54 protein-coding genes, 1 other RNA gene, 7 pseudogenes and 1 other annotated feature (2 of these 63 cut by a window edge) are annotated in these 57,340 nt (G+C 45.4%); of the genes and pseudogenes, 15 read left to right on the top strand and 47 right to left on the bottom strand.

Annotated features, from left to right (window positions below; all coding sequences use genetic code 11):
- The 7 genes from ACMX2I_RS04500 to csoR all read right to left on the bottom strand — a co-directional run.
- Positions 1-5, bottom strand: partial view of a trimeric intracellular cation channel family protein gene (locus tag ACMX2I_RS04500; RefSeq protein ID WP_087991133.1) — the start only. Its footprint begins 604 nt before the window's first position; 5 of the gene's 609 nt are visible here — the first part of the coding sequence; its start codon is at positions 3-5; the stop codon falls past the left edge of the window.
- Positions 6-187: 182 nt separating this feature from the next.
- Positions 188-604, bottom strand: coding sequence for a disulfide oxidoreductase (locus ACMX2I_RS04495; protein ID WP_087991134.1), 417 nt, complete (start codon positions 602-604; stop codon positions 188-190).
- A 5-nt stretch (positions 605-609) separates the two neighbouring features.
- Entirely contained in the window at positions 610-1,278 is a 669-nt protein-coding gene (locus ACMX2I_RS04490) for a DsbA family protein (RefSeq protein ID WP_253268577.1), read from the bottom strand.
- 121 nt (positions 1,279-1,399) lie between these two features.
- Entirely contained in the window at positions 1,400-3,508 is a 2,109-nt protein-coding gene (locus ACMX2I_RS04485; protein WP_414956293.1) for a heavy metal translocating P-type ATPase, read from the bottom strand.
- Positions 3,509-3,869: 361 nt separating this feature from the next.
- Positions 3,870-6,281 (bottom strand): copper-exporting P-type ATPase CopA, encoded by a 2,412-nt coding sequence (gene copA, locus ACMX2I_RS04480; RefSeq protein WP_414956292.1) that lies wholly within the window; start codon positions 6,279-6,281, stop codon positions 3,870-3,872.
- Positions 6,282-6,364: 83 nt separating this feature from the next.
- Complete coding sequence (copZ, locus tag ACMX2I_RS04475; RefSeq protein ID WP_087991138.1) at positions 6,365-6,574, bottom strand: copper chaperone CopZ; 210 nt, start codon at positions 6,572-6,574, stop codon at positions 6,365-6,367.
- Positions 6,575-6,648: 74 nt separating this feature from the next.
- Positions 6,649-6,951, bottom strand: coding sequence for a copper-sensing transcriptional repressor CsoR (gene csoR / locus ACMX2I_RS04470; RefSeq protein ID WP_087991139.1), 303 nt, complete (start codon positions 6,949-6,951; stop codon positions 6,649-6,651).
- A gap of 127 nt (positions 6,952-7,078) precedes the next feature.
- On the opposite strand from csoR, the gene ACMX2I_RS04465 reads away from it, so the two are divergent.
- Entirely contained in the window at positions 7,079-8,155 is a 1,077-nt protein-coding gene (locus tag ACMX2I_RS04465) for an oxidoreductase (protein ID WP_414956291.1), read from the top strand.
- 38 nt (positions 8,156-8,193) lie between these two features.
- On the opposite strand, the gene azoRB is transcribed toward ACMX2I_RS04465, so the two are convergent.
- The 6 genes and pseudogenes from azoRB to ACMX2I_RS04435 form a co-directional block, all read right to left on the bottom strand.
- The gene (azoRB, locus tag ACMX2I_RS04460; RefSeq protein WP_003235159.1) at positions 8,194-8,829 is read right to left on the bottom strand and encodes an FMN-dependent NADH-azoreductase AzoRB; all 636 of its coding nucleotides are present in this window, start codon (positions 8,827-8,829) and stop codon (positions 8,194-8,196) included.
- 316 nt (positions 8,830-9,145) lie between these two features.
- Positions 9,146-9,303: pseudogene (locus tag ACMX2I_RS04455) on the bottom strand (hypothetical protein); the annotation flags it as partial.
- A 140-nt stretch (positions 9,304-9,443) separates the two neighbouring features.
- Complete coding sequence (locus ACMX2I_RS04450) at positions 9,444-10,100, bottom strand: GntR family transcriptional regulator (protein ID WP_394715088.1); 657 nt, start codon at positions 10,098-10,100, stop codon at positions 9,444-9,446.
- Between the two features lie 7 nt (positions 10,101-10,107).
- Complete coding sequence (locus ACMX2I_RS04445) at positions 10,108-11,055, bottom strand: EamA family transporter (protein ID WP_414956290.1); 948 nt, start codon at positions 11,053-11,055, stop codon at positions 10,108-10,110.
- 100 nt (positions 11,056-11,155) lie between these two features.
- Positions 11,156-11,549: pseudogene (locus tag ACMX2I_RS04440) on the bottom strand (YvaD family protein).
- Positions 11,546-11,719 (bottom strand): annotated as a pseudogene (locus tag ACMX2I_RS04435) (SMR family transporter); the annotation flags it as partial. The pseudogenes ACMX2I_RS04435 and ACMX2I_RS04440, both read right to left, overlap by 4 nt.
- A 3-nt stretch (positions 11,720-11,722) precedes the next feature.
- Between ACMX2I_RS04435 and ACMX2I_RS04430 the strand changes: the two are divergent.
- Positions 11,723-11,893 (top strand): annotated as a pseudogene (locus ACMX2I_RS04430) (DMT family transporter); the annotation flags it as partial.
- A gap of 7 nt (positions 11,894-11,900) precedes the next feature.
- Here the strand turns inward: ACMX2I_RS04430 and ACMX2I_RS04425 are convergent.
- Positions 11,901-12,473 carry a TetR/AcrR family transcriptional regulator gene (locus tag ACMX2I_RS04425; protein WP_087991145.1) on the bottom strand — a complete coding sequence of 191 codons (573 nt, stop codon included), beginning with the start codon at positions 12,471-12,473 and terminating at the stop codon, positions 11,901-11,903.
- 382 nt (positions 12,474-12,855) lie between these two features.
- On the opposite strand from ACMX2I_RS04425, the gene arr reads away from it, so the two are divergent.
- On the top strand, positions 12,856-13,272 hold the full coding sequence (gene arr / locus ACMX2I_RS04420; protein ID WP_087991146.1) for an NAD(+)--rifampin ADP-ribosyltransferase: 417 nt from the start codon (positions 12,856-12,858) through the stop codon (positions 13,270-13,272).
- 245 nt (positions 13,273-13,517) lie between these two features.
- Here the strand turns inward: arr and ACMX2I_RS04415 are convergent.
- The 6 genes and pseudogenes from ACMX2I_RS04415 to secG all read right to left on the bottom strand — a co-directional run bounded on the left by ACMX2I_RS04415 (position 13,518) and on the right by secG (position 19,643).
- A pseudogene (locus ACMX2I_RS04415) lies at positions 13,518-14,668 on the bottom strand (IS3 family transposase).
- 360 nt (positions 14,669-15,028) lie between these two features.
- Positions 15,029-15,391: a transfer-messenger RNA gene (gene ssrA, locus ACMX2I_RS04410) on the bottom strand.
- A gap of 177 nt (positions 15,392-15,568) precedes the next feature.
- A complete protein-coding gene (gene smpB, locus ACMX2I_RS04405; RefSeq protein WP_333518401.1) occupies positions 15,569-16,039 on the bottom strand; it encodes an SsrA-binding protein in 471 nt (156 codons plus the stop codon).
- A 144-nt stretch (positions 16,040-16,183) separates the two neighbouring features.
- Positions 16,184-18,520, bottom strand: coding sequence for a ribonuclease R (gene rnr, locus ACMX2I_RS04400; RefSeq protein ID WP_414956289.1), 2,337 nt, complete (start codon positions 18,518-18,520; stop codon positions 16,184-16,186).
- A gap of 18 nt (positions 18,521-18,538) precedes the next feature.
- The gene (locus ACMX2I_RS04395; RefSeq protein WP_141113388.1) at positions 18,539-19,279 is read right to left on the bottom strand and encodes an alpha/beta hydrolase; all 741 of its coding nucleotides are present in this window, start codon (positions 19,277-19,279) and stop codon (positions 18,539-18,541) included.
- Positions 19,280-19,412: 133 nt separating this feature from the next.
- Positions 19,413-19,643 carry a preprotein translocase subunit SecG gene (gene secG, locus ACMX2I_RS04390; RefSeq protein ID WP_003220028.1) on the bottom strand — a complete coding sequence of 77 codons (231 nt, stop codon included), beginning with the start codon at positions 19,641-19,643 and terminating at the stop codon, positions 19,413-19,415.
- A 149-nt stretch (positions 19,644-19,792) separates the two neighbouring features.
- Between secG and ACMX2I_RS04385 the strand changes: the two genes are divergently transcribed.
- A complete protein-coding gene (locus tag ACMX2I_RS04385; RefSeq protein ID WP_414956288.1) occupies positions 19,793-20,563 on the top strand; it encodes an alpha/beta fold hydrolase in 771 nt (256 codons plus the stop codon).
- Between the two features lie 39 nt (positions 20,564-20,602).
- On the opposite strand, the gene ACMX2I_RS04380 is transcribed toward ACMX2I_RS04385, so the two are convergent.
- A complete protein-coding gene (locus ACMX2I_RS04380; protein ID WP_009968172.1) occupies positions 20,603-20,836 on the bottom strand; it encodes a helix-turn-helix domain-containing protein in 234 nt (77 codons plus the stop codon).
- A 152-nt stretch (positions 20,837-20,988) separates the two neighbouring features.
- Between ACMX2I_RS04380 and rghR the strand changes: the two genes are divergently transcribed.
- The 4 genes from rghR to ACMX2I_RS04360 all read left to right on the top strand — a co-directional run bounded on the left by rghR (position 20,989) and on the right by ACMX2I_RS04360 (position 24,094).
- Positions 20,989-21,396 carry a transcriptional repressor RghR gene (gene rghR, locus ACMX2I_RS04375; protein ID WP_087991152.1) on the top strand — a complete coding sequence of 136 codons (408 nt, stop codon included), beginning with the start codon at positions 20,989-20,991 and terminating at the stop codon, positions 21,394-21,396.
- 28 nt (positions 21,397-21,424) lie between these two features.
- Complete coding sequence (locus ACMX2I_RS04370) at positions 21,425-21,844, top strand: helix-turn-helix domain-containing protein (RefSeq protein ID WP_087991153.1); 420 nt, start codon at positions 21,425-21,427, stop codon at positions 21,842-21,844.
- A gap of 91 nt (positions 21,845-21,935) precedes the next feature.
- A complete protein-coding gene (gene catR / locus ACMX2I_RS04365) occupies positions 21,936-22,262 on the top strand; it encodes a catDE operon transcriptional regulator CatR (RefSeq protein ID WP_003220037.1) in 327 nt (108 codons plus the stop codon).
- Between the two features lie 131 nt (positions 22,263-22,393).
- Positions 22,394-24,094 (top strand): methyl-accepting chemotaxis protein, encoded by a 1,701-nt coding sequence (locus ACMX2I_RS04360; protein WP_414956287.1) that lies wholly within the window; start codon positions 22,394-22,396, stop codon positions 24,092-24,094.
- 43 nt (positions 24,095-24,137) lie between these two features.
- On the opposite strand, the gene opuBD is transcribed toward ACMX2I_RS04360, so the two are convergent.
- The 4 genes from opuBD to opuBA are packed head-to-tail and all read right to left on the bottom strand — an operon-like array spanning position 24,138 to position 27,580.
- Entirely contained in the window at positions 24,138-24,818 is a 681-nt protein-coding gene (gene opuBD, locus ACMX2I_RS04355) for a choline ABC transporter permease OpuBD (protein ID WP_087991155.1), read from the bottom strand.
- 16 nt (positions 24,819-24,834) lie between these two features.
- Entirely contained in the window at positions 24,835-25,755 is a 921-nt protein-coding gene (opuBC, locus tag ACMX2I_RS04350; protein ID WP_414956286.1) for a choline ABC transporter substrate-binding lipoprotein OpuBC, read from the bottom strand.
- An 11-nt stretch (positions 25,756-25,766) separates the two neighbouring features.
- Positions 25,767-26,420 carry a choline ABC transporter permease OpuBB gene (gene opuBB, locus ACMX2I_RS04345; protein WP_414956285.1) on the bottom strand — a complete coding sequence of 218 codons (654 nt, stop codon included), beginning with the start codon at positions 26,418-26,420 and terminating at the stop codon, positions 25,767-25,769.
- Positions 26,421-26,434: 14 nt separating this feature from the next.
- Positions 26,435-27,580: a choline ABC transporter ATP-binding protein OpuBA gene (gene opuBA, locus ACMX2I_RS04340; protein ID WP_414956284.1), complete on the bottom strand. Its 1,146-nt coding sequence runs from the start codon at positions 27,578-27,580 to the stop codon at positions 26,435-26,437.
- 284 nt (positions 27,581-27,864) lie between these two features.
- On the opposite strand from opuBA, the gene ACMX2I_RS04335 reads away from it, so the two are divergent.
- On the top strand, positions 27,865-28,398 hold the full coding sequence (locus ACMX2I_RS04335) for a GbsR/MarR family transcriptional regulator (RefSeq protein WP_414956283.1): 534 nt from the start codon (positions 27,865-27,867) through the stop codon (positions 28,396-28,398).
- A gap of 35 nt (positions 28,399-28,433) precedes the next feature.
- On the opposite strand, the gene opuCD is transcribed toward ACMX2I_RS04335, so the two are convergent.
- Genes opuCD through opuCA form a run of 4 tightly spaced genes read right to left on the bottom strand, consistent with a single transcriptional unit; the run spans position 28,434 to position 31,866 of the window.
- Positions 28,434-29,102, bottom strand: a complete 669-nt coding sequence (gene opuCD, locus ACMX2I_RS04330) for a glycine betaine/carnitine/choline/choline sulfate ABC transporter permease OpuCD (RefSeq protein ID WP_414956282.1) — start codon at positions 29,100-29,102, stop codon at positions 28,434-28,436.
- 17 nt (positions 29,103-29,119) lie between these two features.
- A complete protein-coding gene (gene opuCC / locus ACMX2I_RS04325; protein ID WP_414956281.1) occupies positions 29,120-30,037 on the bottom strand; it encodes an osmoprotectant ABC transporter substrate-binding lipoprotein OpuCC in 918 nt (305 codons plus the stop codon).
- 13 nt (positions 30,038-30,050) lie between these two features.
- Positions 30,051-30,704 (bottom strand): glycine betaine/carnitine/choline/choline sulfate ABC transporter permease OpuCB, encoded by a 654-nt coding sequence (gene opuCB, locus ACMX2I_RS04320; RefSeq protein WP_087991162.1) that lies wholly within the window; start codon positions 30,702-30,704, stop codon positions 30,051-30,053.
- Between the two features lie 22 nt (positions 30,705-30,726).
- Positions 30,727-31,866, bottom strand: coding sequence for an osmoprotectant ABC transporter ATP-binding protein OpuCA (gene opuCA / locus ACMX2I_RS04315; protein ID WP_414956280.1), 1,140 nt, complete (start codon positions 31,864-31,866; stop codon positions 30,727-30,729).
- 263 nt (positions 31,867-32,129) lie between these two features.
- Here opuCA and ACMX2I_RS04310 point away from each other — a divergent pair, with 263 nt between their 5' ends.
- Positions 32,130-32,687 carry a GbsR/MarR family transcriptional regulator gene (locus tag ACMX2I_RS04310; protein WP_333518157.1) on the top strand — a complete coding sequence of 186 codons (558 nt, stop codon included), beginning with the start codon at positions 32,130-32,132 and terminating at the stop codon, positions 32,685-32,687.
- Between the two features lie 10 nt (positions 32,688-32,697).
- Here the strand turns inward: ACMX2I_RS04310 and ACMX2I_RS04305 are convergent.
- A pseudogene (locus ACMX2I_RS04305) lies at positions 32,698-32,995 on the bottom strand (MarC family protein); the annotation flags it as partial.
- A gap of 124 nt (positions 32,996-33,119) precedes the next feature.
- Here ACMX2I_RS04305 and ACMX2I_RS04300 point away from each other — a divergent pair.
- Complete coding sequence (locus ACMX2I_RS04300) at positions 33,120-33,734, top strand: PH domain-containing protein (protein ID WP_414956279.1); 615 nt, start codon at positions 33,120-33,122, stop codon at positions 33,732-33,734.
- A 141-nt stretch (positions 33,735-33,875) separates the two neighbouring features.
- Positions 33,876-34,574 carry a zinc ribbon domain-containing protein gene (locus tag ACMX2I_RS04295; protein ID WP_414956278.1) on the top strand — a complete coding sequence of 233 codons (699 nt, stop codon included), beginning with the start codon at positions 33,876-33,878 and terminating at the stop codon, positions 34,572-34,574.
- 38 nt (positions 34,575-34,612) lie between these two features.
- Here ACMX2I_RS04295 and ACMX2I_RS04290 read toward each other — a convergent pair whose 3' ends face one another.
- On the bottom strand, positions 34,613-36,427 hold the full coding sequence (locus ACMX2I_RS04290) for a zinc ribbon domain-containing protein (RefSeq protein WP_414956277.1): 1,815 nt from the start codon (positions 36,425-36,427) through the stop codon (positions 34,613-34,615).
- 126 nt (positions 36,428-36,553) lie between these two features.
- On the opposite strand from ACMX2I_RS04290, the gene ACMX2I_RS04285 reads away from it, so the two are divergent.
- Positions 36,554-37,021 (top strand): GNAT family N-acetyltransferase, encoded by a 468-nt coding sequence (locus ACMX2I_RS04285; RefSeq protein WP_414956276.1) that lies wholly within the window; start codon positions 36,554-36,556, stop codon positions 37,019-37,021.
- 43 nt (positions 37,022-37,064) lie between these two features.
- Here the strand turns inward: ACMX2I_RS04285 and eno are convergent, their stop codons facing one another.
- The 7 genes from eno to araE all read right to left on the bottom strand — a co-directional run bounded on the left by eno (position 37,065) and on the right by araE (position 45,978).
- Entirely contained in the window at positions 37,065-38,357 is a 1,293-nt protein-coding gene (eno, locus tag ACMX2I_RS04280; protein WP_010328641.1) for a phosphopyruvate hydratase, read from the bottom strand.
- Positions 38,358-38,385: 28 nt separating this feature from the next.
- Positions 38,386-39,921, bottom strand: a complete 1,536-nt coding sequence (gpmI, locus tag ACMX2I_RS04275; protein ID WP_414956275.1) for a 2,3-bisphosphoglycerate-independent phosphoglycerate mutase — start codon at positions 39,919-39,921, stop codon at positions 38,386-38,388.
- Entirely contained in the window at positions 39,914-40,675 is a 762-nt protein-coding gene (gene tpiA, locus ACMX2I_RS04270) for a triose-phosphate isomerase (RefSeq protein WP_394715107.1), read from the bottom strand. Before tpiA ends, gpmI begins: the two co-directional genes overlap by 8 nt.
- A 30-nt stretch (positions 40,676-40,705) precedes the next feature.
- Positions 40,706-41,890 (bottom strand): phosphoglycerate kinase, encoded by a 1,185-nt coding sequence (locus ACMX2I_RS04265; RefSeq protein ID WP_148962756.1) that lies wholly within the window; start codon positions 41,888-41,890, stop codon positions 40,706-40,708.
- Positions 41,891-42,207: 317 nt separating this feature from the next.
- Positions 42,208-43,215 carry a type I glyceraldehyde-3-phosphate dehydrogenase gene (gene gap / locus ACMX2I_RS04260; protein WP_087993478.1) on the bottom strand — a complete coding sequence of 336 codons (1,008 nt, stop codon included), beginning with the start codon at positions 43,213-43,215 and terminating at the stop codon, positions 42,208-42,210.
- A gap of 47 nt (positions 43,216-43,262) precedes the next feature.
- Positions 43,263-44,285, bottom strand: coding sequence for a gapA transcriptional regulator CggR (gene cggR, locus ACMX2I_RS04255; protein WP_202328012.1), 1,023 nt, complete (start codon positions 44,283-44,285; stop codon positions 43,263-43,265).
- A gap of 298 nt (positions 44,286-44,583) precedes the next feature.
- Complete coding sequence (gene araE, locus ACMX2I_RS04250; RefSeq protein WP_087993480.1) at positions 44,584-45,978, bottom strand: arabinose-proton symporter AraE; 1,395 nt, start codon at positions 45,976-45,978, stop codon at positions 44,584-44,586.
- Between the two features lie 203 nt (positions 45,979-46,181).
- Between araE and araR the strand changes: the two genes are divergently transcribed.
- The gene (araR, locus tag ACMX2I_RS04245) at positions 46,182-47,270 is read left to right on the top strand and encodes an arabinose utilization transcriptional regulator AraR (protein ID WP_289348222.1); all 1,089 of its coding nucleotides are present in this window, start codon (positions 46,182-46,184) and stop codon (positions 47,268-47,270) included.
- 47 nt (positions 47,271-47,317) lie between these two features.
- Here araR and ACMX2I_RS04240 read toward each other — a convergent pair whose 3' ends face one another.
- Together ACMX2I_RS04240 and ACMX2I_RS04235 are read right to left on the bottom strand one after the other, a co-directional pair.
- Complete coding sequence (locus ACMX2I_RS04240; protein WP_414956274.1) at positions 47,318-48,328, bottom strand: LLM class flavin-dependent oxidoreductase; 1,011 nt, start codon at positions 48,326-48,328, stop codon at positions 47,318-47,320.
- A gap of 155 nt (positions 48,329-48,483) precedes the next feature.
- Complete coding sequence (locus ACMX2I_RS04235) at positions 48,484-49,362, bottom strand: LysR family transcriptional regulator (RefSeq protein WP_414956273.1); 879 nt, start codon at positions 49,360-49,362, stop codon at positions 48,484-48,486.
- A 98-nt stretch (positions 49,363-49,460) separates the two neighbouring features.
- Between ACMX2I_RS04235 and ACMX2I_RS04230 the strand changes: the two genes are divergently transcribed.
- Positions 49,461-50,378, top strand: coding sequence for a DMT family transporter (locus tag ACMX2I_RS04230; protein ID WP_414956272.1), 918 nt, complete (start codon positions 49,461-49,463; stop codon positions 50,376-50,378).
- A gap of 38 nt (positions 50,379-50,416) precedes the next feature.
- Here the strand turns inward: ACMX2I_RS04230 and ACMX2I_RS04225 are convergent, their stop codons facing one another.
- The 7 genes and pseudogenes from ACMX2I_RS04225 to ACMX2I_RS04195 form a co-directional block, all read right to left on the bottom strand.
- Complete coding sequence (locus ACMX2I_RS04225) at positions 50,417-51,760, bottom strand: amino acid permease (RefSeq protein ID WP_414956271.1); 1,344 nt, start codon at positions 51,758-51,760, stop codon at positions 50,417-50,419.
- A 63-nt stretch (positions 51,761-51,823) separates the two neighbouring features.
- Positions 51,824-52,058, bottom strand: a binding site (T-box leader).
- Between the two features lie 97 nt (positions 52,059-52,155).
- Positions 52,156-53,190, bottom strand: a pseudogene (locus tag ACMX2I_RS04220) (glycosyl hydrolase family 18 protein).
- A 225-nt stretch (positions 53,191-53,415) separates the two neighbouring features.
- Positions 53,416-54,138: a lactate utilization protein LutC gene (gene lutC, locus ACMX2I_RS04215; RefSeq protein WP_394715112.1), complete on the bottom strand. Its 723-nt coding sequence runs from the start codon at positions 54,136-54,138 to the stop codon at positions 53,416-53,418.
- On the bottom strand, positions 54,138-55,577 hold the full coding sequence (lutB, locus tag ACMX2I_RS04210) for a lactate utilization iron-sulfur protein LutB (protein WP_414956270.1): 1,440 nt from the start codon (positions 55,575-55,577) through the stop codon (positions 54,138-54,140). The genes lutC and lutB overlap by 1 nt, the downstream gene beginning before the upstream one ends.
- A 26-nt stretch (positions 55,578-55,603) precedes the next feature.
- Positions 55,604-56,320: a lactate utilization iron-sulfur protein LutA gene (gene lutA / locus ACMX2I_RS04205; RefSeq protein WP_414956269.1), complete on the bottom strand. Its 717-nt coding sequence runs from the start codon at positions 56,318-56,320 to the stop codon at positions 55,604-55,606.
- Positions 56,321-56,506: 186 nt separating this feature from the next.
- On the bottom strand, positions 56,507-57,109 hold the full coding sequence (gene yvfU / locus ACMX2I_RS04200) for a two-component system response regulator YvfU (RefSeq protein WP_414956268.1): 603 nt from the start codon (positions 57,107-57,109) through the stop codon (positions 56,507-56,509).
- Between the two features lie 16 nt (positions 57,110-57,125).
- On the bottom strand, positions 57,126-57,340 hold the final stretch of the coding sequence (locus ACMX2I_RS04195; RefSeq protein WP_414956267.1) for a sensor histidine kinase. Its footprint extends 901 nt past the window's final position; the window shows 215 of its 1,116 coding nt (coding positions 902-1,116); the start codon falls outside the window, past its right edge — the gene reads right to left on this strand; it ends in the stop codon at positions 57,126-57,128.

Raw genomic sequence — 57,340 nt, 5'->3', positions numbered from 1 at the left:
GCCATTCTGATGACTCCCTTTATGTTTGTTAAATTTTCTGACGACCTCTAGATTTTATAATCGCTCAAGCGTAAAATCAATAACATTTTCACGATAAAAAAAGATAAATTTAGAGGGAGTACACCAAATGCTATTGAGCTGTCATTTACAGATGAAAAAACGCCCGGTATAAGCGGACGCTTTTTGGTTATTCAGATTTTTCGCCTTTCAGCAGACACATAAAAACAATAATCAAGATAAAAGCAATCAGGGCTAGAAATGGAATGGTCATAAAACCGAACCAGTTAATATATTGGCCTGAGCACGGCACGCCGCTTACACAAGGCTTAATGCCGGAAAAGCCCGGCACTTTCTGCTCTAAGTAATGCATGATCGAAATAAATGCCCCGATAATCGCCATCGGAAGCGCATATTTTTTCACGCGTGTGTCCCCTTGAAAGGTGGCGATTCCTAAAATCAGGACGAGCGGATACATGAGGATACGCTGGTACCAGCACAGTTCACATGGAATAAACTTTTTGATTTCACTGAAATACAGGCTGCCGAGCATAGCGGTAAGAGCGACAACCCAGGAAGCATATAAACATACAATTCTATTTTTCATATGATTTACTTCCCTTTCAGCTCTTTTTCTATCGTTTCTTTGATTTCATCATAATCCGCAAATTTTTTGATCACTTTATCATTGACGTAAATCGTCGGGGTTGCTTTTATGTTCATTTTTTGATTAAGTTCGGAATCTCTTTCCACTTGGGAAGCGAATGTTTCCTTATCAAGATTGTCCTTGAGCGTCTCAGGATTGACCTTCGTGGTGCTTTTGGCAACATCACCGAGAACGGCCGGGGTTACCCATTCCTGTTCTGTGTCCGGCTGTTTGTCGAACAGCTTTTCATGGAATGCCCAGAAAGAGTCAGGATCTTCTTTCCATACTTCTTCTGATGCAAGAGCCGCTAATATTGAACCTTTTCCATGGAACATGACGTTCACGAATGAAAATTTCACATCGCCCTTATCAATAAAGTCTTTCTGTATTTTTGGGAAGATGTCACTGTTAAACATTTTACAAGACGGACATTTATAATCTCCGAATTCAACTACAGTTACCGGTGCATCATCCTTGCCGAGCACAGGCTGGCCTTTGATAGACGGCTGTCCGGAAACCGCTTCATTGCCTTGTTCCGTTTTGTTATTAATAATGACAATGGCTGCTAACAAGACAACAACCACAACCGTAAGGATGACCGCGAATTTCGCAGAAGACTGCTGTTTCTTTTTCACTCCGACACCTCATCGTTTTAAAATTATAAAAAAGAAGCGGATCGCAATTGACCCGCTTCTTTATTTTAACAAGACAAGCGCCGATAAGAAAAGCCCGAAAAAATGAATTCTCTCCGACAATTTATCTGTTTTTGAGACGCATAACGCGCATGGCGTTTGCCACAGCGAGCAGCGTAACGCCGACATCTGAGAAAACCGCTTCCCACATAGTTGCAATTCCGAATGCTCCGAGAATGAGAAAGATCGCTTTCACGCCTAAAGCAAAGCCGATGTTTTGCCATACGATCCGCCGTGTCCGTTTGGCAATCCGAATCGCTTCGGCTATTTTTGAAGGCTGATCTGTCATCAGCACGACGTCTGCTGCTTCTACCGCGGCGTCTGAGCCAAGGCCGCCCATGGCCGCTCCGATATCCGCGCGCGCAAGCACCGGCGTATCATTGATGCCGTCACCGACAAAAATGAGTTTTTCATTTGGCGAAAGCTTGGCTTCTAATGCTTCACCCCGCGCGACTTTATCCTGCGGCAGCAACTCCGCATATACCTCGTCGATGCCAAGCTGTTTTCCGACGGCTTCTCCCGTTTGTTTTGAATCACCTGTCAGCATAATTGTCTGTTTGATTCCAAGCGACTTCAGATCAGCAATCGCCTGTGCCGCGTCTTCTTTTGCTTCATCCGCTATGATGATTGCTCCGGCATAATGTTGATCAACAGCAATGTGTACGATTGTTCCTGCTTTTTGATCCGGGACGCCTTTAATCTGTTCTCTTTCCATGAGCTTCTGATTCCCAGCAAGGATTTCTGTTCCGTTTACTTTTGCAAAAATGCCGTGGCCGGATATTTCCTCATATGACTCTATCGCGTCAGAGGAAAGCGTCTTTCCGTAAGCTTTACGCACAGATTCAGCAATAGGATGCTGGGAATGAAGCTCAGCATATGCCGCCGCTTCAAGTAATTTTTCCTTTGTAAATCCTTCCGCGGGTTTAATTTCTGTCACTTCAAAACTGCCTTTTGTTAATGTTCCTGTCTTATCAAACACCGCGTATTTAACTTGATTCAAGGCTTCTAAATAATTGCTTCCCTTCACAAGCACTCCGGCCTTAGAGGCTGCGCCGATTCCGCCGAAGAAACCGAGCGGTATAGAGACAACAAGCGCACATGGACAAGAAATCACTAAGAAAATAAGCGCGCGGTACACCCAATCGGAAAGTGCGGCGCCGGGAATAACCAGCGGCGGGACAAAGGCCAGCAATACCGCGATGATCACGACAGCAGGTGTATAATACTTGGCAAACTTCGTGATAAAGTTTTCTGTCCGGGCTTTACGGCTGCTCGCATTTTGAACCAAATCTAATATTTTTGATACTGCAGATTCCTGATAGCCCTTTGTGACTTCAATATGCAGAACGCCGTTTTGATTGATAAAGCCTGACATCACATCTTGTCCTTCTGTAGCTTTTCTTGGAACAGACTCACCTGTCAATGCAGACGTATCAACCATCGCTGATCCTTGTACGACCTTACCGTCAAGGGGTATGCTTTCTCCGGGATTTACCACAATGATGTCTCCTATCTTTACGTCCTCTGGAGAAACCAGTTCGATGCCGTTCTTTGTTTTGACATTGGCGTAATCAGGCCGTATGTCCATTAACGCACTGATTGATTTTCTGGAACGGCTGACCGCGGCTCCTTGAAAAAGCTCACCGATTTGGTAAAACAGCATAACGGCAACGCCTTCAGGGTATTGCTTAATCAGAAAAGCGCCGATTGTGGCAAGGGCCATTAAGAAATGCTCATCAAACACCTGACCGCGGCTGATGTTTTTGATTGCCCGGATGACAATATCACCGCCGATGATCAAATAGGCAGCGAGGAAAAGGAAAAATTCGATTGTTCCGGAATGAACGACATATGCCGCTGCTCCTAAAATGACAGCAACTGCCATTCTGATCAGCATATTGATCATTCGATTGCGATAGCCGTCTTCAGCTGATTTCTTTTTATGCTTTTGGCGAACTGTTACATGCGGATCGATTGATTTTACTTTTTTCTCTACCTTATTGGCGACCCATTGCTCTTCTTTCCCACCGGCTGAGACAGTCAAGGTGCTTGCCGCAAAATTTACCGCGCATCCGTCAATGCCTTTTATGCCTTTAACTCCGTTTTCAATTTTTTGGGCACAATTGCTGCAATCCAAACCGTCCAGAATGTATTCCTGTTTCACTAGTCTCACCTTACCTTCCGATTTAGGGTTCCCTCTTCAAAGCGTATCAATGAGTGTCGGCAACTAAATTATATATATGAGCATATAATCATATATTGATTACATTTATTATATGGCTTTTACCAAGAAAGTGTCAATGATAAACAAAAACCGGCATATCGCCGGTTTTTCGGTTGTTGACAGCATGATTGAACACCCTTGAAATCTAGAAAGGACGAGCATTGGAGCAGACTTTCACAGGATGTGATGACGGCGGCCTTTAGACAGGACGTCTGGAATTTAACCGCCGTTCCATTCTTTCATTGAGCACCAACGCGCAGGCCTGACAACGAATCTGAGGGTTTCTCGATAAGCTGAAAAACCGGCATATTTATTTTACTTTTTGCAGACGCAACGCATTCAGAACAACGGAAACGGAGCTGAATGCCATTGCTGCTCCCGCTATCCATGGCGCTAAAAATCCGAGCGCTGCGATCGGGATGCCGAGGCTGTTATAGCCAAGCGCCCAGAATAAGTTTTGTTTAATGTTTTTCATCGTTAATCTGCTCATGCGGATTGCATCAGCAATGCTATTCAAATCGCCGCGTATAAGCGTAATGTCCGCTGTTTCCATGGCAATATCCGTACCTGTTCCAATCGCCATGCCGATATCGGCTGTAGCTAGCGCCGGCGCATCGTTAATTCCGTCGCCTACCATGGCCGTCTGGCGCCCTTCTTTTTGCAGGCGGGAAATTTCTGCCGCCTTTTGTTCAGGAAGGACTTCCGCAATGACACTCGTAATTCCCGCTTCCTTCGCGATGGCTTCTGCAGTTCTGCGATTGTCACCTGTCATCATGATGACATCCAAGCCTAACGCATTCAGACGGGCCACTGCCTCTCGTGACGTGTCTTTTATCGTATCGGCAACAGCTACAAGCCCCGCGGCTTCACCATTAATCGAGACAAGCATAACCGTTTTCCCTTCTGCCTCAAGTTCTTCCATTTGGGCAAGAAGATCCCCATGTTCGATCTGTTCGCTCTCCATTAACTTTCTTGTGCCGACGAGAATGGTTTTGCCTCCGGCTTCAGCCAAAATGCCTGCGCCTACCTTTGCTTCAAAGCTGTTCAGCTTCGGTATTTCAAGCCCTTTTCCTTTCACGCCGGCAACAATCGCTTCGCCGAGCGGATGCTCCGATCCCGTTTCAGCCGCCGCCGTAAACTGAAGCAGTTCTGTCTCTTCGAAATGGCCGAATGGAATGGCATCTGTCAATCGCGGCTTCCCGTTTGTCACAGTTCCGGTTTTATCGAGAACAATCGTATCGAGACGATGTGTTTTTTCTAAATGTTCGCCGCCTTTAAAGAGAATCCCGAATTCAGCCGCGCGGCCAGATCCAGCCATAATGCTCGTCGGAGTGGCAAGGCCCAGCGCACAAGGGCAGGCGATGACGAGCACCGCAATAACCTTACTGATCGCTTCGGCAAAATCGCCGGGAGCCGCCCAGAGATACCAAATGAGGAAAGTGAGAACGGCAATCCCCAATACAATGGGGACAAAAATGCCGGATATCTGATCAGCGAGACGCTGGATCGGCGCTTTTGACCCTTGTGCTTCCTCGACGATTTTAATGATATGAGAAAGCGCGGTATCCTTTCCGACATTGATAGCTTTGATTTTCAGAAATCCATTTGAGTTAACGGTTGCGCCTGTCACGCTGTCACCCGGATTTTTATCAACTGGAAGGCTTTCTCCTGTAATCATCGATTCATCTACAGCCGAGCGGCCTTCAATCACTTCTCCATCGACAGGAATTCGTTCGCCCGGTTTGACGTAAACAATGTCGTTTACCAGCACTTCTTCTATGGGTATGATTTGCTCCTGTCCGTCTCTTACGACAGTCGCTGTTTTCGCTTGAAGCTTCATCAGCTTTTTAATGGCATCCGAAGAACGGCCCTTTGCTTTTGTTTCAAACAGCTTCCCTAACAAAATCAGCGTCAGCAATATCGCGCTTGTTTCATAGTAAAGGCCGGCTGTATGGCCATGGGAACCGAGGCTTTGGATCGTAATATAAAGGCTATAAGCATAAGCAGCCGTCGTTCCTAGCGCAACCAACACATCCATATTAGCGCTTTTATTTCTGAGCGCCTTATACGCACCCGTATAAAACGGCCAGCCGATCAGAAACTGCACTGGAGTCGCCAGCGCAAACTGCATCCACGGATTAAGGAATATATCCGGCACCCAAATGAACGAGGTAAATGTAAAATGGCTCACCATCGCCCAAAGTAGCGGAAACGATAGAACCGCTGAAAAGATCAGTCTCGCCGTTTGCTTCCGTTCTTCTTTCTTTTTAGAAGCTGCGGAATCCCGTTGTTCATCGTCTTTCAGCTTAAGCTTATATCCCAGTTTATCTATCGCTTCTTTCAACTCGCTGACAGACGCTTCTTTTGGATTGTACTCGACCGCAACCGTTTCTAAAGCGAAGTTTACAGGAGCTTTTGTGACGCCTTCTATTTTGTTAAGCCGCTTTTCAATCCGATTGGCGCAAGCCGCACACGTCATGCCTTCAATATCGAATTCAGCTTTTTCTGTTATGACGTGATAGCCCAGCTTTTCAATTTTTTCCTGAATCGCTGCAGCTCCTGTTTCAGCAGGATCGTAGGTGACATTTGAGGTTTCCGTTGCCATATTGACATTGGCATCCGTGACACCCGGCATCCGCTTGAGGCCTTTTTCAATTCTGGAGGCACATGCCGCACAGGTCATACCAGATACCTGCATCGCAATTTCCTTTTGTTCACTCAACATACTCACTCCTTTATATACACCAGGGGGGTATATAAAAATGAAAGAAATACCGCGCCTTCATAAAGGCGCGATACCTTGAATCAATCGGCTACATCATAGCCCTGATCTTCTATCGCATCCGCAATGTCTTTGACTGATACTTTGTCAGCATCAAACGAAATATCGACTTTTCCCGCTTCCAGATTGACATGCACAGCACTTACCCCATCCAGTTCTCCCACGCTCGTTTCTACTGCTTTGACGCAGTGCTGACATGACATTCCTTCAACTTGCAATGTTTTTTGGTCCATATGAATTCCTCCTGTTTGTTCTTTCTATTTTTATGCTACCATACCCCCGTAGGGTATTACAATATAAAAAGACTTTATGATTTTGTGAACTTTTTAAATACGTCCAATAGCTCAGAAATGGCTTGGTCCCCGTCTCCGCTTTTGATGGCATCCGCTACACAATGATGGGTGTGGTCCTCAAGCAAGTGGAGAGCGACCTTTTGCATCGCCGCTTGAACAGCAGATATCTGCACAAGAATATCTACACAATACCTATCGTTTTCCACCATGTTTTGAATACCTCTGACTTGGCCTTCTATCCGCTTCAGCCGGTTTGTGATTTGATCCTTTTCTTTTGAGCTTTTATGGTTTAATGTTTTATGTTCGTTATGCTCCATGTGCACACCCCTGTTTCTTATATTCATTCCCATTATACTGATTGTCCAAACTGTTGTCTAAGCTTGACGCGGCAAAAAAATGAATCAGTTAGGTTTTACCATTTGATCAGAAGGGTATATACCTTTTATGAAAACGCTTTTAAAGGAGAGAAGAAAAGTGGATACGATAAAGGTTGGCGTATTAGGGTACGGGCTGTCTGGTTCGGTTTTTCACGCGCCGCTGCTTGCTGTTCTGGATGAGTATCACATCAGTAAAGTCATGACATCGCGGACAGAAGAAGTGAAACAGGATTTTCCGGATGCAGAAGTTGTGCATGAGCTTGAGGAAATGACAAATGATCCGGCCATTGAACTTGTCATTGTCACCACCCCGAGCGGCCTTCATTATGAGCATGCCATGGCATGCATTCAGGCCGGAAAACACGTTGTAATGGAAAAACCGATGACAGCGACAGCTGAAGAAGGGGAAAAATTAAAGCAGGCTGCCGTTGAAAAAGGCGTATTGTTAAGTGTCTATCATAATCGGCGCTGGGATAACGACTTTTTAACGATTAAAAAGCTGATCGCTGATGGATCCCTTGAAGATATCAATACATATCAAGTCTCCTATGATCGCTACAGTCCTGAGGTTCAAGCACGGTGGCGGGAAAAAGAAGGCGTTGCCACTGGTACGCTGTATGATCTCGGCTCTCACATTATAGACCAAACCCTCCATTTGTTCGGAATGCCGAAAGCTGTTACGGCAAACGTGATGACCCAGCGTGAAAACGCCGGAGCCGTTGACTATTTTCATTTGATAATGGATTACGGCAAGCTCCAAGCCATTCTTTACGGAGGATCGATCGTTCCGGCAAACGGCCCCCGTTATCAAATCCACGGACAGCATTCCAGCTTTATCAAATACGGAATCGATGCACAGGAAGACGCACTCAGAGCGGGAAGCAAACCGGAGGATGACAGCTGGGGTGCGGATGACCCCGCTTTATACGGACAGCTGACAACCATTCATGGCGAGAACAAAAAAACAGAAACCATTCCATCGGTAAATGGCTCTTACCTTACCTATTACCGAAAAATAGCGGACAGCATACGGGAAGGCGCCGTGCTGCCTGTCACTGCTGAAGAAGGTATTGATGTCATCCGCATCATTGAAGCCGCGATGAAAAGCAACGATGAAAAACGGACCATTATGCTGAAGCAATAAACAAAAGCCTCCCCCTTTTATCAGGGGAGGCTTTTTCATTAGAATGTTTTTCCTGCTTCTTTCGCACGCGCGATCGCATCTTCTTTAATTTGCTGTGCTTTATCAGGCTCGGCATTATGTCCCTCTACAAAAATACCATCGAAGGATGGAACGCCGAAGAAATTCATCATGATGCCGATGTAACGGTGGCCCATTTCCATTTCAGCCGCAGGGCCCTCTGAATAGTAGCCGCCGCGCGCTTGAATATGAATCGCTTTTTTATCAGTTAACAAGCCAATAGGTCCTTGTTCAGTGTATTTGAATGATTTTCCTGCAACTGCTACAGAATCAAGATACGCTTTCATCACTGGCGGGAATGAGAAGTTCCATAAAGGAGTCACGAATACGTACTTATCAGCAGATGCAAATTGATCGCTAAGCTCTCCCAGACGGCCGACTTTCGCTTTTTCACTTTCAGAAAGCTCTTCAAAGCCTGTGCCTGACTGAAGCTTTCCCCAGCCGCTGAATACATCCGCGTCAATGTGCGGGATATTTTCTTTGTACAAATCGATATGTACAACTTCATCATTTGGATTCGCTTCTTTGTAAGATTCGATGAACGCTTTACCTGTTGCCATACTGTAAGAGGTTGCTTCATCATGCGGGTGAGCAGTGATATATAATACTTTTGCCATATTTACCAGCCCTTTCATTTTTAAAAATCACACATCAATTATTATCATACAGATGCATTATGATTATTCTGTCTCTCTTAGTCTTTATTATAGAGATAGTGAAAATTACTTTCAAGTAAAACATCTTGAATTAAAGATTATTTAACCCTTTTAAACAGCTTACTTTTCAAAATCTGTCCGCAAGCTGAAATACAGGCGGAGAGCTCTTTGCTGATCTTCGGGTAATAAGAACATGCGGTACTTGTTGTCCGCCGGCATCCTTTTCATCAAAGCGGATTTCTCAGCTTGTTTAAAAAACGTCCTCATATAAATTAATAACAAAACCCCCGATGCTTGCAGTTAAACCATAATCCGTGTGATCCGCCAATGCGCCGATCAGCACAGGAAACCCCGAAGAGATGCCTAATCCGATTGTCTTTTTCAAAGGAAATGGATGTCATGAATGTGAAAAGCATCCTTCACGATGCTTGGCATGGTTCTTTGATTGTTCCCAGCAGTTTTTTGTTCATTTGACAAAATCTTTTTCTATGAATGTACGGAACTCTTCTCGTTTATCTGCTATAGTATGCCCCAAAAACGCAAAAAAAGCAGAGACCGTACCGTCTCTGCCTGCTTTACCTCAATTTATCCGCAATATCCTGAATCGGCTTGATCCAGTTGCTGTATGTCAGCTCGGCCGCTTTTTTCCGATCCTTCTCTTTACACGCCTGAATCATTTGTTCATGTTCTTCAATCGAATTTTGCGGCGATTTAAAAAAAAGATATTCGAGTCGAAGAATATGCATATGAAGAACAGATGTGAAATTGCGGATATATTCATTATTGGCGGCATCAATCATGACATCATGAAACGCTTTATCAAGCCCAAGCACTTCATAGATTTCATTTCTGTCAATCGCCATCTTCATTTGCTGATTGATCGCAGCCATCTCCTCCAAGTGCGATGACTGAATGTTGTCGATAGCCAGTTCGGCAGCGGTGGATTGCAGAGCCGCCATTGGCGGATACACCTTGAAAACATCGTTTTTTTCAATTTGTGAGATTCTTGTTTCTCTTCCCGGTGACATTTCAACAAAACCTTGTACCGCCAATAATTGCAGAGCTTCTCTGACTGGCGTTCTGCTGACGCCAAGCGCTTTCGCTAACTCGTCGTCGTTGATTTTTTCTCCGGGAGCAAGAATGCCTTCCACGATCCACTTTTGAATTTGTTCCAAGGCAATCGTTTTAGCAGTTTGTCTGACAGGCTTCGAGATATTTGACGGAATTGGCATAAAAGCATCACCTCTGAATATTGGTTTGTTTTTTTAACGCCGCTGTTTTGCCGGCGTTCTTCTTTTGCGATAAAACAAAAATCATCACCAAAATACACGCCGCCCCTAGCGCTTGATATAATCCGAAGGGCACGCCGAGCCACAGAATGGAGGATGCCACTGCAGCAACCGGCTCAGTGCACCCAAGCATGCTCGCTTCTTGCGGAAATAAATATTTCAAACTGGTCAAATACATATAAAAACCCAACAGCGTTCCGAATATAACAATAAAACCGACTAAAACGCTCGCAGACATCGTCCATCCCTGTACATTAAAGTCCCATGGGGGATGGATGAAGCTCATGCCAATGCCTCCGATCAGCATTCCCCAGCCAATCACGAGAGCAGATCCCCAGTTTTTCAAAAGAGAGCTGGAGTACAGCGTATAAAAGGCCAAAGCCGCGGCAGAAAGCAGCCCCCATATAATAGACAAGGACGAAACGGTTAAATGATTGACGCTGCCATTGGTCAGCAGTAAAAAAGTGCCTCCCAAAGCCAGCACAAGCGCGCAAATATCCGCTATCTGAAAGGAATTCTTTCTGGTCACAAGCAAAAACATCATAATCAAAACGGGCGCCAAATACTGTAGCAGCGTAGCCACAGCAGCATTTCCGGTTCCGATTGAAGCTAAAAATGTATACTGAACGCCCAGCATGCCTGCAATCCCGAAAACAATCAGCTGGATAGCCGATTTCTGATCCTTCCATATCGCCCACACTGCATGTCTGTTGTTACCGGCAGATATGATGATCAGCAGGAGCAGACCTGATAAAAGCAAACGCACGGTGACAAGCCACTCCACCGACACATCACTTGTTTCAAACAAATGCTGGGCAGCCGTCCCCGATAAACCCCAAAATGCAGCTCCGATTATGACCATAAAAAAACCGTATATCCGTTGTTTTTGAGTCGCCAACGTCCATCCTCCTGACAAGTAATTGATATGCAATATATTACATATTATATCGTTTCACTTTTCTGAATACAATGGTTTTGCAAAATAAAAACAGCGCCTGTCAGCACTGCTTTGTTGTATGACCCTCCTTTAAGAGAAGATGAATAAAGGATACATCAATAGATACCCATTAAACCCCACCAAACAAGATCGAAGTCCCGGCTGAATGTCCAGAATGAAATCGCCTGCAGGCCTGAACAACAGGTCAGCACAAGAGAAATCAGCGCCATCAACTTCCAGTCAGTACTGTTCTTCCGTTGCAAGTACAAGCTGTACAATCCTGTGAAAGAGATTAGAATATCCAGCGGAAAAAAGGACCAGTTCCAGGCGATCATAAACGGATTTTCATGATGTTTAAAAGCCAAGCTTTCCGGTATCAGCGCAAACCCTGCTGACAGCCAGTACAAGATAAAACCGATATCAGTCACGAGAAAAAACAGTTTCATATATCTCATTTGCACTGCCCGCTTTTATGTATCGGCTCAGACTGCGTCCCTTGCTCGATCAAATTTAAAGACACAACACCAGCGATAATCAATCCGATTGAAATGAGTTTCATGACGCTAACATTCACTTGAAAAAATAAAAAACCAACAACTGTAATCAGTACAATTCCCATCCCTGACAGTTTCTATGCTTAGCCATTCTGTTTGAAGTTGCCGGGACGGTCAGCATGAAGCTATCGTTGGGATTTACAAAGCTTACTCCCAGTGTGCTGTTGATTTTCTTTTATGGCGGCAGTCTTTTCTTTCTGACGCTTACGCTAAAATCCATTGATGTATCTGTTGCTTATGCTGTATCCCAATTCACGTAGCATCAGCCTCCCCATCAGCTGTTATGCCGTTAAACAATACATCTACAATCGATTCAAGAACCTCTCCTGTCGAAAATTGGTGTTTGAGCGGATATTCGGGGTCATACACTTGATTGATACTCCCTATATACATGTGAACAAACAAGTCCGGATTGATGTTACTGATTCTTTTTTGCTGTTTGCACTCATTTAATAATTCAAGGACAACCGTCCATTCTTCCTTAATAAACGTGTCTAATGTAAGCCACGCATCGTAGTGATATTTCTTCAGTTCACTTAATAATCCCATATTCAGCATTTCCATCCCCTGCGGAAGACCGATCAGCATTTTTTTCACTTTTTGAAGCACGTCTAAACTTTCATTTTCATAGATTTCTCTTTCCATTTGCTTCATCTCTGCGATAAATTGCTCGACAACAGCTTCCGCAAGCTTGTCTTTTGATGAAAAATGAGCATAGAGCGTCCGCTTGCTCGTTCCCAGCATTGTTGCCAAATCATTCATCGTAAATGAAAATCCTTTCTGCCTGATCAGCCGGATGGTTTCCTCAAGAATTCTTTTTTCCACATTAATCCTCGCCTTCGGTACCAAAAAAACTTTATCGGTAGAGAAATTACAGGTCAGAAATTTATGGAAATCAATCATATATAAAAAACCTCTCCTTTTGGGAGAGGTTCTGCTTTATTGTCAGTATGTATGGAGACGGTGGCAGTCTATCGCCTTGATATGGTTATGTTTTAAAATCATTACAAAACGTTGATATAGAAGTTTTTTCAGTATGGTGAAAATTTTTTATGATTTTGTTACCAAAGTGTTACCACAAACCAATACATCTTAGTCTCTACTTACATTATAACCCTATCTAAGGATTATTTACAGACTGTTTTTTCGCTTTTGTCCTGCCTTATACTGTTATACGCAAGTCTAAAAGTATAAGGGATGTGGCTATATGAATGACAAAAAAAATGTCTTAGATCCTGGTCCGTTTTTTCATGGCACTAAAGCAGAACTGAAAATTGGAGACCTGCTCGAACCGTTGTATTTATCCAATTATCAGGATAAAAAATCTAACCATATCTATTTTACTGGAACATTAAACGCTGCTAAATGGGGGGCTGAATTAGCAAGATCTAATTCAAAAGAGAGAATTTATATTGTAGAACCATTAGGCGATTTTGAAAATGATCCGAATTTAACTGACAAAAAATTCCCTGGAAACCCAACACGTTCTTATAGATCTAAATCTCCTTTGAAAATAGTAGCTGAATTAGGTTCATGGGAAAGGCATTCCGATGAAGAAATAAATCATATGCTTACATCTTTACAAAAGTTAAGTGAAGAAGGAAAAAATGTAATATACGATTGATTATCATATTATTAAAACTCTGACTGAATGCCAAATTAAAGACACTAATTTTTCATTATAAGCAAGATTTAAAAAGGGCCTGGGCAAACCGAGATGATTTCAGATCCGGGGTTGGGGGAGTTTGTATGATGGGGTTAAGGGGAAGAGTTCCCCTTACAGGTGATGGACGGCGTCCACAGTCTTCAAGAAAAAGGGCATCCGCGAGGGACTGACCCCCGTTTTTGAGACAGGGATCAAAACACCTTTTAAACAGCCAATTGCCGATAGTTTATCGGTGATTGGTTGTTTAGTTTCGTTTGAATACGAATGTTGTTATAATAATAAATGTATTCTTTGACAGTGCGTTCTACGATGGCGGTCGTGGTTCGATCAATGCTGTTAAGATAGAACGTTTCAGACTTTAGTGAGGAATGAAACGATTCGATGGAGGCATTATCAGCGGGTGTCCCTTTGCGGGACATGCTCATGGTAATGCCTTTTGTTTTAACAGCTTTCTGATACTTCTAAGATGTATACACAGATCCTTGGTCACTATGTAACACGCAGTTCTCAGGCAGTGTTGGCAGTTGATCAAGTGTGTGTAAGACAAAGTCTGTGTCCTGCTTATCTCCAATCGTAAAAGCAATCACTTCTCCATTGTATACATCCAATATACTGGAAAGGTACAATTGCTTCTGTCCATAAGGCAAATACGTGATGTCCGTTACTAGTTTTTCAAGAGGATGATCAGACTGAAAGTTCCGATCTAATATATTATCGACCACGGCATATGGCTGCCCATTCTTCTTGCGCTTTTTCACCTTAACCCGGCACTGCCACTGATTTTTCTGCATGATACGCTGAACCGTTTTATGGTTAATGCACATTTCCTTTTTTAATAGGGCGGTGATTTTTCGATATCCATATCGATACTTGTGCTTTCGGCATACTACGCCAATTTGTTTCTCTAAATGCCGTTTGGGGTGATCTTTCGTCAGATTCTTCTTCCAACGATAATAAGACGCTCGTGAGATACCTAAATGAACACAGATATCCTGCACGGTCATTGTGCTGTGCAATCCTTCTACAAGTTCGACTGACGTTTGGCTATCAACTTCCTTTCCAATTCGTTGTACTTTTTTAACACTTTATTCTGTTGTCTCAGGTATCGATTCTCTGCCTGCAGTTTCTCTAATTCGGAAGCATACTCCGGACCTTTTCCGTAAGTGTATTGCTTTCCAACAGGCTGTTCGAATCGATGTGTATCCCCAGCCTTATGCCATCTAACCCATGTCTGAACCTGTGTCTTATTCTTGATATTCAATTTCTGCATGATCTCTTTCATAGGCACGCCTGCCAATCTCATGTCTACAGCCTTCTGTTTCACTTCAACCGGATAACTCACTCTTGTCCCCATAGAAAAAACACCTCCAAGTCTAATGTCGGATAACAATCATCCGTTTTCAAACTTGAAGGTGTTTTTTATTTGTCTCATCTTATGGGGTCAGTCCCCGAAGGATGGCTTTTTTTTTAGCAAAGCCAAACACAGGGAATAAGTTTGAGTTTGTTTCGGAATTTACGATATTTGTGGTTACTCCTGATCACGGAGTGCCCAGTTATACGCACCAAATTTTTTGAAGCGTTTCATGATAAAACTCCTGCTAGGATTTTTAGTTCTTTTTAGCATAACGACCAGTATAATTGACTGAATGTACGAAAAAACCGCAGTGCCCTCGAAAGCTTTAAAAGCCTTGATAGCACTGCGGTTTCAAAGTATGTATGGAGACGGTGGGAGTCGAACCCACGTCCAGAAACATCGATTACTTAAGCGTCTACGAGCGTAGCCTGCATATTTATGGTTTCACTCATCTTCTTGCCTGCGGGCGGGCCTTCCGAGAGCTAGTCTGTTGATCTCTTCTTACGTTCTCAGACAGGAACGCAAGCGTAGCCTACTTGGATGTGCTCTTCACAGACACATAGGCAATGTCAGGAAGAGCTCGCTGCGCTTATTAGGCAGCTAATGCTACGTTTTGGTTAAAACTGTTAGTTTTGCCAGTTATATTTAGGTGCGTGTTTACGAGATCGCCTCTCGGCTCGCAGCTCAAGCTCGATCCATCCCTGTCGAATCCGTAACGTCCCCTTGGTATAAGGGAAATACGGGAGAAAATAATCAAGCTCTCACTCAAACTGGCTACAGTCTTATTATAACATGATCACGGCTCTTTTCAATTGTCAAATCCTTCAAATGAATAGCGTTGTGATCTGATCGTGTACACAGTATAGCATAGGCCTGATTTTTGAATCAAGCACGATGCCTTTAGAAGCCTTTTTGACTGTCTCTGAACGCTCTTTCGATTTCCCGCTTCGCGTCCTTTCGCTTCAGGTCTTCCCGTTTGTCATAGTTCTTCTTCCCTTTTCCAAGGCCGAGAAGCACTTTGGCAAAGCCGTTTTTTAAATACAGCTTCAGCGGAACGAGAGAATAGCCTTTTTCCTTTGTAAGCCCGATCAGCTTATTAATCTCCTTGCGGTGCATTAACAGCTTTCTCGTCCGAAGCGGATCGTGGTTAAAACGGTTTCCCTGCTCATACGGGCTGACGTGCATATTGTGGAGAAACACTTCTCCCCGCTCGATTTTGGCGAAGGAATCCTTAAGGTTTACGCGGCCGGCGCGAATCGATTTGATTTCGGTTCCTTGCAACGCGATACCTGTTTCATAGGTTTCTTCTATAAAATAATCGTGATTGGCTTTCTTATTTTGAGATAATACTTTTCCTGACCCTTTTGGCATGCCAGAACCTCCCCTCTCTAAGGAAAAACTGTTCACCTTTTGCGATACGCTCTATTTTACCAAATGCCACGTACCGCTACAATGAAAAGCTGTTTCCGAAAGAAAGCAAATAGAGCACTTCGGCCCTATTTGCTGGTTGAGCTGTTATTTTTTCTTTTTCCGTTTCTGTTTCGGCGCGTTTTGGAAGCCTCGTTTTTTCTTTTTCTTCGGCTTCGTGAACCACTCCCCTTTTTCCTCAGACGGAGCTGGAGAAACAGGCGTATTGCTGCTTTGGACGCGTTTTCTGGCAGGCTTTCCGCGTTTTCTGCTCCCGCTGCTGTCCAATTCTCTCGGACGACGCGGAGAACCCTTCATGCCGACGATTTCAAAGTCGATATTGCGCTCGTCTTTGTTGACGTCAACAACCTTGACTGTGATTTCATCCCCGATACGGTAGACGTTGCCTGTCCGCTCGCCGATCATCGCAAAATGCTGTTCGTCAAAGCGGTAGTAGTCATCTGTCATAAAGCTGACATGGACGAGGCCTTCGATTGTATTCGGCAGCTCGACGAACATCCCGAAGTTTGTCACAGAGCTGATCATGCCGTCAAACTCTTCACCGATTTTATCCAGCATGAATTCCGCTTTTTTCAGATCATCCGTTTCACGCTCGGCGTCAACTGCGCGGCGCTCCATCGTTGATGTATGTTCGGCGATATCCGGCAGGCGTTCAGCCCACTTTTCCTGTGTCGCTTCATCGACTTTGCCGTTGATTAAGTACGTTCTGATCAGACGGTGGACGATTAAGTCCGGGTAACGGCGGATCGGCGATGTGAAATGTGTATAGAATTCCGTTGACAGACCGAAGTGCCCTAAGCTTTGCGGGTCGTATTTCGCCTGTTTCATCGAACGGAGCATGACAGTGGATATCACTGTTTCTTCAGGTTTGTCACGCACAGCGTCCAGAACGCTTTGCAGCGCGCGCGGATGAATATCTCCCGCCGTTCCTTTCACGACATAGCCAAATGTCGTCACGAATTCCAAAAACTTTTGCAGCTTTTCAGCGTTCGGCTCTTCGTGGATCCGATATATAAACGGTACGTTCATCCAATGGAAATGCTCCGCTACCGTTTCGTTCGCCACAAGCATAAATTCTTCAATCAGCTTCTCCGCGACAGAGCGTTCTCTGATGACAACGTCTTTAACCGCTCCTTCGTCATCGACAAGCACCTTTGCTTCTTTGAAATCAAAATCAACGGCGCCGCGGTTCATCCGCTTATCGCGCAGAATTTGAGCAAGGTGCTCCATGTCTTTAAACATTGGAACAAGAGGCTCGTATTTTTGTTTCAGCTCTTCATCATCGTCAACAAGAATTTGATTCACATCTGAATACGTCATTCTTTCCGTTGTTTTGATGACACTTTGGAAGATCTCATGCTCCGTGACCTGCCCTTGGCTGTTAATGGTCATTTCACAAGAAAGGGTCAGGCGGTCAACTTTTGGATTTAAGGAACAGATACCGTTTGACAGTCTGTGCGGAATCATCGGGATGACACGGTCAACCAAATACACACTCGTCCCTCTTTCAATCGCTTCTTTGTCAATCGGCGAGTTTTCAGTTACGTAATGGCTGACATCGGCAATATGAACGCCAAGCTTATAGCTTCCGTCATCAAGCTTCGTCACGGTAACCGCATCATCCAAATCCTTCGCGTCCGCCCCGTCAATGGTGACAATCACCTGGTCACGAAGATCACGGCGGTCTTTCAGATCTTTTTCGTCAATGGTGTCAGGCGTACTTGATGCCTGTTCCATGGCGTCGGCAGGAAATTCTCCCGGCAGGCCGTGCTTATGAATGACCGATAAAATATCAATGCCCGGATCATTTTTATGACCGAGAATGGTTTCAACCTCGCCCTCTGCGTTCATGCGGCCTTCTGGATAGCTTGTCAGCTTGACCACAACCTTATGCCCCTCCGCTGCTCCGTTTTTCCCATTTTTCGGGATAAAGATGTCACTCGTGATTTTTTTGTCGTCCGGAATGACAAAGCCGAAGTTTCTTGTTTCTGTATACGTACCGACAACCCGCTGAATCGCTCTTTCTAAAATGCGGATGACGGTTCCTTCCTGTCTGGAGCCGTTTGACTGTGAATTCAGCCGAACCATGACGATATCGCCGTTCATTGCTGTATTCAGCTCATTAGGCGGAATAAACACATCGCTTAACGATGTATCCTCAGGCAGCAAAAAGGCGAATCCTTTTGCATGTGCTGAAATCTTTCCTTTTATTAAATTCATCTTCTCCGGAATGCCGTAGCGGTCGCTTCTCGTTCGTACGATAAGCCCTTTGTCTTCCAAGGCGACTAACGCTTTAACGAGCTCTTTAAACTCCTCGGCTTCCGTAATATTTAACATCTCCTCAAGTTCTTGAACGGTCAGAGGCTTGTACGCCTCTTCCTTCATAAACGAGAGAAGCTTATCCATAAATGCTTCTTTTCCCATTATCCAACCTCCTGTTCATTACCAATCGATCTTCTCTAAAAATTCATACACATCCTGATGGACGAGGTCACGTTCTTTGTCCAGCGTAATGACATGGCCTGATTCCTCGTACCATTTCAGCTGTTTATCATCGGTTTCCACTTCGTTGTAAATCATATTGGCGCTATCTGTATTAATCATGTGATCATGTCGGGCCTGTACCACAAATGTCGGTGAATAAATCATATCGACATTGTTCCGTACATCGGCAATTAATTCTTGCAACGCCTTGAGCGTGTTCATCGGCGTTTTTTCGAATTCCTGCATTTCCTCTTCAATTTGCTCAGGGCTTTTCCCCTCGAATTTTTTGTAATTGCGAGCGTATGAAAGGACGCCCTGGTACATGACCTCTTCACTCTTAATATGCATTGGCGCGCACATTGGGACAATTCCCTTTATGGGTACAGTGTAACCCAATTTTAGCGAAAAAACCCCGCCAAGCGACAGTCCGCAGGCAGCAATGCTCTCATAACCTTCAGATTTTAAGTATTCATAGCCGTCCATGACGTTTTTCCACCAGTCTTCAGGCCCCGTATGTACAAGTTCTTCAGGAGGTACGCCATGTCCTTCATATTGAGGCGCGTGGCACGTATAGCCCCGTTCATTCAAGTAACGTCCCAGCATTCTGACATCCGCTGTATTTCCTGTAAAGCCATGCAGCAAAAGCACCGCTTTGTCTCCGCCTTTAAATGTAAATGGTTTTGGTGTCACAACTTTCATGCTCATGTCTCCCTTTCTATCTGCACGATCATTTTAGTTTTCCACAGTTTGATCAGAAAAAAACGCTCTGAATTTATCAGCCAGAAACGTGAAAAAGGCCTGACTTCACATCAGACCTTATACAAACATTGCCCTATAGGATATAAGCAAGCGCAATCGTTAACACGAAAAACAAGACTGCCAGCACAACCGTGATGCGGTGCAAAATCAAATCAAGACCTCTTGCTTTTTGTTTCCCGAAGAGCTGCTCCGCTCCGCCTGAAATCGCACCAGACAATCCGGCGCTTTTACTGGATTGAAGCAAAACGACAATAATAAGTGCAATGCTGACGATAACCAATAAGGTAATCAAAACCGCGTGCATCCCATACACCTCCAGACTCACTGGCCTACATTACTTCTATTTTACATGAAAAGGGTTGGCATGTCACGCTGTATCAGACGCCAAAAGACGGGATAAGGCGTTTTATCTTGGTTACCCTATTCATATAAAAAGTCAAAAGGAGAAAAATAATGCCCCTTATCAGCATAGCCAGCAGAAAACATCTTTATTATGAGGAATATGGACAGGGAATTCCGATCATTTTTATCCACCCGCCAGGCATGGGACGCAAGGTTTTTTATTATCAGCGCCTTCTCTCCGAGCATTTCAGGGTGATTTTTCCCGATTTAAGCGGCCACGGTGACAGTGACCATGCGGATCAGCCAGCTTATATTTCTTATTACGCAAACGAGATCGTGCAATTCATGGACGCTCTGCACATTGATAAGGCTGTGTTATTCGGGTATTCCGCCGGCGGCTTAATCGCGCAGCACATCGGCTTTACCCGCCCGGACAAAGTGTCGCATCTTGTTCTGTCCGGCGCTTATCCTGCTGTTCATAACGTAATCGGGGAGAAAATTCACAAGACTGGGATGTATCTGCTCGAGAAAAACGCCGGTTTACTCATTCGCATCCTCGCCGCAAGCCACACAAAAAACAAAGAGCTTCGAGCCATATTGACAGGCCATATGAAAAAAGCAGACCTGGCTCATTGGCATCAATATTATCAGGATTCACTCCGTTACAACTGCATTGAACAGCTGCCTCATTTACACATGCCGATGCTGTTTATGTATGGCGGCCTGCGGGACTGGACCTTCCCCGCCTCAGGCTATTACCGCAAAGCTTGCAGCCATGCCGAATTTTTCAGATTGGAATATCAGGGGCATCAGCTGCCTACAAAACAATGGAAAACATGCAACGAACTGGTGACAGGGTTTGTGCTGACACATCATTCTTAGGATAGAAAACGCTCGGTATCTCCTTGCGTTTTCTATCTTTTATTGACTTTTGTCAACAAAATCATAGTAAAAAAGATCCTCAAATTTCAAATTAAAATAGTGAAGCATTTTACCGATCACTAGCTGCCCCGGCCGTCTTTCTCCATTCAGCACGCGGCTCAGTGTGGCGGGTGAGACTCCGATTTCCAGCGCAAGCTGGTTAAGGGAATAATCGTTATTGACCATATACTGCAAGACATAATCACGTCTAATCTGTATCTTTTCTACTGGCACTTTCCTCACCTTCCGTTCTTGAAAATACTTTTTTCTATACTTTTACATTACGGCTTATGTTAACTTTTGTCAACACATTTCCAGCCTACCTATTCCCTTTAGTCAATAAACATACTAAAATATGAGTAACAGTGAGGGACGGGGTGAGACATATGGAAAACTTTGGCGAACAATTGCGGGCATTGCGTGAAGAGAGAAAATTAACAGTCAACCAGCTGGCAACTTATTCAGGCGTAAGCGCGGCCGGCATCTCCAGAATCGAAAACGGCAAACGGGGCGTACCAAAACCCGCCACTATCAAAAAACTGGCGGAGGCTTTAAAAATTCCTTATGAAGGGCTTATGTATAAGGCTGGTTACATCGAAGAAGCACATGAAGCAAGGGCTCCTTACGAAACGAAGTGTAAGCTGCTTGAAAAAGCAGAGGCATATGACCTGAAAAACCTTGCTCTTCTTGAGACTGAAAAGTGGCAGTATCTCAATAAAGAAGATCTGCTCATGCTGGATCATTATTTTTCGTTTATTTCAGACGAAGCCAAAAAACGGTCAGCTGATGACTAACTCTTGATAGAAATGCGAGGCGATCACCATGTCACCATTCGGACAGCAATTACGGGAGCTGCGCCGCGCCCGCAAACTGACAGTGAATCAGCTTGCGGTGTACTCAGGCATCAGCTCGGCCACCATTTCAAAAATTGAAAACGGCAAGCGGGGCACGCCAAAACCTGCAACCATTAAAAAACTGGCGGCCGTACTGAAAGTGCCCTACGAAAACCTGATGGCTGCCGCAGGCCATATACGGGCCTTTCCAGCAGAAATCCGCGAAGCTTCGGAAAGCTATCAGTCCGTTTATGACATTTACCAGACGGCTGTCACTCACGGAGCGGAGCACCTCCCGATTTTCAACAGCAAAAAATGGGAACTTCTCTCAAAGCAGGATATTGAAAATCTCAGCAAGTACTTTGATTTTTTAGCTTCGGAAGCGAAAAAGCGCGCCTCCTCTTCATAATCCCCTGTTTCTCTTTCTGCATTTTATCAATCACGCTTCCATACCTTCCCTCGTTATTTGCGTTATAATAGTGACAGACGAGGTGAAAAGTATGAACCAATCAGAAATGTGTCCTAGATTTGAAAAAGCAGTCGACATCTTGAGTAAACGCTGGGTCGCTTTGATCGTATTTCAGCTCTTGAACGGGTCGCAGCGATTTAGCGAAATTGAAGCAGCACTTCCAAATCTAAGCGGCAGAGTTCTGTCAGAACGGCTGAAAGAACTTGAGCTTGAAGGAGTGGTGAAGCGGGATGTCATCCCGGAAACTCCGGTTCGCATCGAATATTCATTGACCGATAAAGGAAAGGCGTTAGCACCCATTTTGGGTGAGATTTCAAAATGGGCGACGGATTGGATTGACCCTTCCTTTCTTGACTAACTGCTAAAACGGTTCTGATCTCAAAGACGGGAGAAGGACCGTTTTTTTATTTTTCATTTTCAGGTAAAAAAACGATTTCTCAGCCGATATATAGTACAACCACACATTACGTTTTTAAAGGAGACCACTATATGCGACTGACGATTTCCCGCAAATTCAGCCTGGTATTTTTGACACTAATCCTGATCAACTTACTTGTAGGCGGAATAGGCGCTTTTAATATGCAGCATATCATTCAAAAGACAGATGAAATCAACACAAAATGGATTGACGGCATCAAAGAAATTACATCGGTTAATTATTTGACCGAGCACCTGTCTTCTAAAGAAAAGGATTTTCTGATTTACACAGAAAAAAGCAAAATGGATACGCTTGATCAAGAAATGAATCAGATTCTTGAAGACATCAAACAAAAGCTTGACAGCTACGAAAAAACGATTTCAAATGATAAAGAGCAAAAGCTGTTCGAGCAGCTTCAAACTGAAGTGAACACCTATACTGATATTCATGCGCAAATTATAGAAAGCGGCCGCACGAATGATATGGACAAAGCAAGAGGTTTATTGGTTCAGACTGAAGCCAGCTTTGAGGATATGAAAAAATCACTCACTCAGCTTGTTGACTTTAATAAAGAAGGCAGCAACACAGCGGTAAAAGAAACGAAGGACGTCTATCATAAAGGGCTTATTTACACTGCTTTGCTTCTGGCAGCTTCGATTATTATCAGTATTGTCATCTGGCTTTATATCACTCGAAACATTGTAAAGCCTATCATTCGCATGAAGGAGTCTGCCAATCATATTGCCGAGGGAGATCTGTCGAATGACATGGAGCCGCTCAACTCAAAAGACGAGCTGGGCGATCTGAACGAAGCGCTGCAAAAAATGGTCGTTAATCTGAGAGATATTGTCGGATACTCCAAAGAAATCTCAAGCCGGGTTCTTTCTTCTTCACAAGTACTGGCAAACGCAACAAATGAAACGAGATCCGGCAGCAAACATATTACCGAAACGATGAACGAAATGGCTGAGGGCTCTGAACAGCAGGCCCAAGACGCCGTGACGATTGCCGAGTCGATGAATGAATTCACCGAAAGCATTGATAAAGCCTATAATCATGGCATGACCATCAGCGATACGTCTCAAAACGTTCTCGAACTCGCGGTAAGCGGAAACACAAATATGGATACGTCATTGCAGCAAATGAAAACCATCCATCATATCGTTCAGGAAGCCGTTCATAAAGTGAAGTCGCTGGAGCAGCATTCTCAGGATATCAACAAGCTCGTTCAGGTCATCAACGGCATTGCCGAGCAAACGAATTTGCTTTCACTTAACGCCGCCATTGAAGCTGCCCGCGCGGGAGAAAGCGGCAAAGGCTTCGCCGTTGTGGCAGAAGAGGTCAGAAAGCTGGCTGACGGCGTTTCGGATTCCGTGCAGGATATTACCCGGATTGTAGGCGGCACACAGCAGGAAATCCACATCGTCATTGAATACTTAGAAAGCAGCTTTACAGAAGTCGAAAGAGGAACAGAGAACCTGACAGACACCGGCCAGGCTATGCAGCATATCAAACAATCCGTCACTCACGTTGCAGACAGCATTAAAGAAGTAACAGATGGCCTGAAGCAGTTAACAAACCAATCAATTACCATCAACCAATCGATTGAAAATATCGCTTCTGTATCTGAAGAGTCGGCCGCAGGGATTGAAGAAACATTTTCGATTACCGAGCAATCCGCCCACTCTATGGATCAAGTGCTCCAGAATGCCGAAGAGCTTGAGCAGCTGGCGAAGAAGCTTAATGAGAAAATGGATCAGTTTACAATTTAAATAACAAAAAGAGGCTGGAGTCATCCAAGCCTCTTTTTCTATTCTATGCCGCTGTTTGAACGCGTTTCGCTCTGGTTCTTTTTTTCTTGACCGGACTTAATGCCCGCTCCAGCCAGGCCATTATCAAATCTGCTCCTACCGCCATCACCGCAGTCGGGATCGCGCCGGCGAGAATAATCGCAGTTCCGTTTGTCGCGTTTGATCCGCGGACGATCATATCCCCGAGACCCCCGGCGCCGACAAATGTGCCGATCGCTGTAATCCCGATGGCAATAACGAGAGCCGTGCGCAAGCCTGCCATAATGACAGAAAGCGCCAGCGGGAGCTCAACCATCCGGAGAACCTGAAATTTCGTCATGCCCATCGCTTTTCCCGATTCTAAGTAGGCGTGTTCAATGCTGACAATGCCTGTGTATGTGTTTCGGATAATCGGCAGGAGGGAATACAGAAATAATGATACAATCACGGTGTTTGCGCCGAGCCCCATAACAAGCATCAAGACGGCCAGCATGGCAAGCGCCGGGATTGTCTGAATAACGTTTGTTACGGCAAACACCCAAGCTGACAAGCGGCGAAAATGCGCAATAAGGATTCCGGCCGGAACTCCGACGGCAGCGGCAAACAAGACGCCGTAAGCTGACATGAGAAAGTGTCGGCCGAATTCTTCCATGACGTAGCTGCCGTTTTGCGCATAGTACGTCATTAACTGTTCAAGCACGTTCATTGGCTTCGTCCCCCTTTCACGATTCGAAGTAGTGATGCTTTTCTAAATATTCCTTGGCAACAACAGACGGTTCTTTTAGATTGCCGTCGACTTCGTAGTTAAGCTCCTGCATCGTGGCTGTGCCGATTTTCCCGATCATTTTCTGGATGACGCCTTCCAGTTCAGGATGTTCTTTCAGGACATGTTCCGGAACAACCGGAGAGCAGTCGTACGGAGGGAAAAATTGTTTATCATCCTTTAGCATTTTGAGCCCATAGGACTTGATTCTTCCGTCCGTGGAATATGCAAGCACAATGTCCATTTTTCCGTTTTTCGCCGCATCATACACAAGCCCGATCTGCATGGGATACGTGCCGCCGAATGCCATGCCGTAGGTTTTTGTAAAATCCTTATAGCCGTTCCCCTTCAGCTTCATCCAATAGTTATCGACGCCCAGCTTTAATTGCGGCGCCCATTTTTTAACGTCTGATACGGTTTCTAAGTGATATTGATCCGCAAGCTGTTGGCTGACCGTAAAGACGTACGTATTATCAAACCCGTAGGAATCATACCATTTTAAATCGTATCTTTTTTTAAACTCCCGCTGTGTCAGCGCCAGCGCTTTGTCCGGATCTTTTTCCGGTTCCATTCTCAGCGTGCCTGTCAGCGCGTCTCCGGTATATCTTGTGGCCGCGATGTCAATTTCCCCGTTCATTAAGGCCTGCTGCTGCACCGCGTTGGAACCGAGATTTTTAATGGTTGTTGTTTTCAGATCAGTATAGTGTTCGATCATCTGGCCAAGCATGCTGGCGATGATTTCTGATTCGCTCATGCTTTGCGCGCCGATCTTAATGGTCTGGTCTGAAGCGGCGCTGAGGCCCGGAAGCGAACAGCCGCTCAACGTCATCATTGCTGCGAGCGTTAAACCGATCATCCATTTAAGATATTTTCTTTTCATGAGCCGCCTCCTTATGAAACTTCCTTCAATCTCTGCATGCCGGCAGGTGTCAGTTTTCGTTCAGCCACCGCCAGCACATAATCTATCACAATCGCCAATATTGTGACGGGCACCGCGCCGCCAATGATATATTCCGGCTGATATAAATTCAATCCGATAAAAATGTAATCACCCAATCCGCCGCCTCCGATAAAGGAAGCAAGCGTGGCCCAGCCGATTAAGTAAATCGTCGATGTTCTGATTCCCGCCATGATGACAGGTGCGGCAAGCGGCAGCTCCACCAAACGGACTTGTTCAGCCGTCGTCATTCCGATGCCTTTACCAGACTCGAGCAGATTTTTGTTGACGCCGCGAATGCCGGTATACGTGTTGCGCAGAATCGGCAGAACGGAATAGAAAAACAAGGCCACAATAGCCGGAACTTTTCCGACACCTAAGAGCGGAATAAAAAAAGCGAGAATTGCCAGACTCGGCAGCGTTTGAATGATATTGACAATACCGATAATCGCGCCGGCCCCCTTCTTCATTCTGGTAAGCACAACCCCGAGGGGTACGGCAACGATTACGCCTAAGATGACGGCAATGAGCGATATCGTGATATGCTCATATGTTTTATAAAGGAGCTCTCCCCCGTTTGTTTGCAAAAATTGAACAATATGATGCATGACTTATCGCCTCCCTATGACAACACCGTGAGCTGCTTTTCTTCTCCCCAAAGGGAGTCATACACAATGTCGACCAGACTCGCTCTCGTCACAATTCCGATTAAGCGCCGGTCTTCATCCACAACAGGGACATATTTGACACCCCGTTTTAAAATTTTGCGGACCGTGTCGCGCAGCAATGTGCCGCCCAATACGGTGTAAAGGTCTTCATGTAAAACCTCTCCTACAATATTGGCTTTTTTCCGGCATTGATCAATGATTTCAACATCCACATAGCCTTGGAGAACGTGCCCGTCATCGACGACAAGCAAAGAATCGACACGCTCCTGCCTCATCAGCTGAATCGCTTCAGAAAGCGTTTTATCCGCGGTGATCGTCACGGGCTGCGTGTTCATAATCTGGTCAACACGTTCAACATCAGGGCTGGATGACTGGATCAGCCGCTCCTTGCCGATAAATTCTTCAACAAATTCATCAGCCGGATTTCTCAAAATGTCATCGGGCGTTCCAACTTGAACGATTTCTCCCGCTTTCAAAATCACAATCCGGTCTGCCAGTTTAATCGCTTCATCCATATCGTGGGTAACAAATACGATGGTTTTATGTAAGGTTTTTTGCAGTTTTTTAAATTCTTCCTGAAGGGAATCCCTCGTAATCGGGTCGAGCGCCCCAAACGGTTCATCCATTAAGATAAGCGGCGGCTCCGCGGCAAGTGCCCGTAATACACCAATTCGCTGCTGCTGTCCCCCGCTTAATTCATGAGGGTAACGGTCCAAATATTCCGGTCCCATATCGACCAATTTCAGAAGTTCACGCGCCCGCTCTTTCCGCTGCTGTTCAGGCCATTTCAGCAGTTTAGGAACAAGTGAGATGTTCTGCTGAATGGTCATATGCGGAAACAGGCCGATCTGCTGAATGACATAGCCGATCTTACGCCTAAGCTCGACAGGGTCCTGTTCCATGATGTTTTCGCCGTCAATGAAAATCTTGCCGGCGGAAGGCTCAATCAATCGGTTAATCATTTTCATTGTTGTCGTTTTTCCGCAGCCGCTCGGGCCGATGAAACAGATAAATTCGCCTTTTGCAATCTTAAGATTCACGTTATTCACGGCTTTTTTGCCGCCCTTGTATGTTTTCGAGACATTTTCTAATGTCAGCAAACATCGCACCTCCAAAATTAAATTTATTCAATTCGTTCAGTTTATATTTAATTTTTCAGACAATTGAATGCTTCCCATTATAGAATAAAGTTTATAAAATAAAAAGTTTACAATTTGTTCATATTGTTTATAAAGTATGTATAAATGCTGATTTACCCCCATTGACCTGCGATGATCTCCTTATTGCTCCAATTTCCTGCTAAATTCTCTTGTTGCATCATTTCCGCCGCATCAAAAATGTGGTATATTGACAACTGAATTGTTAGCTGAAAGGATTGAAACCGTTGGAGAAAGATCCGTTAACGATCATTGAACAAGCTGAAGACCATTTAGTAGAAAGAATCGCGGAAAACATGCATGCATTTGGAATGCCCTCTACCGTCGGACGTGTGCTGGGCATTATTTATATGAATCGAAAACCGATGACGCTGACCGAATTGTCTGAAGCGACCGGCATGAGCAAAACTCGCATGAGCCAGGTTGTGCGGGAAATGCTTGATGCCAACATTGCCGAGAAGATATTTGAAAAGGGCGTGCGAAAAGATTTATATGAGGTGGAGCAAGATTACTACCAAACGTTTATCACGCTGTTTACAGCCACTTGGAGCAAAGTCGTCAGCAAAAATAAAATGATGCATAAAAAACTCAATCGGGAACTGCTCAGCGTCTTGGACGAAGAGCTTACCCCTGAAGCGGAAGAAAAAGTGAATGAGCTGCTGAAGGAATTAAAGGAATGGCTCGATTATTATCATTGGCTCGGCCGTTTGATTGAGTTTTTTGAGAGCGAAGAGATTTTTAAATATGTGCCGAAGCCGTAAAAAACGCCCTGTTTTTTTCCACAAGGCGTTTTTTCTTATGCGGCGCCGGCCAGGTTTTTCTTCTTTTTAATCGGGCTTAACGCGCGTTCAAGCCAGCCCATGACCAAATCGGCAATCACCGCCATCAGAGCCGTGGGGATCGCGCCCGCCAATATAATCGCGGTACCGTTTGTTGCGTTTGATCCCCTGACGATGATGTCCCCGAGTCCGCCTGCACCGACAAATGTCCCGATGGCCGTAATGCCGATGGCGATGACAAGCGCGGTGCGGAGGCCGGCCATAATGACAGAAAGCGCAAGCGGAAGCTCGACCATCCGCAGCACTTGAAATTTCGTCATTCCCATCGCTTTTCCAGATTCAAGATAGGCGTGTTCAATGCTGATAATCCCTGTATACGTATTCCTGATAATCGGCAAAAGAGAATACAGAAATAATGACAATATCACCGTATTAGCGCCCAGTCCCATGACAAGCATCAGCACGGCCAGCATGGCAAGGGCCGGGATCGTCTGAATGACGTTCGTCACCGCAAAAATCCACCCGCTTAACATTCTGTATCTGGCGATCAGGATGCCGAGCGGAATTCCAACAATGGCCGCAAACAAAACGCCGTACACCGACATCAGAAAATGACGGTAAAACTCCTGCAGCACGTAACCGCCGTTTTGCGAATAGTAGGTGCCAAGCTGCTGTAGTACTTCCATATGATCCGCCTCTTTTCTTATTCAAAATAATGATGTTTCTCTAAAAATTCCTTTGCTACGACAGACGGCTCCTTCAGCTTGCCATCCACTTCATAGTTAAGCTCCTGCATCGTTTCCGTATCGATTTGCCCAATCAGCTTATTGATCACACCTTCAAGCTCCGGATGCTCCTTGAGCACCTTTTCCGGAATCACCGGTGAACAGTCATACGGCGGGAAAAACCGCTTATCGTCTGTTAAGATTTTCAGGTCATAGGCTTTAATCCGTCCATCCGTTGAATAGGCAAGAACAGCATCCATTTTCCCGTTTTTCACCGCGTCATAGACAAGCCCGATCTGCATCGGATAGGTTGTGCCGAATTCAAATCCATACGTGCTGACAAAGCCTTTATATCCGTCGCCTTTCCGTTTCAGCCAGGCATTGTCGACGCCCAGTTTATATTGGGAGGCATTTTTTTTCAGGTCAGACACGGTGTAGAGATGCTCCTTTTCCGCAAATGTTTTTGTTACGGTGAAGGCATATGTGTTTTCAAACCCATAGGAATCAAACCATTTATAGGAAAAGCGCTTTTCAAATTCGTTCTGCACGATGTTCAGCGCTTTTTTCGGGTTTTTCTCCGCTTCCTTACCGAGGGTGCTTGTTAAATCCGTCCCGGAATAGCGCGTGGCAGAAATATCAACATCACCGCCGAGCATCGCTTGGTGCTGAACATAGTTGGACCCGAGGTTTTTCACTAAAGCGGTATTCAAATCGGTATCATGTTCAATAAGCTGCGCGATCATATTCGCTAAAATTTCTGATTCTGTCATGCTTTGCGCCCCGATTTTGATCGTATCGTCTGAAGCTCCGCCAAGTCCCGGCAGAGAACAGCCGCCAAGCAGCAGGACAAAGGCGAGAGCGAACGCGCCTAGCCATTTGATTTTTTTCGTTTTCAACAGAGCCAACTCCTTACGAAACTTCCTTCATCCCTTGCAGTCCTTTCGGCGTCACCTTCCGTTCTGTCACAGCCAGCACATAATCAATGATAATCGCCAGGATCGTGACCGGGACGGCGCCGCCAATGATATATTCAGGCTGATACAGGTTCAGGCCGATAAAAATGTAGTCACCGAGACCGCCGCCCCCGATAAACGACGCAAGTGTCGCCCAGCCGATTAAGTAGATCGTTGACGTACGGATTCCAGCCATGATGATCGGAATCGCCAGCGGGATTTCGACGAGCCGAATCTGCTCCCAGCCGGTCATGCCGATCCCCTTTCCCGATTCCAGCAGATTTTTGTTTACACCTTTGATGCCTGTATACGTATTGCGCAGGATCGGCAGCACCGAATAGAAAAATAAAGCGACAATCGCAGGCACTTTCCCTACACCGAGAAGCGGAATAAAAAAGGCTAAAATCGCCAGACTCGGCAGGGTTTGCACAATGTTGACGACACCTATAATCGCGCCTGCGCCTTTTTTCATTCTAGTAAGTGCAACGCCGAGCGGCACCGCAACGATAATGCCCAATACAACAGCAATGAGTGAAATATATATATGCTCTCCTGTTTTATACAGCAGCTCTCCGCCGTTCGTTTGCAAAAAAGTCATCATTTGATTCATCTTAAAAGAGCTCCTTCCCTGGTCAGATCGTCATGAGCTGGTCTTCCTCGCCCCATATGGAATCGTATACGATATCAACAAGGCTCGCTCTTGTCACAATGCCAGCTAAATGGTTCTGTTCATCCACCACCGGAACATATTTAATTCCCTGCTTCAGGATCTTACGGACCGTATCGCGCAGAAGCGCCCCTTTTTGTACGGTATACATATCCGAGCGGTATACTTCGCCAACGACGCTCGCTTTTTTGCGGTTTTGATCAATCATTTCCACATCTACATAGCCCTTCAGCACATTTTGTTTGTCTACAACGAGCAGCGAATCGACACGTTTTTCTCTCATCAGCTGAATCGCCTGGGAAAGCGTTTTGTCAGCTGATATCGTCACAGGCGTTCTGTTCATCATTTGCTCCACCCGCTCGATATCCGGCCTTGACTGGATCAGGCGTTCTTTCCCGATAAACTCTTCAACAAATTCATTGGCCGGGTTTCGGAGAATCTCATCAGGCGTACCGACTTGAACGATTTCGCCCGCTTTTAAAATCACGATCCTGTCAGCAAGCTTAATCGCTTCATCCATATCGTGTGTGACAAACACAATCGTTTTGTTTAAGGTTCTCTGCAGTTTTTTGAATTCTTCCTGAAGGGAATCACGCGTAATCGGATCAAGCGCTCCGAACGGTTCATCCATTAAAATGAGAGGGGGTTCCGCAGCCAGCGCGCGCAGCACGCCGATTCTTTGCTGCTGTCCGCCGCTGAGCTCATGGGGATAACGGTCTAAATATTCCGGGCCCATATCCACAAGCTTTAACAGCTCTCTCGCCCGTTCTTTCCGTTTTTCTTCAGGCCATTTCAGCAGTTTCGGCACGAGTGAGATATTCTGCTGGATGGTCATGTGAGGGAACAAACCAATCTGCTGAATGACATAGCCGATTTTTCTCCTCAGTTCTACCGGGTCCTGTTCCATCATATTTTCTCCATCGATAAAGATCTTTCCTGACGATGGCTCTATCAATCTGTTGATCATTTTCATCGTCGTCGTTTTTCCGCAGCCGCTCGGGCCGATAAAACAGATAAACTCACCTTTGGCAATATCTAAATCAACGCAGTTCACAGCTTTTTTGCCGCCCTTATATACTTTTGACACTTGTTCCAATTTCAGCAATCCGTGCACCTCCGCAGGTTCCTTATAAATTTTCTGAAAAGTATAACCTTTATTATAGTTTGAACTTTATAAAATAAAAAGTTTATAATGTGTTGAAATTATATGTTATTTACAGATTATTTATTGTTATGACCAAGGCGTAAAGGGAGTTCTTACAATTACGCCGGATACCTCCCTCTTTCTCTGCATTCAGCTATTTTCAACAACTGGCAGAAATATGATATATTGACTCCATCAATTGCCATTTGAAGGGATGATCAGCTGTGGAAAAAACTGCTCTCGACATCATTGAACATGCTGAAGAGCATCTCATTGAGAAGATTGCCGAAAATATGCAGACGTTTGGCATGCCTTCCACTGTCGGACGTGTGCTTGGGATTATTTATATGAATCGAAAACCGATGACGTTAAGCGAGCTGTCAGAGGCAACAGGCATGAGCAAAACACGGATGAGCCAAGTGGTCCGTGAAATGATTGATGCCAATATTGCCGAAAAGGTGTTTGAAAAAGGGGTAAGAAAAGATCTTTACGACGTTGAGCAGGATTATTATCAAACCTTCATTTCTTTATTTGCGGCGAACTGGACTAAGGTCGTGAGTAAAAACAAAGTACTGTATAAAAAATTAAACCGGGAGCTGACTGATCTTTTGCAAAGGGACGGGCTTACCCCTGAGACTGAGGAGAAAGTCAACCAGCTATTACATGAATTAAGAGAATGGCTCAATTACTATGACTGGGTGAGCCGCTTAATTGATTTTTTCGAAAGTGAAGAAGTGTTTCAATACGTGCCGAAAACAATAGAAAGCAGCTCCCGCAAGTAAGGGAACTGCTTTTTGAATGTATCGAAAACATGTCTTTCAGCCCGGCACCGATCATCACCATCGCTAAGATGAATCCCATCAGTCGGGTAATGACATTCATCTCTATTTTCCCGAGTTTGCTATTCAATGAAAGAAGAATAATGAAAAAAGGGGCTATGCCGACCATCACAACGAGATCAAGAATAACGTTGCTAAGCCCGGCGCTATAGATCATGACGCGCACTCGTGCCGGCATCTGCGATAATCGGAATAGATAGAGGCGCGACTGACCTATCCGCTTTTCCCTGGCTTTCCTTATGTTTATCATGAGGAGAGACATTCAATAGATAATTAATGAAATATGCCGCCCGTTACGTATAAAACGTTTGTAGCCTGCCAGAAACACTCCATGCTACAATGAAGTGACAAATTGACTAGGAAGGACGTATACAGATGTTCAAAAAAATTGCAGCAGATGCACTGGGCTTATCTGATATCGGAAAAATTATCGAACCTCAGGATTATGACAAGACAGATGCTGATGACTATGTCATGCATGAAGACAATGAAAAAATATATTTCTTGATTAAAACGAAAGCAGATGAATACTGCTTTACGAATCTAGCTCTGATCCATGTAGACGGCGAACGCGCCACTTCCTCAAAACGAACGTTAAAACGCTATCCTTACTCTCAATTCAAAATTTCTGATGTCTTTCTGGAAACCGCGGGAAAAGTCGATCTAGATGTTGAGATTAAATTTAAACTGGGCTCGGAAAAATTCGACATCGATGTGCACAAAGACCAAATTGAAAAGTTAAAAGATCTATATAAAGCACTGCTTCGGATTGCTGAAACAACTTATGAAAATGATATTTTAATCAATCAGGCGGAACAAAGCTTGGATAAAGCCGTGACAATTCTTCACCACACCCGCCCCGAACACGTCAATCTTGAAACGCAATATAAAGAGCTGACCGAATTCGGTTTCACTTGGCTAACATCCGTTCGCTCGCAGTATCATATTAAGGATTTTGGAGATGTATTTGAGAAATATATTAATAACTAGCATAAAAAAGACACGGCTTCTATTAGGCTCGTGTCTTTTTTGTGGCATTTTTGTATGAATACTGGTTACTTTACTACATTTTTCTTTTATAATAAAACTATTAGTCTATTTTCCCTATATTACAGGTAAAGGAGTTATTTTATGTATTGTCCTCAATGCGGCCATCAAACAGATGGCGGAAAGTTTTGTGAGAAATGCGGATCACCGCTCCCCGGTCAGTCAGGCCAGCAGCAGGCAGCTCAAACTGGAGCCGCTGCAAAGCAAGCGGCAAAACAGTTCGGTTCATTTGTTTTGGCCGTCCTGAAACGCCCTTATCAGGAATGTAAAACAACGGGCGGCGAACAGCTGATCAGCGCGATTATTACGATGGTTCTGTTCAGTTTGCTGACCCCTTTGATGTTTTATATTCTTTTTTCAGACGGTCCCGGCAGCGTAAGCTTTACAGCAATCTTTTTAGAGCCAACCATTTATTTTGCCCTGTTTCTTTTCTTTTTGCATGCATTGATCTTTTTCGCCTTGAAAATCGCGGGAAACCAAGTATCTTTCAAAGATTCATTTTCCAGATTTGGCGCGTTTCTCATTCCGTTTACAGCTATTTTGCTTCTTGCCCTTTTATTCTTTTTATTGCATACAGACATTTGCTTCACTATTTTAGCCGTTGGTTTAATTGGCGCATTCTTCGCCATTCCTCCTGCGATGCTGAGCAGTTACCAGCATTCATATAAAGGAAAGATTGATATCATTTACTCAACGATTGTGATTTATTTGATCACCTGCGTTACATTCCAGCTTATGATCGAACACTATATGAAAGAGATTTTCCGTTACATATTCTTTTAAAAAACAACCCCATCACCTGCTGGTGATGGGGGTTGTTTTTATTGAATAGACGTTAAGTAAATTCTTCCGTTCTTCACTGTGCCTGTGTAGGTCCAGTTATAGGTTCTCAGTTTGGGACTGCCGCCTGATTTTGTGATATAGAATTCTTCATATGTCTTAATCGTGATCGCTGATCCATTTTGACTCCAGCTTTTCACTTCATAGTTATTAAAGTCTTCAGTTGTCCCCTCTTTATTTAATTTCGTTACGAGATGCTGCTGGTCGGAATAAAGAGAACTGCCTTTTTCAAGGCTGTCTTCCATCAGCGAGAATTGATTTTGATTTACCGCATCTGCCTGGCTTTGCAAATAACTGCCCATAAATAATGTCACTTGTTCATCTGTCACATTACCGCTTGCAGAGCTTTCACTGTCTTTGTTTTTCGAGCCTTCCCAGGCGGACGTGTACGTCTCCGGCTTATCATTTTTGATTTTCTTTATATTTGTTCCGGCCGATTCGAATGTTGATTCTGCTTCTTCAAAAATCCACTTTTTCTGTTTTTTATCATATGAAAGGAGATATTCGTAACTCGGACTGTCATCAGTCATTTCGGATTTTGTATAGTCGTTATACGAAGAAGACTGGTGAAGTTCTTTTCCTGATACCGATACCTGCCACGTCCCGTCGTTTTTCTGAGAGAGATCGAATGTATCCAGGTCAAAATCAGTTTCTAAATATTTATCTTTTAAGTAAGAATTCGTGTATTTCATAGAATCGACGGTATCCTTCGCCTCTGCCTTCCATTTGGCGCTCGCCTCTGTCATCTGGGCTGTATTCCCATCTGATAGCGCTTTGGAATACTGTTTAGTTGTTTTGACAATCGTGTTCATAATCGTTTCCTGTGTGTCTTGATCAGGAATTAACGTGATCTCCATTTCTTTATGGTCGATTGGCACGCCCGCTGTTTTGGTTTTTCCCCACGGAAACTCTGCTTCGACCGCAGCCGTCATGGACCCGTCTGTCAGAAGAGGGCCGTATGTGACGGATTTGAACGGGTCTTTATGAATCGACTTGCCGTTAATCAGCAAGTCTCCCTTCCCGCTCTTGATGTCATCCGCTAAGCTGAATGTCACATCGTCTGCTTCCAATGAGAGATCAACACGAAAGCTGTTATCGCCAACAGCCTGAATGTCTTCCTTTTTCACGAGATCGACGACATCGTTTTTCAGTTTGGCAGAGACGGTATATTCGCCGGGAATGTACGGCCCGAGGGTTTGTGCTTGATCCGCTTTCTTTACCGTTCCGGCATCCTCTTTATTCACATATAGATCGGCATTTTTATAATTGCTGGTCACTTCAAAGTAAACAGGTGCTATCTTTAAATCATAATGGTCAAATACGAGCAAGCTTCTCCCGTCTTTCTCCGCGTATACGATATCTTTTTGAACTATTTCAGCACGCAGCGATGCAAAAAGCTCATCTTTTTTGTCAGGATGGTCCTTCAAATACGCAAGAAACGGTTCTACATTCTTTTTAGTCAGTTTAAGCTTGTCATTTACCGGCGTAAGGAGAGACGCGATTTGATCTTGATCCTCATCCTTTACAGCCTGTTCAAACTTGTCGACTAATCTATCCTTTGAAGTAAAGTACGCTCCGGTTTTATAGGCGGCGAATAATATAACGCACGCAGCGGCAATGCTGCTCCATAACATGATAGTTTTCTTAGGGATTGGTTTTCGCGGAGCCTGCCTCGTTTCAGCAACGCTTGCTGTTTCCTTATGTGCCTGTCTGCTGATCCCTCCGATCGGGGTGCCGCATTCTTTACAAAACTTGGCTCCTTCTTTATTTTTTTGACCGCATTCCTTACAAAACATGTGACGTTCCTCCTATTTATGATCCACTATTTTGTACATATTTCCTATGTTACATATTTTATAATAGAATGGTATGAAATTGGAGGAAATCATGAAAATATCTCTATAAACATATGAAAAGGTGGAATGATGATGCAACAGCTCACCATTCAAAAAGCTACAAACCATGACCAAGCGCTGTATGAGCTTCTGCTGCTCGCCGATCCGTCGAAAGAAATTGTTGATGAATACATAGCCAGAGGAGAATGCTACACCGCTTATATATCGGGTGAATTAGCTGGTGTATACGTGATGATCACAACTAGACCGCAAACCGTAGAAATCGTTAACATCGCAGTAAAACAAACAATGCAAAAACAGGGCATTGGCAAGCAGCTTATCCGCGATGCCATCGAAAAAGCAAAACATATGGGGGCAAAGGTGATTGAGATTGGCACGGGAAATTCCAGCATTCATCAGCTTTCTCTCTACCAAAAATGCGGATTCCGCCTTCAGGCGATCGACCATGATTTCTTTGTCAGACATTATGATGAGGACATTTTTGAAAATGGAATTCAATGCCGCGATATGGTGAGGCTTTATTTAGATCTCTAAAAGCACAAAAAAGCCGCCGAGAGATATCTCGGCGGTCATTTTATTACTTGTTCAAGTTGTAGAAAGTGTTAATACCGTGGTATTGAGCAGTTTCAGCCAACTGATCTTCGATGCGAAGAAGCTGGTTGTATTTCGCAACACGGTCCGTACGAGACGGAGCACCTGTTTTGATTTGTCCTGCGTTTGTTGCCACAGCGATGTCAGCGATTGTGCTGTCTTCTGTTTCACCAGAACGGTGAGAGATAACAGCTGTGTAGCCTGCGCGTTTCGCCATTTCGATCGCATCGAATGTTTCAGTCAATGTACCGATTTGGTTTACTTTGATCAGGATAGAGTTGCCTACGCCATTTTTGATGCCTTCAGCCAATTTTTTCGTGTTTGTAACGAAGAGATCGTCACCAACAAGCTGAACTTTTTTGCCAAGACGCTCAGTAAGAAGTTTGTGGCCTTCCCAGTCGTTTTCGTCAAGTCCGTCTTCGATAGAGATGATTGGGTATTTAGAAACCATTTCTTCGTACCAGTCAACCATTTCAGCAGACGTTTTCACAACGCCTTCGCCAGACAGATGGTATTTGCCGTCTTCTTTGTTGTAGAATTCAGAAGATGCAGCATCCATTGCAAGCTTCACTTCTTCGCCAGGTTTGAAGCCGGCTTTTTCGATTGCTTCAACGATTGTTTGAAGCGCTTCTTCGTTAGAACCAAGGTTTGGAGCAAATCCGCCTTCATCACCTACAGCTGTGTTCATTCCTTTAGCAGAAAGAACTGATTTCAGGCTGTGGAAGATTTGAGCGCCCATGCGAAGTGCTTCACGGAAGTTAGGAGCACCTACAGGCATGATCATGAATTCTTGAATATCAACGTTGTTGTCTGCATGCTCTCCGCCGTTGACGATGTTCATCATCGGTACAGGAAGCGTTTTTGAGTTGAATCCTCCAAGGTATTGGTAAAGAGGAATCTGTAAGAAATCAGCAGCTGCGCGCGCACAAGCCATAGATACGCCAAGGATCGCGTTCGCACCTAGTTTGCCTTTGTTTTCAGTACCGTCAAGCTCGATTAAAAGCTGATCGATAGCGTTTTGTTCAGTTACATCAAAGCCAAGAAGCTCTGGAGAAATGATTTCGTTTACGTTGTTAACAGCTGTTAACACGCCTTTTCCAAGGTAACGGTCTTTGTCGCCGTCACGAAGCTCAACTGCTTCGTATTCACCTGTAGAAGCTCCGCTTGGCACTAATGCGCGGCCGAAAGCTCCTGTTTCTGTATATACTTCAACTTCAACTGTTGGGTTGCCGCGGGAGTCTAATACTTCGCGTGCATAAACATCAACAATGTATGGCATGAGTTTTGTCTCTCCTTTTGATTTCAAATTATTTTTGAATTAACGATGTTCCTGTCATTTCTTTCGGTTTTTCAACATCGAGAAGGTCTAATAACGTTGGTGCAAGGTCGCCTAGGATTCCGCCTTCACGCAGCGTGATGCCTTCTTTCGTCACAATGACAGGGACTGGGTTTGTCGTATGCGCAGTGTGCGGATCGCCTGATTCTGTAATCAGAATGTCAGCATTACCGTGATCAGCGGTAATGATCGCGTGTCCGCCTTTAGCGATAATCGCGTCAACGACTTCGCCTAAGCATTCGTCCACTGCTTCAATTGCTTTAATTGTTGGTTCAACCATTCCGGAGTGGCCGACCATATCAGGGTTTGCGAAGTTAAGGATAATCGCGTCATGCTTGTCATCTTCAATTTCTTTGACAAGCGCGTCCTTCACTTCATACGCACTCATTTCTGGCTTTAAGTCATATGTGGCAACTTTCGGCGAGTTGATGAGAATGCGCTCTTCACCCGGGAATTCAGCTTCACGGCCGCCGCTCATAAAGAACGTGACATGCGGATACTTTTCAGTCTCTGCAATTCGAAGCTGTTTTAATCCATGTTGCGATAATACTTCTCCGACTGTGTTATCAAGATTTATCGGTTTAAACGCTACATATCCGTCAACTGTTTCACTGAAGTGAGTCAGGCAGACGAAATGCAGGTTCTTCGGATAATTCTCGCCGCGATCGAAGTCACGGAAGTCTTTGTTTGTGAACGTGTTGGAAATCTGGATGGCGCGGTCCGGTCTGAAATTATAGAAAATCACAGAATCGCCGTCTTGGATTGTCGTAACAGGCTCACCGTTTTCTTTTGTGATAACGGATGGAATCACGAATTCATCATAGATTCCGTTCGCATATGAATCATCAACAACATCCATTGCACTGCGGTAGGTCGGGCCTTCGCCGTATGCCATTACGCGGTACGCTTTTTCTACACGGTCCCAGCGTTTGTCGCGGTCCATTGAGTAGTAGCGCCCGGAAATGCTGGCGATTTCTCCGACACCGATTTCCTCGATTTGTTCGTTCAGCTGCTTAATGTACGTCTTCGCTGTTTGCGGACCAACATCACGGCCGTCAAGGAAACCATGGATGTAAACCTTTGTCAGCCCTTCATTTTTCGCAAGCTTTAACAATGCGAACAAATGATTGATGTGGCTGTGCACGCCGCCGTCTGATAAAAGGCCGAACAGGTGCAGGGCTTTGTTGTTTTCTTTCGCGTTGTTAATCGCGTCAAGGAATGTTTGGTTGCGTTCGAACTCTCCCTCACGAATGGCAACATTTACGCGTGTTAAGCTTTGATACACAATACGGCCCGCGCCGATATTTAAGTGACCCACTTCGGAGTTCCCCATCTGTCCTTCAGGAAGGCCTACAGCCTCGCCTGAAGCAGTCAATGTTTGATGAGGATACTGATTCCAGTAGCGGTCAAAATTCGGTTTTTTCGCTAAAGCGACTGCGTTCCCTACTGTTTCGTTTCGTAATCCGAACCCATCAAGAATGATGAGTGCAGCTGGTTTTTTACTCATATTGACCTTCCTCCAATAATTGAACGAATGACTGTGGCTCAAGGCTCGCGCCGCCGACCAAAGCACCGTCAATATCGGACTCTGCCATATATTCTTTAATGTTTGCAGGCTTTACGCTTCCGCCATATTGGATGCGAAGCTGATCTGCAATTTCTTGGCTGAAGCTTTCAGCGACGGTTTTACGGATGTGCGCACACACGTCGTTTGCATCTTTCGCTGTAGAAGATTTGCCTGTTCCGATTGCCCAGATTGGCTCATACGCAATAACAGAAGCAGCAACTTGTTCTTCAGAAAGACCAGCAAGGCCTTTTTTCACTTGGTCAGCAACAAGATCATTTGTTTTGCCGGCTTCGCGCTCTTCAAGCGTTTCACCCACACAGATGATCGGCACAATGCCGTGTTTGAAAGCAGCGTGTGCTTTTTTGTTAACTGTTTCATCAGTTTCAGCGAACATTTCACGGCGCTCAGAGTGGCCGATGACGCAGTAGTCAACGCCAAGGTCTTTTAGAGCAACCGGGCTGATTTCGCCTGTGAACGCGCCGCTTTCCTCGAAGTGCATGTTTTGAGCGCCGACTTTAAGGTCAGTGCCTTTAACAGCAGAAGTAAGCTTTTCTAAGAAAAGCGCTGGCGCGCAAACAACAGCTTCCGCTTTGTCTGCTGCTGGAATGGAAGATTTTACTTCTTCAACGAAGCTGACAGCTTCGCCGAGTGTTTTGTTCATTTTCCAGTTACCGGCGATAATTGGTTTTCTCATCTGTTCCACTTCCTTATAGCAGTTTTAAGATTATTTATCGTTCAGTGCAGCTACCCCTGGAAGCTCTTTGCCTTCCATAAACTCAAGGGACGCGCCGCCGCCTGTTGAGATGTGGCTCATTTTGTCAGCAAGGCCGAATTTTTCAACCGCTGCCGCTGAGTCTCCTCCGCCGATGACAGAGTATGTATCTTTCGCCTCTGCCAATGCTTCCGCAACCGCTTTTGTTCCTTGTGCGAACAAGTCGATTTCGAATACGCCCATCGGTCCGTTCCACACGACAAGTTTGCTGTTTTTAATGACGTCAGCATACGTTTCGCGTGTTTTCGTACCGATGTCGATTGCTTCTAAATCACTAGGGATTTCAGAGATCGGCACCATTTTCACGTTTGCATCGTTAGAGAAATCATCTGCAACGAGTACATCTTCAGGCATGTAGAAGTTCACGCCTTTTTCTTTCGCGCGGTCCATAAATGACTTCGCAAGCTCGATTTTATCCTCTTCAAGAAGAGAATTACCGACTTCATAGCCAAGCGCTTTTACGAATGTATAAGCAAGACCTCCGCCGATGATCAGGTTGTCCACTTTATCAAGAAGACTTTCGATCACTCCGATTTTGTCTTTTACTTTCGCTCCGCCGATGATCGCCGTGAACGGGCGGTCAGGGTTTGAAACCGCTTTTCCGAGTACATCAAGCTCTTTTTCCATTAAGAAACCTGCAACTGCTGGCAGATGCTCGGCAATTCCAGCTGTAGATGCGTGAGCACGGTGGGCAGCACCAAATGCGTCATTTACATATACATCTGCAAGCTCAGCAAATGCTTTTGCAAGCTCAGGATCATTTTTCTCTTCACCAGGGTAGAAGCGTACGTTTTCCAATACAAGAACGTCTCCGTCCGTCATGTCGGAAACTTGTGCTTTTACAGCATCGCCGTAAGCTTCATCCGCTTTTTTCACTTCTTTGCCAAGCAGTTCGCCGAGACGTGCAGCGACAGGAGTTAAACGAAGCTCCTCAACCACTTCGCCTTTCGGGCGGCCTAAGTGGCTCGCGAGAAGGACTTTCGCGCCTTGGTCTGCAAGGTGTTTGATTGTTGGAAGCGCAGCACGGATACGTGTATCGTCTGTTACTTCCCCGTCTTTCATTGGAACGTTAAAGTCAACGCGGCAGAATACAACTTTGCCTTTTACGTCGATGTCTTTGAGAGTTTTCTTATTCATGCCTAGGAGATCCTCCTTCAAAGTGGTTTGCATACAGCACGAAAAACGTGAAACCGTCTGGTCAAGCGATAACGCCGCTAGGGCAGATCACAGTCTTTTTCGGCACAGGGCAGTTCGTCTAAAAGCCAGGGCAGCGGCCTTAGGCGAAAGCGCCGGCAAAGCTGCAAAAAACGCGGCCGTTTCTCTGTCACAGAGCGTTTTCTGAAAGCCGGTCTTCATGGAAAAAGGGAAAGGGAGTCCGTCCCCTTCCCTTGTCCGCTTTCATTATAGCGCTTCTATTCAAAAGAACCAAGTCAGGTCCTTTTTTCAGCTATAAATTAAAGACCTTTTTTTGCGATGTAAGCTGCAAGGTCAACAACGCGGTTAGAGTAGCCGCTTTCGTTATCGTACCAAGAGATTACTTTTACCATGCTGCCTTCCATAACCATTGTAGAAAGGGCATCGATTGTAGAAGAGTTTTTGTTTCCGTTGTAGTCGCCAGAAACTAATGGCTCTTCGCTGTAGCCAAGGATTCCTTTAAGATCTCCTTCAGCCGCTTCTTTAAGAGCTGCGTTTACATCTTCAGCTGTTACTTCTTGGTTCAGTTCAGCAACCAAGTCAACTAGAGAAACGTTTGGAGTTGGAACACGCATTGCTCCACCGTTCAGTTTGCCTTTTAGTTCAGGAAGAACTAGAGAAACTGCTTTAGCAGCACCAGTTGATGTTGGGATGATGTTTTCAGCTGCTGCACGCGCACGACGGTAGTCTTTGTGCGGAAGATCAAGGATTTGCTGATCGTTCGTGTAAGAGTGAACAGTTGTCATCATACCGCGTTTGATGCCGAATTTATCGTTAAGTACTTTTGCAAACGGCGCTAGGCAGTTTGTTGTGCAAGATGCGTTAGAGATAACATCGTGGTTAGCCGCATCGTATTTATCTTCGTTAACACCCATAACGATTGTGATATCTTCTTCGTTAGCAGGAGCAGAGATGATTACTTTTTTCGCTCCAGCTTCTAAGTGCTTCGCAGCGTCTGCGCGTTTTGTGAAGAAACCAGTAGATTCAACTACGATTTCAACGCCTTGTTTGCCCCAGCTAAGTTTAGCAGGATCGCGTTCTGCAGAAACTTCAATTGTTTTGCCGTTAACAACAAGGTTGTTACCGTCAACTGAAACTTCAGCGTCTAATTTTCCGTGTACAGAATCATATTGTAAAAGGTGAGCCAGCATGTTAGCATCTGTTAAATCGTTAACCGCTACTACCTCAACTTCAGGATTTTTTAATGCTGCGCGGAATACGTTACGTCCAATACGACCAAAACCGTTAATACCGACTTTTACTGCCATGATTTGTTTCCTCCTTTAAATAAGTGAGAGATATTTATATTGAGGGATTATTCATCCCTTAATAACTTCTTTGCGGCCCCTTCGTCTGTGACGAGAACCGTGTCGCGGGGCTTTTTAAAGTAAGCCTCGATCGCCCCGGCTTTTGATGATCCGCCCGCTACCGCAATAATATCGGGGATGGCGTCTATGTCATCCAGCTGCATTCCGACAGAATGCACTTTGTGGACCACTTCGCCGTCCGCGTTAAAATAGTAGCCAAACGCTTCTGTGACAGCGTCATTATCATCTATTTTCTTTAAGTCTTCTAAAGGTGTGTTTCTCCGCTGAGCCATCGTTTTAGCTTCACCGATTCCGTGAACCAGCATACTCGCCGATTTGATCGTGTTCAGCACCTCTTTGACAGAAGGCTCTTCAATAATAGATGAATAGGCGCCTTGTGACAGCTGTCCCGGAACAAACAAAAGCCGGTAAGTGCCTGAAGCCTTTTCCGCCATATGCGCGCATATGGTGTTCGCCTGGTTTTTCACGTCTTCGCCTAAACCGCCTCTTGCAGGCACAAACAAAAGCTCGCGGTTTTTAGAATCCGGCGTCATCATTTCAGCGACAGCTTCAATTGTCGTACCGCCAGTTACAGCGACGATATTTTTGCCTGAAAATCTTTTTTTCATACATGCGACAGCTGCTCTTCCCATTTCTTTTTTGACCCATGGGGATTGATCACTGTCTCCGGACACGATAATGGCATCCTTTAGATTTAAACGTTCTTTTAATGTCTTTTCCAAAAGAGTCAAACCTAAAACATCTTTCATCGTATCTTCCAAAACCGAAAGCAGTTCATAGCCCTCTTCTGTCAAGGTCATGCCGTTTGTTTTAATATCGACCAGGTTCTGTTCCTTTAAAAACTGAACCTCGCCCCTCAACACACGCTCGCTGATCTCGAGACTGGCAGACAGGCTTCTTCGCCCGATGGGTTCCGTCAGCCTGATATACTGCAAGATTTCAAACCTCTTTTGCATAACGAGCAGAAGATCAGGCAATAATTTTTTTTGAGCTTGTATTAACTGGTTCATGACTCAAACGTTCCTTCCTTTTTTTGCTGGACATTATATGTCCCGCTATGACAAAAAACGTCCCATCATAGCCAAAAAAAATTACTTCTGCTTTCTTTAATTATTTTAACAGGGTGAAATTGTTTATTCAACTGTTAAGAGCTAATTCATCGACAATATTCGCAGAGTTTTCATGCAGCGGTGTTTATCCAGCTATATTTTTTCCTATATATCTTTATCTTATACAGAAAACGCCAAAAGGTGCATCCCAACATAAACAGCCCTTCCAATCGAAAGGGCCTGATTCTTTAAAGCGTTTTCATTTTATCCAGAGCTTTTCGATTTCTTCGAGCGATTTGTTCTTCGTTTCCGGGCAGATCGTAACGACAAACAGGAAGCAAAGGATGTTAATCACCGCAAAGATCCAGAATGTATAGGCGAGTCCGAATGAGTCGATCATCATCGGCACAAACTGTCCGATCGCCCAGTTTGCTCCCCATAAAAAGATGGTCGCAATACCTGCGGCCCGCGCACGCAGATGGTTCGGGAAGATTTCAGAAATCATAATCCATGTGATCGGCCCTACAGATACACAAAATGCCGCCACAAAGCCTAAAATAAAGAAGATCAGCATAAGTCCGCTTGTTAACTGAAAGTAGAACGACGTTCCGATTAAGATCATAAAAATAGCCATAAAAGCAGATCCGATGGACATCAATTTTTTTCGTCCGACTTTATCAATCAACAACACCGCAATAACGGTAAAAATAACTTCTACAACACCGACGATACAGGTTGCCACAAATCCGGCGTTTTGCCCGTATCCCATCATTTTAAAGATTTCCGGCCCGTAGTAAGTAATCGCGTTCATGCCGATGACTTGGTTAAACAACGCCAGCAGGATTCCAATGACAAGCGCCTTTCTGAGACCCGGCTTGAACAGCTGAGACAGCGACCCCATTTGTTCTATTTTTAAAGAGTTCTCAATGTTCTTTAATTCTTCTTTTGCGACTGTTTCTCCATTAATACGTGTCAGTATCTTTAACGCTTCTGTTGTTTTGCCCGCTTTCGCCAGCCATCTCGGACTTTCCGGCACGACGAGCAATACGAGGAAAAAGATCACGGACGGCACCATTCCATAAGCGAGCATCCATCTCCAACCGGTGTGCACGCCCCATTCGTATGTTCCGGACCGCTGCACAGCGAGATTAATAAAGTACGTAGCGGAAATACCCAATATCGTAAAGAGCTGATATAAGGAAGAAAGGCTTCCGCGTATGGCAGGCGGCGCCGCTTCTGTAATATACGTAACAGAAAGTGATGAGCCCATCCCTATTCCGAGGCCTCCGATAACCCTTGCAATGATTAAGGTCGATACGTCTTGTGATAACGCTGAAACGATGGCTGATATCGCAAATAACAAAGCAGCTGTCATTAAAATTTTTCTCCGGCCGAACCTGTCGCTTAAAAATCCGGATATCCCGACGCCCGCAACTCCTCCGATCATAATGCTGGAAATCACGAGTCCTTCCATAAACGGAGTGAGGCTGTATAAATCCTTCAGAAAACCGATGGCGCCTGAAATCACTGCCGTGTCATAGCCGTACAGTAAGCCGCCAAGTCCCGCCGCGCATGAGATTAAGATGACAAATCCCATTGAATGGCCTCTTGTTACAGGAGCATTTGGTTCTAATTGAGTTGGAGTATTCTTCATTTCCCTGCCCTCCCGATTGTTAAGTAAAGCGTTTACATTTACTTTTGTAATTGTACGTACTTATATTAAAATTTAACGAAAATTTCATTTAATTAGTACGTACAAATATAGAATAATCCTGTTTGTATTTTCTGTCAATGTTTTCTTACAAAGAACGCTGTGATATACTGAAATTTGTCCGTATACATTTTGGAGGAATAGATATGTTACCAAAATACGCCCAAGTAAAAGAAGAAATCAGTTCATGGATTAATCAAGGCAAAATTCTGCCCGATGAAAAGATCCCTACCGAAAACGAATTAATGCAGCAATTCGGCGTCAGCCGGCACACCATTCGCAAAGCGATCGGAGACCTCGTATCACAAGGTCTGCTTTACAGCGTGCAAGGCGGAGGAACCTTTGTCGCTTCACGCTCTGCTAAGTCAGCGCTGCATTCGAATAAAACGATTGGCGTTCTGACAACCTACATATCAGACTATATTTTCCCGAGCATCATTAGAGGAATCGAGTCTTATTTAAGCGAGCAAGGATATTCTATGCTTTTGACAAGCACAAACAACAATCCGGACAATGAACGAAGAGGATTAGAAAATCTGCTGTCACAGCATATTGACGGACTTATTGTGGAACCGACAAAAAGCGCCCTGCAAACCCCCAATATCGGCTACTATCTGAATTTAGAGAAAAACGGCATTCCTTTTGCGATGATTAACGCGTCATACGCCGAGCTTGCCGCACCGAGTTTTACCTTGGATGATGTGAAAGGCGGCATGATGGCGGCGGAGCACTTGCTTTCTCTCGGCCACACGCATATGATGGGTATTTTCAAAGCTGATGACACACAAGGTGTGAAGCGGATGAACGGGTTTATACAGGCGCACCGGGAGCGTGAGTTATTCCCTTCACCGGATATGATCGTGACATTTACGACCGAGGAAAAGGAATCGAAGCTGCTGGAGAAAGTGAAAGAGACGCTGGAGAAAAACAGCAAAAGCATGCCGACTGCTATTCTTTGCTATAATGATGAAATTGCACTGAAAGTGATTGATATGCTTCGGGAAATGGATATCAAGGTGCCGGAGGATATGTCCATCGTCGGATATGATGATTCCCATTTCGCGCAAATCTCCGAGGTGAAATTAACCTCTGTGAAGCATCCAAAATCCGTGCTAGGAAAAGCGGCTGCGAAATATGTCATTGACTGCTTAGAGCATAAAAAGCCGAAGCAAGAGGATGTCATATTTGAGCCTGAGCTGGTCATTCGCCAGTCGGCCAGAAAACGGAATGAATAAAAAAGCAATGTACGGGTCTCCCCGCTGCATTGCTTTTTTTATGGCTGTTATCTGTTTTTCCAAACGTCTGCAATGATTTCAAACGAACGCATTCTGTCTGCGTGTTCATAGGTTTCTGAGTTGACCATTATTTCGTCCGCCTGTGTCGTTCTGACAAAGTCTTCAAGCTTCGCCTTCACTTCTTCCGGACCGCCGACAATCGTCGAGCTCAGCTGTTCATTGACCATCGCTTTTTCATACGGACTCCAGATTTGATCCATGTCTTCTACAGGCGGCTTCAACTGGTTCGGCGTGCCGCGGACGAGATCAAGAAATCTTTGATAATGTGAAGTCGCAAGGTGCTGCGCTTTCTCGTTTGTATCTGCCGCGATAATGGTGACGCCTACCATTGCATACGGTTCATCAAGCACTTCTGACGGCGTAAACGAATTGCGGTACAGCTCTAAAGCTGGAACTGTATTCGCCGGCGAAAAATGAGCGGCGAATGCAAACGGAAGGCCTAGTTCGCCTGCGAGACGGGCACTGAATCCGCTTGAGCCCAGCAGCCAAATCGGCACATCTATGCCCTCTCCCGGAATAGCGCGGACTTGATTCCGCACATTTCCTGATGGTTTAAAGTAATTGCGCAGTTCCTCTAATTGTTCCGGGAAATCTTCACCGCTGTTGATGTTTCTGCGAAGCGCTCTTGCTGTCAATTGGTCAGTTCCCGGAGCACGTCCGAGCCCCAGATCAATCCGCCCGGGATACAGCGTTTCCAGTGTGCCGAATTGCTCGGCAATCACTAGAGAAGAGTGGTTCGGCAGCATAATGCCGCCGGAACCGACACGGATTTTCTTTGTGCCGCCGGCAATATGGTCGATCAGAACCGCGGTGGCAGAGCTTGCGACACCTTCTATATTATGATGCTCAGCGAGCCAGTAGCGATGATAGCCCCATTCCTCCGCACGGCGCGCCAAGTCCATGCTGTTTCGGAATGATTCAGCAACCGTTCCTCCCTGAACAACCGGAGATAAATTCAAGACAGAAAGCAAGGTATCTTTGCGTTGGTTGTTAGACATATTGTTCTCCTTTGCAAATGTGTTATCAGTAAACAGCCTCAAGCTGTCAAGTATGAATGAAAGGACTTCTCTCACACCATAACACAACTGCTTTCAGGAATAAAAGAATTTGATTCGATGAAATTCGAACAATTTAAAACGAACGGTTTGCCCCGTTATTCTGCCCCAAACAGGTTCTGGGCCATATCAATGAATAGTTTAGCCGCTAGAGAAGCGTCCTTTAGCGACGGAACAGCGAGCTGCACATCACGGTACACCTGCGGGTCCAGATCCCGCGTCACCACATACTCCGGCAGCGGCATGCCCGACATGGACATTTCTGATAAAATCGCCAGGCCCAGTCCCTCTCTGACCATACTGATCGAGGTGTTCATGTTATAAACTGTGAAAGCGGCGTTCAGCGTAGCACCCGCCTGCCTGAACATATGGTTAAAAGGCGATTCATAGCCGCCGTCACAGACGATCATCGGTGCATGATCAAGATCTTTCAGCGTAATGGCTGGACGGCTGCAAAGCGGGTGATCATCCCTGAGCACGACGGCCATTTTGTCTTTTTTCAGATGAATGTACTCCATCTCCTCCGTTGGATACAGAAGAATGCCGACATCTATCATCCGCGTGTGAAGCCACTCCTTGACTTCATTTACAGTTCCTTCGTGCAGCACGAGCTCCAGTTTCGGGTATTTTTGTTTAAACTCACTGATCAGCTTCGGCATAAAATAAGCCGAGGCAGTTGAGAATGTGCCGATATGGACGGTTCCCAGTTCTAGCCCTTTTTCCGCGGCTGCGACTTGCTCAACTTTTTCAACGCCTTTCAAGACTTCTCTGATGTGGACTAAGATCTTTTTCCCTGTCTCGGTCAGCATCAGGCCATTCCGGCGGTCACGGATGATCAGCTTTACGTCAAGTTCAGCTTCAATCGCAGAAATCGCATGGCTGACAGCCGGCTGTGTCATGTTCAGCGCCTGCCCCGCTTTTGTAAAACTTCCCGTTTCAGCTATTTTCACGAAAACCCTTAATTGTGTAATAGTCATAACAATTTACTTATGCTCCTTATAAAAAAGATTCATTTTATTTATCTTATATTCTACAGTATCATAATGGAAAAGTTCTACAAGGAGTGATTGAAAAAGTGAAACAGCTCTCAAAAACGCGGACAGCGCTCCTGCTCGCCTTTCTCGTCATCATGTGGGGCATCAATTGGCCGCTGTCCAAAGCAGCGCTCGCCTATTCGCCGCCGCTATTGTTCGCGGGCATCCGGACGCTGATTGGCGGGCTTTTATTAGTCATTGTCGCACTGCCGCGTATTCATAAATTGCGTCTTAAAGAAACGTGGCCGATTTATCTTGTTTCCGCACTTTTAAATATTACGTTATTCTATGGGCTGCAAACGATCGGGCTGAATTACCTTCCGGCCGGCCTGTTTTCCGCAATCGTCTTCTTTCAGCCGGTGCTGATGGGCGTGTTTTCTTGGCTGTGGCTCGGTGAATCGATGTTTGCCATGAAAGTGATCGGGCTGATCCTCGGTTTTGCGGGAGTAGCCGTCATCAGCGCCGCGGGCTTTGGCGGGCATATTTCTGTCATTGGGGTTCTGCTGGCCCTCGGCTCCGCACTCAGCTGGGCGCTAGGAACAGTATTTATGAAAAAAACAGGCAGCCGCGTCGATTCCATCTGGATGGTCGCTTTGCAGCTGACGATCGGAAGCGTGTTTCTGCTTTTATCCGGATTTTCGACAGAAAGCTTTTCGGCGATACAATGGACGGTTCCGTTTATCACCAGCCTGCTGTTCATCTCTGTCTTCGTTATCGCACTCGGCTGGCTTGTCTTTTTTACGCTTGTCGGTTCAGGGGAAGCAAGCAAGGTCGCTTCCTACACTTTTTTGATTCCGCTCATTTCGATCGTGGCCAGCTCCATTTTCCTGCATGAACCGCTGACCTTAAGCCTCTTGGCGGGGCTGCTGCTGATTGTAACGAGTATCTGCCTCGTGAATTCAAAATCAAAAGCACAGAAAGCGGCGGCGATTGGTGTAAAAGAGAAGGCTGCACAATAGTAAAAACCTCTTGTCGGATGTGACAAGAGGTTTCTTATTTACTGATGCTTGCGTCCTTTGATCAAATACACAATCGTAATCAAAAGATAGATCGCCGCAGTAATGCTGGTCATCACAATTGACGTTGTCATAATGACTCCAATCAGAATAGCGAGTAATGCCAGAATCGCAAACCATGTCGTGTATGGGAACAACTTTACATAATAAGCCGGTGTTTCTGTTTGGTGTTTTCTTGATTTCAAATGGGCGAATCCGATGATCAGCCAGATGAATAATACGGTATATCCCAATGACCCCATTAAGTAATCAAACGTTTGGCTTCCCGCGAACAGAGAGATCAATACGCCAATATATAGGGAGGAAGTGCACATCAGAATCGCAAACATCGGTACGTTTTTCGATGAAAGTTTCGAAAAGATTTTCGGGAGCCTTCCGTCACTTGCCTGTGTATACAAAATGCGGGACGACCCGTATAAACCTGAATTCATTGAAGAAATGATCGCAAGCAGGATAACTGCGTTCATGATATGATCCGCACCCGGAATGCCTACCATTTTAAAGACCATGACGAAAGGACTTTCCGGAACGGAGTTGACTTGATTCCATGGAATCAGGCTGACAATGATAAAAAACGGCAGCAGATAGAACGCGACAATCCGTGTCAGAGTGCTGCGGACAGCTTTCGGGACAACCTTTTCAGGATTTTTTGTCTCAGCAAGCGTTACACCAATAATTTCTGTACCGCCGTAAGAGTAGATCACGACTAGCATCGCCGTAATCAGCCCTGTGCCTCCGTTCGGGAAAAATCCGCCGTGCTCTGTCAGGTTTGAGAACCCGGCAGCTGTATGATCACCGAATGATACAAATAAGAGCAACAATCCTAATATAATAAAAATAATAATAACGGTAATCTTGATCATCGCCAGCCAATATTCGGTTTCGGCGAAGATTTTAACAGAAAGCAAATTCACAACCGTGACAATAAGAGATATCCCTAATGCCAGGACCCAAATCGGGCAGCCCGGCAGCCAATATTGAATAAAGATCGCAGCGACAACAGCTTCAGCCGCAATGTTGAGCACCCACATTTTCCAGTATATCCAGTCCAAGAAATAAGCAGCGTAATTTCCTAATACCTGCTGGACAAGATCTCGGAAGGTTCTTGCGTTTCGGTTGCGCACAGCCATTTCCGCGAGCCCCTGCATAATAAACAGCAAAATAATACCGCCGAGCAGGTATGCGATAATGACAGATGGCCCCGCCACATCGATCGCCGAACTGCTCCCTTTAAATAAACCTGCGCCGATTGCTCCGCCCAGCGCCATCATCATAATATGGCGGGACGTCATCGTGCGCTTTAACGTCTGATTGTCCTTTTTCATCCTCTACTACCTCTCCTTCTCGTTTTCAAAAACAAAAAAGCCCGCCGCCTCTTATCTAATAGATAAAGAGACGACGAGCCTTAGGCTGACCGCGGTACCACTCTTGTTGATTCTTCATGAAGAATCCAGCTTTTGACCTGTAACGAAGGTTAGCCGTTAAAACATGGGGAATATTCAATCTATTCCGTTTCGTCTTACCACTCCCGGGCGAGTTCAAAGAAAAATCAGGCTGCGTCACACCGCCCCGCAGCTCTCTTTTCTGATTACTTCTTTTACTGCTCCCAATCTATGTGTTTTCGTTTTCTGAAAAACTGAAATTTTATGTTCTGAATATACTAACATAATATACGTGCTTCTTTTTTCCCTGTCAATAACCTCAGAGAAAAAAGAAATGGTTATATTACCCCTTTTTGAATGGCTTTCCAAAAGGATTCTGACTCGTTTCCTAATGCATAGACTGAGACACCTGCTATTTTGTATTGCTTTGCCAGATGGCTTTTCGTTTGGACGGTTTTTTCATTTTCATACCACACGACATGTTTATGCTTCTTTTTGTCAACGTAAGAAAACGTCATCGAACCTGATTTTTTGTTGAATATCGGCTTTGCTTTCTGCTTTTTGATCAGGGGCTTGAGTTCATTCCATGCTCTCATTGTGCTGCCGCTTCGGTCTTTCACATCCCAGTCATAGCCGTACGCAGGGATTCCCATGATGACTTTATTGACTTTGATCTTTTTGGCTGAAAACTGCAGAGAGCTTTTGATCCAGCCTGTGCTCGCCACCGATCCCGGCTCGCCCCAAATGCCGTGTTCGTCGTAAGTCATAACTTGCACATAATCGGCATATTGACCGATTTTCGCATAATCATACGGCCAGCTCCAGTCATCGTTTTGATCATCGGCGCTTTTGGCCGGAACGGAAACCATTGTTTTGATCTGTTTCTTTTTCAGCGCCTGTGAGACATCTTGAATGAAGCGTGAATATGTGGACCGGTCTGCTGGATTCACTGCTTCAAAGTCGATATTGATACCGTAGTATGAGTGCTTTTTAGCCAGTGCTATCAGCTGATCTGTGAATCGTTTTTTCGCTGTTTTATTACTCATGACCCGGCTCGCTAAATCACCGTCAAAATCATAAATAGCGTCATTATAATTTGAAATCACAGCCCATGTCTTGATTTTATTCTTTTTCGCATAAGTCAGCTGCTTGCTTGGGGCATCGCCAATGATGTGTCCGTTTTTTTCAAACGCAAACGTATCTGTGGCGATCTAATTCATGTATGTATGGTACTTCGCAAGAGAATTGTATGAGTCCGTATCCCCAGTTGTGTAGCCTACTGTCATGCCAGCGGCTTTCGCTTCTGCGTTTGAATACATAAACAGAATGATCGCAATCGCCAGTGAAACAGCTGCGATCAGCCATTTTTTCATCGCATTTCCTCCTTTTTCAAGTCATACTCTTCTCATCGGCCAAACAATTGGAAGTTGAAGTTTTTTCAGCGTGATTGAAAACCTTTGAAGTCTAGGAAGGATGAGCATTGAATCAGACTTCCGCAGGATGCGGTGACAGAGGCGTTTGAGCAGGACGCTGCCTGACAACGAATGCGAGGGTTTCTCGACACGCTGAAAGCCCGGCATATGCCGGGCTTTCTGAGATTAGCGGTCAGAGACCAGAATGTATGCTGCTTTTACAGGACCGTGCACCCCGACGACCAAATCCATTTCGATATCGGCTGAGTTGCTCGGTCCGGTAATGTAGTTGATGCAGGAGGGAACAGTAACGCCGTCCGCAATGTTTTGGCGGATTATATCACTGGCTTGCGTCATTCTCGGCACAATGCTTGATTTTGGCACAATCGCAATATAGGTCGTCGGCAGAAGGCTGACAGACCGGCCGATATCTTTTGAGGAGAAGAGGACAACCGTCCCCGACTCGGCCAGTGTGATTTCACTGAATGTAATTCCTACATTGGCTTGCTCCGCTTTTTTGATATTTTCTTCGCCTTTGTCAGCATCCCACTCCCAGACCGACGTTCCATCGCTCGGCCAGTCTTTGGTGAGCAAGCTTTTTAGCCCGTATGCTTCAAAGCGGGGGTCCTTTGGAATGATAACAGGACCTCCGGAAAACCGGCTGACTTGCTCGCGCAGGGCATCGCAGAGACCGGTTGAATCGGTTTCAATCAGCTCTGTATGGATTTTGACGCAATGGTTTTTGAGCACTGTGACCAAGTCATCCGCTGAGTATCCTTCAAGTGTTTGATATTGCGGCTGGTGCGCCCACTCTGGGACTGCCACGCCTCCTGTTCTTCTTTCACGGCCAAGGCGTGATGCGATCCGGTTTAAAAAGCTCTCCTGATTCTGAACGGTTCCCTTCGTCATCACTGTTCCTCCTTCGTGCGTTCACTTGTTTCTCTGTCTGTAAACCAGTCTCTGAATCTTGATTTATGCGGGGCCGGGAAGTCGCGGATCTGTGTCCAGCTTTTGAGCGGGCCGGGTCCTTTCGACATTTTTTCACCCTCTGTAAAAGGCGTCATCGCGGCCGGCGCCCATTTTGAGCCCATTTTATAAAGCGGCAAAGAGGATGCGCCAAGCCCGAACGCTTTCATCGCGAGCTTTTCACTGATCGGCGCCCTGCCTTCTTTTTCGACGATGTTCTGGCGATGCTTGAGGAGCAGCTCATGAAGCGGAATTTTGACCGGGCAGGCTTCTGAACAAGCCGCGCAAAGTGTAGATGCGTACGGCAGCTCCTTATAATCGTCATAACCGCCAAGCAGCGGCGATAAAACCGCTCCGATCGGCCCCGAATAGATTGAGCCGTAAGAGTGTCCGCCGACATGGCGGTACACTGGGCAGACATTGATACAGGCGGCACAGCGGATACATTGCAGCACAGACTGGAATTCCGTTCCGAGAATGTTGGACCGGCCATTATCAACAATGACAAGATGGAATTCCTCCGGCCCGTCCACCTCCCCTTCCAGCTTCGGGCCTGTCAGTGCTGTAATATAACTTGTCAGCCGCTGCCCGACAGCACTTCTTGTCAGCATGCTGACAAGCACTTCAAATTCAGAAAACGACGGGACAATCCGCTCCATTCCCATCACGGTGATTTGTGTTTTCGGCAAGGTGCTCACAAGCCGTCCATTTCCTTCATTGGTCACGAGGCTGACAGAACCCGAGTCAGCGATGGCGAAGTTACAGCCGGTAATGCCGATATCGGCTTCCAGAAACTTTTCCCGGAGGATGGCGCGCGCATGCATCACAAGCTCTTCTGGTTTTTCTGTATGTTGATAATCCAGTCTTTCTTTAAACACATCGCGTATTTGCTCTTTATTTTTATGAAGGGCGGGCGCTACGATATGTGACGGCGGATCGTGATCATCAATCTGTAAAATATATTCGCCGAGGTCGGTTTCGACGACTTCACAGCCTTCCTGTTCCAGCACCTCATTCAGATTGATTTCCTCCGTGACCATTGATTTTGATTTTACGACCTTCTTTCCATTCTTCTTTTGAATGACATCGCGGATATAAGAAGACGCCTCTTCCGATGTTTCCGCGAAATAAACATGCCCGCCTCGTTTCGCCACATTTTCGGCAAGCTGTCCGAGATAGAAATCGAGGTTTTCAAGGACATGCTGCCTGATTTCCTCTGATAGCGAGCGCCAGTCTTCCCAGTTTCCCAGCTCTTCGGCTGCTTCAAGGCGCCGTGTCCGCAGACGTTCCTGCGCCCCTGAAACAGCGCCCCTCATAAATTCATTATCGATCCCCTGTGATACCCGCTCTTTAAAAGCGTCAGTACCGATTTTCATCGCCATGATCCTTTCCCCCTCTGAATCCAGTTTTATCTGCTGTTGAGCACTTCGGCGATGTGCATCACTTTGACATTCTTGTCTTTTCGGTCAAGCCGCCCCCCGATATTCATCAAACAGCCGCAGTCAGCACCGATCAGCACCTCTGCTCCCGTATCCTCCACGCATGCGACTTTTTCATCGACCATCTGCTCAGAGATCTGCGCCATTTTGACGGAGAACGTTCCTCCGAATCCGCAGCAGTTGTGTTTCCCCGGAAGCGCTGTGAACTCTAAGCCCTTCACATGGCTGAGAAGCTTCATCGGCTCCTCCCGAACTCCGAGCAGCCTTGTCATATGGCACGACGTATGTAAGGTCGCTCTAGTATGAAGGCTTGCGCCGACATCTTCGACCCCAAGGACGTTCACGATAAAATCAGTCAGTTCATACGTTTTATCCGCGAGCTTTTTCGCTTTATCGGCCCATTTCGGGTCATCCTGAAACAGGTGCGGATACTCCCGGAACATCGTCGTACAGGAACCGGAAGGGCTGACGACATATTCGGAATCCTGAAACGTTTCGATCATCCTTTTCATTGCTTTTTTGGCGTCATTCACATAGCCGCTGTTGTAAGCCGGCTGCCCGCAGCAGATCTGCCCCTCCGGAAAATCCACCTCACATCCAAGGCGCTCCAGCAGTTCCACCGTTGCTTTTCCGACATTTGTTTGAAACATATCAACAAGACAAGTGACAAAAAGTGAGACTTTCATGATGAACCCCTCTTTCATCCCCAATATGTGATCCGGTCATCTGATGACCTGAACATAACAACTTCTATCAATATCGTACACTATTCTGACAAAGGAAGGAAAGGGTTTTCTGGGTATAATTTCATTTGCAGGCTTATAAAAACACCCCTGATCCCTCAGGAGTGCCATGATGCTGAAAACATATGGTTAAATCCAGCCCTTTTCCTCAGCGATGCTAGCGGCTTCTGTCCGATTTTTCGCATTGAGCTTTTGGATGATTTCTGAAATATAATTTCGGACTGTGCCTTGTGATAAATAGAGTTCGAGCGTAATATCTTTTGTTGTCTTGCCTAAAGCCGCCAGCCGCAGAATTTCTTGTTCTCTTACGGTGAGCGGATTTTCGTCTCGCATCATATTAAACGTCAGCTCCGGGCTGAAGACCCGTTTTCCCTTTACACACTTTCGGATGGCGTCGGCCAGATCGTCAATTTCGCCGTCTTTCAGCAGATAGCCATGTACGCCGGCTTTGACGGCGCGTTCAAAATATCCGGGACGGGCAAAAGTGGTTAGAATAATGACCTTGCTGCTGCAGCCTTTTTGCATTAATTCCTCTGCCACATCCAGCCCGCTTCGAACCGGCATTTCAATGTCCATGATGCATACATCCGGCTCCAGCTTCAGAATGGCTTTTAACGCTTCTTCCCCGTTTAGTGCTTGTCCGATGACTTCCATATCCTCTTCTAAATCCAGCAGAGATCCCAGAGCGCCTAAAAGCATTCGCTGGTCCTCAGCAATAAACAGACGAATCATTCTTTTCGTCCTCCTATCAATCTGCTTTTTTAATAAGCGGAATCGTCAGTGTCAACACTGTTCCGTTATGAGCTGAAAGCGTTAATCCGCCCTCAATGAGCATCAGCCGTTCTTCCATTCCCCGCAGGCCATTCCCAAACGTATTCTCCTTTGCCGCTCCCTTTCCGTCATCCCGTATCACAACTCTCATTTTGTCAGCAAACCGAGAAATGGTGATGGCGCAGTGGGTTG

The organism is Bacillus sp. SW14, assembly GCF_047608225.1.
Lineage (GTDB): Bacteria > Bacillota > Bacilli > Bacillales > Bacillaceae > Bacillus > Bacillus subtilis_G.
The sequence above is the reverse complement of the archived record's forward strand: the minus strand, read 5'-3'. Positions and strand labels throughout refer to the sequence as shown.

What these genes read in the sequence shown, in the direction of transcription:
- ACMX2I_RS04495 (WP_087991134.1), bottom strand. Translation starts at nt 604, where the DNA reads ATGAAAAATAGAATTGTATGTTTATATGCTTCCTGGGTTGTCGCTCTT.
- copZ (WP_087991138.1), bottom strand. Translation starts at nt 6,574, where the DNA reads ATGGACCAAAAAACATTGCAAGTTGAAGGAATGTCATGTCAGCACTGC.
- csoR (WP_087991139.1), bottom strand. Translation starts at nt 6,951, where the DNA reads ATGGAGCATAACGAACATAAAACATTAAACCATAAAAGCTCAAAAGAA.
- ACMX2I_RS04465 (WP_414956291.1), top strand. Translation starts at nt 7,079, where the DNA reads ATGAAAACGCTTTTAAAGGAGAGAAGAAAAGTGGATACGATAAAGGTT.
- azoRB (WP_003235159.1), bottom strand. Translation starts at nt 8,829, where the DNA reads ATGGCAAAAGTATTATATATCACTGCTCACCCGCATGATGAAGCAACC.
- ACMX2I_RS04450 (WP_394715088.1), bottom strand. Translation starts at nt 10,100, where the DNA reads ATGCCAATTCCGTCAAATATCTCGAAGCCTGTCAGACAAACTGCTAAA.
- arr (WP_087991146.1), top strand. Translation starts at nt 12,856, where the DNA reads ATGAATGACAAAAAAAATGTCTTAGATCCTGGTCCGTTTTTTCATGGC.
- smpB (WP_333518401.1), bottom strand. Translation starts at nt 16,039, where the DNA reads ATGCCAAAAGGGTCAGGAAAAGTATTATCTCAAAATAAGAAAGCCAAT.
- rnr (WP_414956289.1), bottom strand. Translation starts at nt 18,520, where the DNA reads ATGGGAAAAGAAGCATTTATGGATAAGCTTCTCTCGTTTATGAAGGAA.
- ACMX2I_RS04395 (WP_141113388.1), bottom strand. Translation starts at nt 19,279, where the DNA reads ATGAAAGTTGTGACACCAAAACCATTTACATTTAAAGGCGGAGACAAA.
- secG (WP_003220028.1), bottom strand. Translation starts at nt 19,643, where the DNA reads ATGCACGCGGTTTTGATTACCTTATTGGTTATCGTCAGCATTGCACTT.
- ACMX2I_RS04385 (WP_414956288.1), top strand. Translation starts at nt 19,793, where the DNA reads ATGCCCCTTATCAGCATAGCCAGCAGAAAACATCTTTATTATGAGGAA.
- rghR (WP_087991152.1), top strand. Translation starts at nt 20,989, where the DNA reads ATGGAAAACTTTGGCGAACAATTGCGGGCATTGCGTGAAGAGAGAAAA.
- ACMX2I_RS04370 (WP_087991153.1), top strand. Translation starts at nt 21,425, where the DNA reads ATGTCACCATTCGGACAGCAATTACGGGAGCTGCGCCGCGCCCGCAAA.
- catR (WP_003220037.1), top strand. Translation starts at nt 21,936, where the DNA reads ATGAACCAATCAGAAATGTGTCCTAGATTTGAAAAAGCAGTCGACATC.
- ACMX2I_RS04360 (WP_414956287.1), top strand. Translation starts at nt 22,394, where the DNA reads ATGCGACTGACGATTTCCCGCAAATTCAGCCTGGTATTTTTGACACTA.
- opuBD (WP_087991155.1), bottom strand. Translation starts at nt 24,818, where the DNA reads ATGAACGTGCTTGAACAGTTAATGACGTACTATGCGCAAAACGGCAGC.
- opuBC (WP_414956286.1), bottom strand. Translation starts at nt 25,755, where the DNA reads ATGAAAAGAAAATATCTTAAATGGATGATCGGTTTAACGCTCGCAGCA.
- opuBB (WP_414956285.1), bottom strand. Translation starts at nt 26,420, where the DNA reads ATGCATCATATTGTTCAATTTTTGCAAACAAACGGGGGAGAGCTCCTT.
- opuCD (WP_414956282.1), bottom strand. Translation starts at nt 29,102, where the DNA reads ATGGAAGTACTACAGCAGCTTGGCACCTACTATTCGCAAAACGGCGGT.
- opuCB (WP_087991162.1), bottom strand. Translation starts at nt 30,704, where the DNA reads ATGAATCAAATGATGACTTTTTTGCAAACGAACGGCGGAGAGCTGCTG.
- ACMX2I_RS04300 (WP_414956279.1), top strand. Translation starts at nt 33,120, where the DNA reads ATGTTCAAAAAAATTGCAGCAGATGCACTGGGCTTATCTGATATCGGA.
- ACMX2I_RS04295 (WP_414956278.1), top strand. Translation starts at nt 33,876, where the DNA reads ATGTATTGTCCTCAATGCGGCCATCAAACAGATGGCGGAAAGTTTTGT.
- ACMX2I_RS04290 (WP_414956277.1), bottom strand. Translation starts at nt 36,427, where the DNA reads ATGTTTTGTAAGGAATGCGGTCAAAAAAATAAAGAAGGAGCCAAGTTT.
- ACMX2I_RS04285 (WP_414956276.1), top strand. Translation starts at nt 36,554, where the DNA reads ATGATGATGCAACAGCTCACCATTCAAAAAGCTACAAACCATGACCAA.
- eno (WP_010328641.1), bottom strand. Translation starts at nt 38,357, where the DNA reads ATGCCATACATTGTTGATGTTTATGCACGCGAAGTATTAGACTCCCGC.
- gpmI (WP_414956275.1), bottom strand. Translation starts at nt 39,921, where the DNA reads ATGAGTAAAAAACCAGCTGCACTCATCATTCTTGATGGGTTCGGATTA.
- tpiA (WP_394715107.1), bottom strand. Translation starts at nt 40,675, where the DNA reads ATGAGAAAACCAATTATCGCCGGTAACTGGAAAATGAACAAAACACTC.
- ACMX2I_RS04265 (WP_148962756.1), bottom strand. Translation starts at nt 41,890, where the DNA reads ATGAATAAGAAAACTCTCAAAGACATCGACGTAAAAGGCAAAGTTGTA.
- gap (WP_087993478.1), bottom strand. Translation starts at nt 43,215, where the DNA reads ATGGCAGTAAAAGTCGGTATTAACGGTTTTGGTCGTATTGGACGTAAC.
- cggR (WP_202328012.1), bottom strand. Translation starts at nt 44,285, where the DNA reads ATGAACCAGTTAATACAAGCTCAAAAAAAATTATTGCCTGATCTTCTG.
- araE (WP_087993480.1), bottom strand. Translation starts at nt 45,978, where the DNA reads ATGAAGAATACTCCAACTCAATTAGAACCAAATGCTCCTGTAACAAGA.
- araR (WP_289348222.1), top strand. Translation starts at nt 46,182, where the DNA reads ATGTTACCAAAATACGCCCAAGTAAAAGAAGAAATCAGTTCATGGATT.
- ACMX2I_RS04240 (WP_414956274.1), bottom strand. Translation starts at nt 48,328, where the DNA reads ATGTCTAACAACCAACGCAAAGATACCTTGCTTTCTGTCTTGAATTTA.
- ACMX2I_RS04235 (WP_414956273.1), bottom strand. Translation starts at nt 49,362, where the DNA reads ATGACTATTACACAATTAAGGGTTTTCGTGAAAATAGCTGAAACGGGA.
- ACMX2I_RS04225 (WP_414956271.1), bottom strand. Translation starts at nt 51,760, where the DNA reads ATGAAAAAGGACAATCAGACGTTAAAGCGCACGATGACGTCCCGCCAT.
- lutC (WP_394715112.1), bottom strand. Translation starts at nt 54,138, where the DNA reads ATGACGAAGGGAACCGTTCAGAATCAGGAGAGCTTTTTAAACCGGATC.
- lutB (WP_414956270.1), bottom strand. Translation starts at nt 55,577, where the DNA reads ATGGCGATGAAAATCGGTACTGACGCTTTTAAAGAGCGGGTATCACAG.
- lutA (WP_414956269.1), bottom strand. Translation starts at nt 56,320, where the DNA reads ATGAAAGTCTCACTTTTTGTCACTTGTCTTGTTGATATGTTTCAAACA.
- yvfU (WP_414956268.1), bottom strand. Translation starts at nt 57,109, where the DNA reads ATGATTCGTCTGTTTATTGCTGAGGACCAGCGAATGCTTTTAGGCGCT.